Origin of the sequence: Burkholderia cepacia GG4, assembly GCF_000292915.1 — a bacterium.
In the GTDB taxonomy this organism is placed as follows: Bacteria; Pseudomonadota; Gammaproteobacteria; order Burkholderiales; family Burkholderiaceae; genus Burkholderia; species Burkholderia cepacia_D.
This window is the reverse complement of sequence record NC_018514.1, coordinates 2,801,125-2,857,024: the sequence shown is the minus strand read 5'-3', so window position 1 is coordinate 2,857,024 and position 55,900 is coordinate 2,801,125. Positions and strand designations below refer to the sequence as shown.

At 67.9% G+C, this 55,900-nt stretch carries 53 protein-coding genes and 5 pseudogenes (2 of these 58 running past the window's edge); 31 read left to right on the top strand and 27 right to left on the bottom strand.

What is annotated here, in order from left to right; all coding sequences use genetic code 11:
- The 4 genes and pseudogenes from GEM_RS28545 to GEM_RS28530 form a co-directional block, all read left to right on the top strand.
- On the top strand, window positions 1-326 hold the final stretch of the coding sequence (locus GEM_RS28545; RefSeq protein ID WP_014900912.1) for an alkene reductase. 790 nt of this gene lie to the left of the window's left edge; only the last 326 of its 1,116 coding nucleotides appear in the window; its start codon lies off the left edge, out of view; the stop codon is at window positions 324-326.
- Window positions 327-346: 20 nt separating this feature from the next.
- Window positions 347-1,309, top strand: coding sequence for a cyclase family protein (locus tag GEM_RS28540; RefSeq protein WP_014900911.1), 963 nt, complete (start codon window positions 347-349; stop codon window positions 1,307-1,309).
- Between the two features lie 40 nt (window positions 1,310-1,349).
- Window positions 1,350-1,595 (top strand): annotated as a pseudogene (locus GEM_RS28535) (aldo/keto reductase); the annotation flags it as partial.
- 299 nt (window positions 1,596-1,894) lie between these two features.
- Window positions 1,895-2,677 (top strand): SDR family oxidoreductase, encoded by a 783-nt coding sequence (locus tag GEM_RS28530; protein ID WP_014900909.1) that lies wholly within the window; start codon window positions 1,895-1,897, stop codon window positions 2,675-2,677.
- Window positions 2,678-2,762: 85 nt separating this feature from the next.
- Here the strand turns inward: GEM_RS28530 and GEM_RS28525 are convergent.
- A pseudogene (locus GEM_RS28525) lies at window positions 2,763-3,149 on the bottom strand (O-methyltransferase); the annotation flags it as partial.
- A 513-nt stretch (window positions 3,150-3,662) separates the two neighbouring features.
- On the opposite strand from GEM_RS28525, the gene GEM_RS28520 reads away from it, so the two are divergent.
- The 5 genes from GEM_RS28520 (at window position 3,663) to GEM_RS28500 (ending at window position 9,469) form a co-directional block, all read left to right on the top strand.
- A complete protein-coding gene (locus tag GEM_RS28520) occupies window positions 3,663-5,051 on the top strand; it encodes an NCS2 family permease (RefSeq protein ID WP_014900907.1) in 1,389 nt (462 codons plus the stop codon).
- Window positions 5,052-5,289: 238 nt separating this feature from the next.
- Window positions 5,290-5,880, top strand: a complete 591-nt coding sequence (locus GEM_RS28515; RefSeq protein ID WP_014900906.1) for a hypothetical protein — start codon at window positions 5,290-5,292, stop codon at window positions 5,878-5,880.
- Window positions 5,881-6,166: 286 nt separating this feature from the next.
- A complete protein-coding gene (locus GEM_RS28510) occupies window positions 6,167-7,087 on the top strand; it encodes a LysR substrate-binding domain-containing protein (RefSeq protein WP_014900905.1) in 921 nt (306 codons plus the stop codon).
- 225 nt (window positions 7,088-7,312) lie between these two features.
- Window positions 7,313-8,095, top strand: coding sequence for an ABC transporter substrate-binding protein (locus GEM_RS28505; protein ID WP_014900904.1), 783 nt, complete (start codon window positions 7,313-7,315; stop codon window positions 8,093-8,095).
- 258 nt (window positions 8,096-8,353) lie between these two features.
- A complete protein-coding gene (locus tag GEM_RS28500) occupies window positions 8,354-9,469 on the top strand; it encodes a succinylglutamate desuccinylase/aspartoacylase family protein (protein ID WP_014900903.1) in 1,116 nt (371 codons plus the stop codon).
- A 151-nt stretch (window positions 9,470-9,620) separates the two neighbouring features.
- Here GEM_RS28500 and GEM_RS28495 read toward each other — a convergent pair whose 3' ends face one another.
- Window positions 9,621-10,427, bottom strand: coding sequence for a MetQ/NlpA family ABC transporter substrate-binding protein (locus GEM_RS28495; protein WP_014900902.1), 807 nt, complete (start codon window positions 10,425-10,427; stop codon window positions 9,621-9,623).
- Window positions 10,428-10,734: 307 nt separating this feature from the next.
- On the opposite strand from GEM_RS28495, the gene GEM_RS28490 reads away from it, so the two are divergent.
- The 5 genes and pseudogenes from GEM_RS28490 to GEM_RS32470 form a co-directional block, all read left to right on the top strand.
- Window positions 10,735-11,895 carry a porin gene (locus tag GEM_RS28490; protein WP_014900901.1) on the top strand — a complete coding sequence of 387 codons (1,161 nt, stop codon included), beginning with the start codon at window positions 10,735-10,737 and terminating at the stop codon, window positions 11,893-11,895.
- A gap of 207 nt (window positions 11,896-12,102) precedes the next feature.
- A complete protein-coding gene (locus GEM_RS28485; protein WP_006757196.1) occupies window positions 12,103-12,363 on the top strand; it encodes a DUF2866 domain-containing protein in 261 nt (86 codons plus the stop codon).
- 124 nt (window positions 12,364-12,487) lie between these two features.
- Window positions 12,488-12,871, top strand: coding sequence for a DUF6232 family protein (locus GEM_RS28480; protein WP_014900900.1), 384 nt, complete (start codon window positions 12,488-12,490; stop codon window positions 12,869-12,871).
- Window positions 12,872-12,942: 71 nt separating this feature from the next.
- The gene (locus GEM_RS28475; protein ID WP_014900899.1) at window positions 12,943-13,170 is read left to right on the top strand and encodes a hypothetical protein; all 228 of its coding nucleotides are present in this window, start codon (window positions 12,943-12,945) and stop codon (window positions 13,168-13,170) included.
- Window positions 13,171-13,368: 198 nt separating this feature from the next.
- Window positions 13,369-13,491: pseudogene (locus GEM_RS32470) on the top strand (VOC family protein); the annotation flags it as partial.
- 60 nt (window positions 13,492-13,551) lie between these two features.
- Here the strand turns inward: GEM_RS32470 and GEM_RS28465 are convergent.
- The 7 genes from GEM_RS28465 to GEM_RS28440 form a co-directional block, all read right to left on the bottom strand.
- Window positions 13,552-14,163 carry a trimeric intracellular cation channel family protein gene (locus GEM_RS28465; RefSeq protein WP_014900898.1) on the bottom strand — a complete coding sequence of 204 codons (612 nt, stop codon included), beginning with the start codon at window positions 14,161-14,163 and terminating at the stop codon, window positions 13,552-13,554.
- An 8-nt stretch (window positions 14,164-14,171) separates the two neighbouring features.
- Window positions 14,172-16,283 (bottom strand): penicillin-binding protein 1A, encoded by a 2,112-nt coding sequence (locus GEM_RS28460; protein WP_014900897.1) that lies wholly within the window; start codon window positions 16,281-16,283, stop codon window positions 14,172-14,174.
- 241 nt (window positions 16,284-16,524) lie between these two features.
- On the bottom strand, window positions 16,525-17,361 hold the full coding sequence (locus GEM_RS28455) for a bifunctional allantoicase/(S)-ureidoglycine aminohydrolase (protein ID WP_014900896.1): 837 nt from the start codon (window positions 17,359-17,361) through the stop codon (window positions 16,525-16,527).
- Between the two features lie 877 nt (window positions 17,362-18,238).
- Entirely contained in the window at window positions 18,239-18,679 is a 441-nt protein-coding gene (locus GEM_RS28450) for a hypothetical protein (RefSeq protein ID WP_014900895.1), read from the bottom strand.
- A 377-nt stretch (window positions 18,680-19,056) separates the two neighbouring features.
- Complete coding sequence (locus GEM_RS28445; RefSeq protein ID WP_014900894.1) at window positions 19,057-19,716, bottom strand: methyltransferase family protein; 660 nt, start codon at window positions 19,714-19,716, stop codon at window positions 19,057-19,059.
- Window positions 19,717-19,882: 166 nt separating this feature from the next.
- Window positions 19,883-20,047: a hypothetical protein gene (locus GEM_RS32050; protein ID WP_014900893.1), complete on the bottom strand. Its 165-nt coding sequence runs from the start codon at window positions 20,045-20,047 to the stop codon at window positions 19,883-19,885.
- Between the two features lie 256 nt (window positions 20,048-20,303).
- On the bottom strand, window positions 20,304-20,723 hold the full coding sequence (locus GEM_RS28440; RefSeq protein WP_014900892.1) for an HIT family protein: 420 nt from the start codon (window positions 20,721-20,723) through the stop codon (window positions 20,304-20,306).
- 288 nt (window positions 20,724-21,011) lie between these two features.
- On the opposite strand from GEM_RS28440, the gene GEM_RS28435 reads away from it, so the two are divergent.
- Together GEM_RS28435 and GEM_RS28430 are read left to right on the top strand one after the other, a co-directional pair.
- Window positions 21,012-22,184 (top strand): hypothetical protein, encoded by a 1,173-nt coding sequence (locus tag GEM_RS28435; RefSeq protein WP_014900891.1) that lies wholly within the window; start codon window positions 21,012-21,014, stop codon window positions 22,182-22,184.
- A gap of 194 nt (window positions 22,185-22,378) precedes the next feature.
- A complete protein-coding gene (locus tag GEM_RS28430; protein ID WP_014900890.1) occupies window positions 22,379-23,779 on the top strand; it encodes a serine hydrolase domain-containing protein in 1,401 nt (466 codons plus the stop codon).
- A gap of 57 nt (window positions 23,780-23,836) precedes the next feature.
- Here GEM_RS28430 and GEM_RS28425 read toward each other — a convergent pair whose 3' ends face one another.
- From GEM_RS28425 to GEM_RS28400, 6 genes are all read right to left on the bottom strand, one after another.
- Window positions 23,837-24,460: a glutathione S-transferase family protein gene (locus tag GEM_RS28425; protein ID WP_014900889.1), complete on the bottom strand. Its 624-nt coding sequence runs from the start codon at window positions 24,458-24,460 to the stop codon at window positions 23,837-23,839.
- 73 nt (window positions 24,461-24,533) lie between these two features.
- Window positions 24,534-26,033, bottom strand: a complete 1,500-nt coding sequence (locus tag GEM_RS28420; RefSeq protein WP_014900888.1) for a TIGR01777 family oxidoreductase — start codon at window positions 26,031-26,033, stop codon at window positions 24,534-24,536.
- Entirely contained in the window at window positions 26,030-26,899 is an 870-nt protein-coding gene (locus GEM_RS28415) for a thiol-disulfide oxidoreductase DCC family protein (RefSeq protein WP_014900887.1), read from the bottom strand. Before GEM_RS28415 ends, GEM_RS28420 begins: the two co-directional genes overlap by 4 nt.
- Before the next feature lie 97 nt (window positions 26,900-26,996).
- Window positions 26,997-27,467 (bottom strand): DUF2269 family protein, encoded by a 471-nt coding sequence (locus GEM_RS28410; protein WP_014900886.1) that lies wholly within the window; start codon window positions 27,465-27,467, stop codon window positions 26,997-26,999.
- A complete protein-coding gene (locus GEM_RS28405) occupies window positions 27,464-28,717 on the bottom strand; it encodes an SDR family oxidoreductase (protein ID WP_187293262.1) in 1,254 nt (417 codons plus the stop codon). Before GEM_RS28405 ends, GEM_RS28410 begins: the two co-directional genes overlap by 4 nt.
- Window positions 28,718-28,859: 142 nt before the next feature.
- Window positions 28,860-29,393 carry a GbsR/MarR family transcriptional regulator gene (locus GEM_RS28400; RefSeq protein ID WP_014900884.1) on the bottom strand — a complete coding sequence of 178 codons (534 nt, stop codon included), beginning with the start codon at window positions 29,391-29,393 and terminating at the stop codon, window positions 28,860-28,862.
- A gap of 160 nt (window positions 29,394-29,553) precedes the next feature.
- On the opposite strand from GEM_RS28400, the gene fabV reads away from it, so the two are divergent.
- Entirely contained in the window at window positions 29,554-30,756 is a 1,203-nt protein-coding gene (gene fabV, locus GEM_RS28395) for an enoyl-ACP reductase FabV (protein ID WP_014900883.1), read from the top strand.
- A 61-nt stretch (window positions 30,757-30,817) separates the two neighbouring features.
- On the opposite strand, the gene GEM_RS28390 is transcribed toward fabV, so the two are convergent.
- Window positions 30,818-31,522: an SDR family oxidoreductase gene (locus GEM_RS28390; protein WP_014900882.1), complete on the bottom strand. Its 705-nt coding sequence runs from the start codon at window positions 31,520-31,522 to the stop codon at window positions 30,818-30,820.
- A 341-nt stretch (window positions 31,523-31,863) separates the two neighbouring features.
- Between GEM_RS28390 and GEM_RS28385 the strand changes: the two genes are divergently transcribed.
- Window positions 31,864-32,448, top strand: a complete 585-nt coding sequence (locus tag GEM_RS28385) for a TetR/AcrR family transcriptional regulator (protein WP_014900881.1) — start codon at window positions 31,864-31,866, stop codon at window positions 32,446-32,448.
- An 83-nt stretch (window positions 32,449-32,531) separates the two neighbouring features.
- Here the strand turns inward: GEM_RS28385 and GEM_RS28380 are convergent, their stop codons facing one another.
- The 3 genes from GEM_RS28380 to GEM_RS28370 form a co-directional block, all read right to left on the bottom strand.
- A complete protein-coding gene (locus tag GEM_RS28380) occupies window positions 32,532-33,110 on the bottom strand; it encodes a membrane protein (protein WP_014900880.1) in 579 nt (192 codons plus the stop codon).
- A gap of 113 nt (window positions 33,111-33,223) precedes the next feature.
- Complete coding sequence (locus GEM_RS28375; RefSeq protein WP_148283909.1) at window positions 33,224-34,009, bottom strand: YhfC family intramembrane metalloprotease; 786 nt, start codon at window positions 34,007-34,009, stop codon at window positions 33,224-33,226.
- Window positions 34,010-34,084: 75 nt separating this feature from the next.
- Complete coding sequence (locus tag GEM_RS28370) at window positions 34,085-34,615, bottom strand: GNAT family N-acetyltransferase (RefSeq protein WP_014900878.1); 531 nt, start codon at window positions 34,613-34,615, stop codon at window positions 34,085-34,087.
- 191 nt (window positions 34,616-34,806) lie between these two features.
- Between GEM_RS28370 and GEM_RS28365 the strand changes: the two genes are divergently transcribed.
- The 4 genes from GEM_RS28365 to GEM_RS28350 all read left to right on the top strand — a co-directional run bounded on the left by GEM_RS28365 (window position 34,807) and on the right by GEM_RS28350 (window position 37,091).
- On the top strand, window positions 34,807-35,184 hold the full coding sequence (locus GEM_RS28365) for an ArsR/SmtB family transcription factor (protein WP_014900877.1): 378 nt from the start codon (window positions 34,807-34,809) through the stop codon (window positions 35,182-35,184).
- Window positions 35,147-35,632, top strand: coding sequence for an SRPBCC family protein (locus tag GEM_RS28360; protein WP_014900876.1), 486 nt, complete (start codon window positions 35,147-35,149; stop codon window positions 35,630-35,632). Before GEM_RS28365 ends, GEM_RS28360 begins: the two co-directional genes overlap by 38 nt.
- A gap of 119 nt (window positions 35,633-35,751) precedes the next feature.
- Window positions 35,752-36,228, top strand: a complete 477-nt coding sequence (locus tag GEM_RS28355) for an SRPBCC family protein (RefSeq protein ID WP_014900875.1) — start codon at window positions 35,752-35,754, stop codon at window positions 36,226-36,228.
- 224 nt (window positions 36,229-36,452) lie between these two features.
- Window positions 36,453-37,091 carry a 2-hydroxychromene-2-carboxylate isomerase gene (locus GEM_RS28350; protein WP_014900874.1) on the top strand — a complete coding sequence of 213 codons (639 nt, stop codon included), beginning with the start codon at window positions 36,453-36,455 and terminating at the stop codon, window positions 37,089-37,091.
- 17 nt (window positions 37,092-37,108) lie between these two features.
- Here GEM_RS28350 and GEM_RS28345 read toward each other — a convergent pair.
- A pseudogene (locus GEM_RS28345) lies at window positions 37,109-37,411 on the bottom strand (LysR substrate-binding domain-containing protein); the annotation flags it as partial.
- On the opposite strand from GEM_RS28345, the pseudogene GEM_RS28340 reads away from it, so the two are divergent.
- Window positions 37,411-37,662, top strand: a pseudogene (locus GEM_RS28340) (MFS transporter); the annotation flags it as partial. The pseudogenes GEM_RS28345 and GEM_RS28340 sit on opposite strands and share 1 nt — an antisense overlap.
- A 428-nt stretch (window positions 37,663-38,090) precedes the next feature.
- Entirely contained in the window at window positions 38,091-38,786 is a 696-nt protein-coding gene (locus tag GEM_RS28335) for a phosphatase PAP2 family protein (RefSeq protein WP_014900871.1), read from the top strand.
- 127 nt (window positions 38,787-38,913) lie between these two features.
- Here the strand turns inward: GEM_RS28335 and GEM_RS28330 are convergent, their stop codons facing one another.
- Window positions 38,914-39,573, bottom strand: coding sequence for a glutathione S-transferase family protein (locus tag GEM_RS28330; protein ID WP_014900870.1), 660 nt, complete (start codon window positions 39,571-39,573; stop codon window positions 38,914-38,916).
- A 129-nt stretch (window positions 39,574-39,702) separates the two neighbouring features.
- Entirely contained in the window at window positions 39,703-40,773 is a 1,071-nt protein-coding gene (locus GEM_RS28325; protein WP_014900869.1) for a rhodanese-like domain-containing protein, read from the bottom strand.
- A 241-nt stretch (window positions 40,774-41,014) separates the two neighbouring features.
- On the opposite strand from GEM_RS28325, the gene GEM_RS28320 reads away from it, so the two are divergent.
- Both GEM_RS28320 and GEM_RS28315 read left to right on the top strand, forming a co-directional pair.
- The gene (locus tag GEM_RS28320; RefSeq protein WP_014900868.1) at window positions 41,015-41,920 is read left to right on the top strand and encodes an HTH-type transcriptional regulator ArgP; all 906 of its coding nucleotides are present in this window, start codon (window positions 41,015-41,017) and stop codon (window positions 41,918-41,920) included.
- Between the two features lie 152 nt (window positions 41,921-42,072).
- The gene (locus GEM_RS28315) at window positions 42,073-42,285 is read left to right on the top strand and encodes a DUF1059 domain-containing protein (RefSeq protein WP_014900867.1); all 213 of its coding nucleotides are present in this window, start codon (window positions 42,073-42,075) and stop codon (window positions 42,283-42,285) included.
- Between the two features lie 105 nt (window positions 42,286-42,390).
- Here GEM_RS28315 and ltaE read toward each other — a convergent pair whose 3' ends face one another.
- Window positions 42,391-43,404, bottom strand: coding sequence for a low-specificity L-threonine aldolase (gene ltaE / locus GEM_RS28310; protein ID WP_014900866.1), 1,014 nt, complete (start codon window positions 43,402-43,404; stop codon window positions 42,391-42,393).
- Between the two features lie 517 nt (window positions 43,405-43,921).
- Between ltaE and GEM_RS28305 the strand changes: the two genes are divergently transcribed.
- Genes GEM_RS28305 through GEM_RS28295 form a run of 3 tightly spaced genes read left to right on the top strand, consistent with a single transcriptional unit; the run spans window position 43,922 to window position 46,522 of the window.
- On the top strand, window positions 43,922-45,334 hold the full coding sequence (locus GEM_RS28305) for a cytochrome ubiquinol oxidase subunit I (RefSeq protein WP_014900865.1): 1,413 nt from the start codon (window positions 43,922-43,924) through the stop codon (window positions 45,332-45,334).
- 29 nt (window positions 45,335-45,363) lie between these two features.
- Window positions 45,364-46,371 (top strand): cytochrome d ubiquinol oxidase subunit II, encoded by a 1,008-nt coding sequence (gene cydB / locus GEM_RS28300; RefSeq protein WP_014900864.1) that lies wholly within the window; start codon window positions 45,364-45,366, stop codon window positions 46,369-46,371.
- Entirely contained in the window at window positions 46,343-46,522 is a 180-nt protein-coding gene (locus GEM_RS28295) for a hypothetical protein (RefSeq protein WP_014900863.1), read from the top strand. The genes cydB and GEM_RS28295 overlap by 29 nt, the downstream gene beginning before the upstream one ends.
- 116 nt (window positions 46,523-46,638) lie before the next feature.
- Here GEM_RS28295 and GEM_RS28290 read toward each other — a convergent pair whose 3' ends face one another.
- Together GEM_RS28290 and GEM_RS28285 are read right to left on the bottom strand one after the other, a co-directional pair.
- Window positions 46,639-46,833, bottom strand: coding sequence for a YqaE/Pmp3 family membrane protein (locus GEM_RS28290; protein WP_014900862.1), 195 nt, complete (start codon window positions 46,831-46,833; stop codon window positions 46,639-46,641).
- A gap of 161 nt (window positions 46,834-46,994) precedes the next feature.
- Window positions 46,995-48,671 carry an alkaline phosphatase family protein gene (locus tag GEM_RS28285; RefSeq protein WP_014900861.1) on the bottom strand — a complete coding sequence of 559 codons (1,677 nt, stop codon included), beginning with the start codon at window positions 48,669-48,671 and terminating at the stop codon, window positions 46,995-46,997.
- Between the two features lie 251 nt (window positions 48,672-48,922).
- On the opposite strand from GEM_RS28285, the gene GEM_RS28280 reads away from it, so the two are divergent.
- Complete coding sequence (locus tag GEM_RS28280; RefSeq protein ID WP_014900860.1) at window positions 48,923-49,144, top strand: hypothetical protein; 222 nt, start codon at window positions 48,923-48,925, stop codon at window positions 49,142-49,144.
- Window positions 49,145-49,212: 68 nt separating this feature from the next.
- On the opposite strand, the gene GEM_RS28275 is transcribed toward GEM_RS28280, so the two are convergent.
- On the bottom strand, window positions 49,213-52,989 hold the full coding sequence (locus GEM_RS28275) for a DUF748 domain-containing protein (protein ID WP_014900859.1): 3,777 nt from the start codon (window positions 52,987-52,989) through the stop codon (window positions 49,213-49,215).
- A 152-nt stretch (window positions 52,990-53,141) separates the two neighbouring features.
- Window positions 53,142-54,578, bottom strand: a complete 1,437-nt coding sequence (locus GEM_RS28270) for a DUF1254 domain-containing protein (RefSeq protein ID WP_014900858.1) — start codon at window positions 54,576-54,578, stop codon at window positions 53,142-53,144.
- Between the two features lie 586 nt (window positions 54,579-55,164).
- Between GEM_RS28270 and GEM_RS28265 the strand changes: the two genes are divergently transcribed.
- Window positions 55,165-55,900, top strand: the start of a protein-coding gene (locus GEM_RS28265; RefSeq protein ID WP_014900857.1) for a heavy metal translocating P-type ATPase. It continues 2,309 nt past the right edge of the window; the window shows 736 of its 3,045 coding nt (coding positions 1-736); its start codon is at window positions 55,165-55,167; its stop codon lies off the right edge, out of view.

Here is a 55,900-nt window from a genome sequence, read left to right as displayed (position 1 = left end):
AACTCGGCGTCGGCTACCTGCACATCGCGGAAGCCGACTGGGACGACGCGCCGCTGATGCCGGTCGAATTCAAGCAGCAGCTGCGTGCCGCGTACCCCGGCGTGCTGATCTATGCTGGCGCCTACACCGCCGAGCGTGCCCGCGAAGCGATCGCCGCCGGCTGGGCCGACCTCGTCGCCTTCGGCCGCCCGTTCGTCGCGAACCCCGACTTGCCCGAGCGCTTGCGCACCGGCGCCACGCTCACGCCGCACGACCGCAACACGCTGTTCGGCGGCGGCGCACCGGGCCTGACCGACTATCCGACGCTCGCGCAAGCCGCTGCGTAACAGATCCACCGGAGTCCAGAATGAAAGCAACGCTCGCCCGGCTCGCGCTCGCCGCGCTCCTGCCGTTCGCGGCCGCCGAGGCGGCGCACGCCGCACCGGCCGCACCTGCGGCCGACTGGTATCCGTCCGTGTACGGCGCGCACGATGAGATCGGCGCGGCCAACCTGCTGACGCCCGACGTCATCAAGCAGGCTGTCGGCCTCGTGAAGGCCGGCAAGACCTACCCGCTGGCCGTGCCAGTGGACAAGGACCTGCCGGCGTTCCGCCACCGCAGCTTCCGGCTGTACAACGTGCAGGTCGGCCAGCAGGCCGGCAAGAGCCTCGGCCCGAACAAGTTCACGTTCAACGACGAACTCGTCAACGCGTGGACCGGCGTCGGCACGCAGCTCAACGGCATCGGCCACATCGGCATCGACAACGTGTACTACAACGGCAACCAGGCAGCCGATTTCGTGACCGTCGACGGCGTGAAGAAGCTCGGCGTCGAGAAGGTGCCGCCGATCGTCACGCGCGGCGTCGTGCTCGACATGACCGCCTATTACGGCAAGCCGATCGTGCCGGGCGGCACCGAGTTCACGGTCGCCGACATCCAGGCGGTGCTGAAGAAGGAAGGGCTGACGCTGCGCAAGGGCGACGTCGTGCTGTTCAACACCGGCTGGCTCGAGCTGATCGGCAAGGACAACAAGCAGTTCCTCGAAGTCGAGCCGGGCATCGGCATGGAAGCCGCGAAGTGGCTCGCCGACCAGGGCATCGTCGCGTTCGGCGGCGACACGTGGGCGTCCGAGGTGTATCCGAATCCGCACACGAAGGACGAATTCCCGATCAACCAGTACATGCTCGCGAAGCGCGGCATCTACAACCTGGAGCTGATCGACAGCCGCGCGCTGGTGCGCGACAAGGCGTGGGAATTCCTGTTCGTGCTCGGCCAGCCGCTGTACGTCGGTTCCACGCAGGTCAACATCAACCCGGTCGCGATCCGCTGATCCCGCGGGCCGTTCGTCAACCGTTGGCCGAAGCATTCACATGAGAATCACGCTCCCTTCCCGCCTGGGCTTCGGCACTGCGCCGCTGGGCAACATGTATCGGGACATCCCGAACGAAGAAGCACTGGCCACGGTCGACGCGGCCTGGGAAAGCGGTATCCGCTACTTCGACGCGGCGCCGCTGTATGGCGCCGGCCTCGCCGAGCTGCGCCTCGGCGAAGCGCTCGCCGGCCGGCCGCGCGATGAATATTCGCTCGGCACCAAGGTCGGCCGCCTGATCGCCGAACACGCACCGACGCCGGCCGGCGCAGCCTGAGCGGGCGACTGAACCGTGCGATGTCCGTGCCGCCGGCACGCGTCGCACGGTAACCCGGCAATCGACCGGGTAACCGATACGCAGGCCCGGTTCGCGCGGCGTCGCCGGTGGCGGCGACGCGCGGCCACGGCCGATCGCGCATCACTCGCCATCGCGTCCGCCTGTCGACGCGCGACGAATGGCCCGTAGCAAGCAACGCTTTCCCTTTCCGGCGCCGCCAGCCTCGGCCGGTGGCGCCGTTCTTTTTGCAGCTATTGCAGGAACTGAGAATGAGCACGCAAGCATCGAAACTCGCCCTCGTCACCGGCGGCTCGCGCGGTATCGGCCGTGCAACGTCGTACGAGCTCGCACGACAGGGCTACATCGTCGCGGTTCACTATCGCGCCGACCGCGCCGCAGCGGAGCAGACGCTCGCCGGCATCCGCGAACTCGGCGGCCGCGGCTTCGCGATCCAGGCCGACCTCGACGCGCCGGACGGCGTCGCCACGCTGTTCGACGCGCTCGACCGCGCTGTCGCCGAACAGAACCTGCCGGCGACGCTCGACGTCCTCGTCAACAACGCCGGCGTCGCCGACGGCGGCACGCTGGACGATACCTCGGTCGAGCTGTTCGATTGCCAGTTCACGTTGAACGTGAAGGCCGTGTTCTTCACGACGCAGCAGGCCGTGAAGCGCATGCCGCGCGGCGGCCGGATCGTCAACCTGTCGAGCGTGCTGTCAAGCCGCGTGTTCGAAGCCGGCGGCAATTTCAGCGCGATTTCCGCGTACGCCGCCTCGAAGGCGGCCGTCGATACGCTGACGCGTCACTGGGCGGTCGAGCTCGGCCCGCGCGGCATCGTCGTCAACGCCGTCGCGCCCGGCCCGGTCGATACCGACATGAACGCGAGCTGGCTGCGCACCGACGACGGCCGCGCGACGATGACGTCGGCCAGCCCGCTCGGCCGCGTCGGCACGCCGGAAGACATCGCCGGTGTGATCGGCTTCCTCGCGAGCCCGGCGTCGCAATGGACGACCGGCCAGGTCATCGACGCGAGCGGCGGCTACCGCCTGTGATGCCAAGGCCGCCGGCTCGTCCGGCGGCACAGATCGGCCGGCTCGCGGTGCGTTGCACACGTTTCGCACATTGCGCGGCTCGGCCGATCCGCATCGACAGCTCGACGTCGCCGCCGATCGGCACCGACAGATAGCCGTTGCGCGGCGCGCGCGCAGAGGCGAGATAGTCGGGACTGTATTCCGCGTTGTCGGCGACGACGAACGCACCGGGCCGCAAGCGCGGCTCGACCCGCGCGAGGATCTCCGGATCCAGCGCCTTCGCGCCTTCGAGCACCAGCAGGTCGACCGTATCGGGTAAATCGGCCGCAAGCGTGCTCCATGCATCGCCTTCGCGGATCTCCACGAGATCGGCCAGCCCGGCCGCCGTCAGGTTGGCGCGTGCCCGCGCAATCTTCCACGTTTCGAATTCGCTCGTGACCAACCGCCCGCCGCCGTTGTCGCGCAGCGCGGCCGCGAGGGCCAGGACACGCACGAGCGCAGCAAGTGCGCGGCACCGGTATCATCCGGCTGCAGGTTGCACATGGCCGCGATTCACGTCATACGCGGCGATTTTCCCGCGCCTGCACCGCCTCAACGAAAGCCATTCGCAAGATTCGATGCATCACCCGCTCCCGCCCTGCCCGCCGACCCGGCATTCAAATAATCGCCTTAACGGATTCGAACTAGGCGTATACACGCGTTCCGCGACGACGAAGCCCCGTAGCACGCCGATATAAGCGCTGCGACATGCGCTGCATGCTCTTCCCCCAATGGGACGTGATGGGCCGTTCGCCTAACCTTCGCTACGGCAAAGCACACGTGACGGGGTCGACCACACCACGCGTCGTCCGACGCGACACACTCGCGTCCTTCGACGCGCGTACGACGACGCGCATCACGCGTGATGCGTCCCCACGACGTTGCCGATAAATCCCAACCAGATTCGAGACACCCTGACGACGGTCCGCTACAGGCCGTTTCAGCATGCTGATAAAGGAGCAAGCTCATGAGTGATACCCCGGTGCAGCCGACGGTCGGCGTCGGCGCGGAAGAAACTGACTTCGGCACCAAGGGAGTCATCGACCGGTACTTCGGCATTTCGTCGCGCGGCAGCACGCAGCGCCGCGAAATCGTCGCGGGCGTGACCACATTCCTCGCGATGGTCTATTCCGTGTTCGTGGTTCCCGGCATGTTCGGCAAGGCCGGCTTCGACACGAGCGCCGTGTTCGTCGCGGTCTGCCTCACCACCGCATTCGGCTCGCTGCTGATGGGCCTGTGGGCGAAGCTGCCGATCGCGATCGGCTGCGCGATTTCGCTGACCGCGTTCACCGCGTTCGGCCTCGTGCTCGGCAAGGGCCTGCACCCGACCGTCGCGCTCGGCGCCGTGTTCCTGATGGGCCTCGTGTTCACGGGCATCTCGGTCACCGGCGTGCGGTCGTGGATCCTGCGCAACCTGCCCGCGGGCGTCGCGCACGGCACCGGGATCGGCATCGGCCTGTTCCTGCTGCTGATCGCGTCGAACGACGTCGGCCTCGTGATCAAGAACCCGGGCGCCGGCCTGCCGGTCTCGCTCGGCCAGATCACCGCACTCCCGGTCATCATGTCGGTCGTCGGCCTCGCCGCGATCTTCGGCCTCGAGAAGCGTCGCGTGCCGGGCGGCATCCTGCTCGTCGTGATCGCGATCTCGATCTTCGGCCTGATCTTCGACCCGGCCGTGAAGTACCGCGGCATCTTCGCGCTGCCGTCGCTGAGCGCACCGGGCCACGCATCGCTGATCGGCGCGATGGACATCAAGGGCGCGCTGTCGATGGCCGTGCTGCCGAGCGTGCTGGCGCTCGTGATGACCGCCGTGTTCGACGCGACCGGCACGATCCGCGCGGTCGCGGGCCAGGCGGGCCAGCTCGACGAGAATGGCCGCATCATCAACGGCGGTCGCGCGCTGACCGCCGATTCGATCAGCTCGATCTTCTCCGGCTTCCTCGGCGGCGCGCCGGCGGCGGCATACATCGAGTCGAGCGTCGGCGTGGCCGCCGGCGCGAAGACGGGCCTCGCGGCTGCGGTGGTCGGCCTGCTGTTCCTGGTCGTGATGTTCTTCTCGCCGCTCGCGGGCCTCGTGCCGTCGTACGCGACCGCCCCCGCGCTGATGTACGTCGGCCTGCTGATGCTCGGCAGCGTGAGCAAGCTGCACATGGACGACATGGTCGATGCGATGTCGGGCCTCGTATGTGCGGTGTTCATCGTGCTGACCGCGAACATCGTGACGGGCATCATGCTCGGCTTCTCGACGCTCGTGATCGGCCGCATCGCCAGCGGCGAATTCCGCAAGCTCAACGTCGGGACCGTACTCATCGCAGCCGTGCTCGTCACGTTCTACCTCGGCGGCTGGGCAATCTGACCGCGGATCATGCGCGACGTTGCCGGCAGAAGGGCGGCGCGCATCGAGACGATAGCGTCTCCTCCACCATCATCGTTGATGGTCTCCAGGCCTGGAAACGGATGTTTCCAGGCTTTTTTTGTCGGTACGGCATGGGGTTCCGCGGCGCTGTCCGGCAAAGACGGGAAGTCGTGTGCGCCCCGTCGCATCGCGAATCCGCACGCGGTGCTACGATCGCGCTTTGTCCTCCGGAACGCGCATGAATCCGCTTGGCATCGTCTCCGAATCAGACACGCGGACCGCGGCGCACAAGCCGCCGTTCATCCCGTCGTTCGGCTTCGTCGAGATTCATGAATCGCGGCCGATCGACGCGCCGCCGTCGCGCATCATCGACGCGGTGGCGGCGCTCGACATGCGCGCCGATCCGGTCATCGACGCGCTGCTGGCCGTGCGCGAATCGCCGGCGGCCATCGCCCGCGCGCTGGGCAACCGCCCCGCCGCCGCACGCGAGCGCTTCGGCTTCGATACGTTCACGCTGCTGCATCGCGACGACACGTCGCTGTCGCTGGGGCTCGTCGGACGCTTCTGGCGCCCGACGCCCGACGTGCGGACGATCGACGACGCCGCGGCCTTCATCCGGCACGACGATCCGCACGACGCGAAGCTGGTGCTGCGGTTCGAAGTCGTCGGACTGCCCTCCGGCACGCGGCTGCTGCGCACCGAAACCTTCGTCCACTGTCCGAGCACCCGCACGCGCCTGCTGTTCATGCCGTACTGGCTCGCGATCCGGCTCGCGAGCGGCTGGATCCGCCGCCGCACGCTCGCAGCCGTCGAACTGGCGCTCGCCTGATACGCCTGATACGCCTGATACGCCTGATACGCCTGATACGCCGGGTCGCCGCCACGCCGCTACGCGGCGCGTCGTATCGCGACGTACCTCGACCACGTCACGAACACGCACACACACACGCACGCACCGTCATTTGCGATCCTGATCGGTGTGCCGCGAAAAGCGGCGAAGAACGCCGCGCACCGATCAGCGATGCTTGCGCCGCCCGCCGTCCACCGTCGCGGCACGCTACCCTATCGGTCTTCGCGCCGCCGCCCCGGCCCGCCGTCAGATCCCAACCCCGTCGATGACCCGCATCCGCAACCAACTGAACATCGCGCAGCTCCAGGCGTTCGTCTCCGCCGCGCATCACAAGAGCCTGCGCGCCGCCGCGCGCGAGCTCGGCGTCACGCAGCCCGCGATCACGCACACGATCCGCGAACTCGAGACGGCGCTGAACGCCGAACTGCTCGTGCGCAGCGTGCGCGGCGTCGAGCTGACCGCGTGCGGCCATGCGCTGCTGCCGCGCGCCGAGCAGCTGCTCGGCGACGTGCGTCGCACCGTCGAGGCCGTCGAGCAGGTGAAAGGGGAAATGTCGGGGCGTGTCGCGGTCGGCACGATGCCGTCGATCGCGCTGACCGCGCTGCCGCACGCGGTCACGGCCTTCCGCCGGTCGATGCCGAACGTCAGCCTGCATCTCGAGGAAGTGACGGTGCCCGACGCGCTCGCGCAGCTGCGCAACGGCACGCTCGACATCGCTGCGATGCACCATGTGCCCGCGCTCGACCGCGATTTCACGCAAGTGCCGCTGCTGTCGACCGAATTCACCGTCGTGATGCGCGAAGGCCATCCGCTCGCGCATGCGCGCCGGTTAGAGGAGTTACTCGACGCCGAGTGGATCGTCACGGTCGGCGCCGAACAGTTCCCGCACAGCGTGATGATCGCGATGTTCGAGGCGCGCGGGCTGCCGCTGCCGAAGCGCCTGCTGCGCTCGCCGATGTCGTTCGCGGTGACGCTCGGGCTCGTCGCGCGCTCCGACGTGATCGGCTGCTTCACGCGCCCGCTGGCCGCGATGGTGGCGCCGCTCGGCATCCGCACGGCCGAACTCGACGAAAGCATGCCGCGCTTCGACCTGTCGATCATCGCGCGGCGCGACCTGCTGCCAACGCCCGCCGTGTCGCAATTCGTCACGTGCCTGCAGCGCGCGGTCAACGAAACGCTGGGTTGAATCGTTCCTACCTCTGAAACGGTGGCGCGCACGCCGCGCCACCGTCGGGTCCGGTATCGGGGCATTTCCTAGGCGCCCTGCCGGTATTTTGTCTTGATAATCTTGCGCACGTCGCGCGCCCGCATCGGGCAAGCGAAACGGACCGTCCGACGCGAAACCGCGCCGGACCGAAAGCTTACGGCGCGGCACAACCGCGCACCCATCGAACAACAGAGGAGTCACCGAGTGAAAAAGATTCTTGCGGCTGTGACCGTGGCCCTGCTCGCCGTATCGGCCGGCACTGCATACGCGAAGGACTGGACGACCGTGCGCTTCGGCGTCGACGCCAGCTACCCGCCTTTCGAATCGAAAGGGGCTGACGGCAAGGTGGTCGGCTTCGACGTCGATCTCGGCAACGAAATCTGCCGCCGTATGAACGCGAAGTGCGTGTGGATCGAAAACGACTTCGACGGGATGATCCCGGCGCTGAAGGCGCGCAAGTTCGACGGCGTGCTGTCGTCGATGTCGATGACGCCAGCGCGTCAGGAACAGATCGCGTTCTCGGCGAAGCTGTTCAACACGCCGACGCGCCTCGTCGCGAAGAAGGGTGCCGGCCTGCTGCCGACCGCCGAATCGCTGAAGGGCAAGTCGATCGGCGTCGAGCAAGGCACGATCCAGGAAACCTACGCGAAGACCTACTGGGCCGCGAAGGGCGTGAACGTCGTGCCTTACCAGAACCAGGACCAGGTCTATGCCGACCTGATCGCAGGCCGTCTGGATGGCGCGCTGCAGGACGCGGTGCAGGCTGACATCGGCTTCCTGAAGACGCCGCGCGGCGCGAACTTCGATTTCGCCGGCAAGGACATCGACGATCCGAAGACGCTCGGCGAAGGCGCCGGCATCGGCCTGCGCAAGGAAGACGCCGACCTGAAGGCGAAGATCGACGGCGCGATCGCCGGCATGCGCAAGGACGGCACGTACCAGAAGATCGCGAAGAAGTACTTCGATTTCGACGTGTACGGCAAGTAATACCGCGCAACAGCGCGCTTCGCATCCGCGCACACGGGCTCCGCAAGGAGCCCGTTTTTTTTGCGCGCGTGCGACCGGAAACTGCGGAAAACGCCGCTGCGAAGGGCCGCGCGAACGTTATTTTTTACGCGCCAACCCGATGATTCGAAACGGAAAACGACGTGCCGGGGAGCGGGTTTGATAGGTTCGCGGAAGGCAACGTACAATCGATCTTCCACGCACACGGATCATTCGCGGCTGCGCCGCACTTCCCTCATCATGCAAACGCAGACCCATCCGCTGATTTCCCCCGCCGTCGGCACCGAACGCCAGATCACGAGCTTCCACTACGGCCCCCGCGGCGGCAAGAAGGTGTATATCCAGTCGTCGCTGCACGCGGACGAACTGCCCGGCATGCTGGTCGCCACCCTGCTGCGCCGCAAGATCGCCGCGCTCGAGACGGCCGGCAAGCTGCGCGGCGAAGTGGTCATCGTGCCGGTGCCGAACCCGATCGGCCTGTCGCAGCACGTGTTCGGCGATCATCTCGGCCGCTTCGAGCTCGGCTCGATGCAGAACTTCAACCGCAATTTCTACGATCTCGCCGCGCTCGTGCTGCCGCGTATCGAACGCCACCTGACGAACGACGCGCAGCACAACCTCGCCGCGGTACGTGCCGCGATGCGCGACGCGCTCGACGAGCAGAAGCCGCGCACCGAGCTCGAATCGCAGCGCCTCGCGCTGCAGAAGCTGTCGTTCGACGCCGACATCGTGCTCGACCTGCATTGCGACAGCGATGCCGTGATGCACCTCTACACGAACCCCGATCTGTGGCAAGACGTCGAGCCGCTGTCGCGCTATCTCGATGCGCAGGCGTCGCTGCTCGCGCTGAATTCGGTCGGCAATCCGTTCGACGAGATCCACAGCTTCTGCTGGTCGGACCTGCGCAGCCGGTTCGGCGATCGTTTCCCGATCCCGAACGGCGCGATTTCCGTCACGGTCGAACTGCGCAGCGAGCGCGACGTGTCGTACGAACTCGCGGAGAAGGACTCGCAAGGGATCGTCGAATACCTGACCGAGCGCGGCGTCATCGACGGCACGCCGGCGCCGCTGCCGCCGCTCGCGCATCCGGCCACGCCGCTCGCGGGCACCGATCCGCTCGTCGCGCCGGTGTCGGGCGTGATCGTGTTCCGTACGCCGGTCGGCGCGTGGATCGAGGCCGGCCAGGAAGTGGCCGACATCGTCGATCCGCTGACCGATCGCGTGATCACGCTGAAGAGCAGCGTGTCGGGCGTGCTGTACGCGCGCCAGATCGTGCGCTTCGCGACCGCCGGGATGGAAGTCGCGCGGATCGCCGGCGCCACGCCGATCCGCACCGGGTCGCTGCTGTCGGCCTGAACGGCCTGAACGTCCTGAGCCGCCGTTACCGCCTGGGCTACTGGCCCGCGCGCCGCATCACGGCGCGCACCAACGAAATCGCCCGCTTGCGCGGGCGATTTGCTTGTCGGGATGCCCGGCGACGCGGCCGGGCGACGGCTTGCGCCGATCTTCAGAACGCCGGCACGATCGCGCCGCCGAACTTCTGGTCGATGAACTTGCGCACGTCGTCCGATTCATAGGCCGCGACGAGCTTCTTCACCCACGGCTTGTCCTTGTCCTGCGCGCGTACCGCGATCAGGTTCGCGTACGGCCCGCGCAGGTCCTCGATCGCGATCGCATCCTTCACCGGCGTGAGCCCGGCCTTCACCGCGTAGTCGGTGTTGATCGACGCGGCGTCGAGGTCAGGCAGCGCGCGCGGCAGTTGCGCGGCGTCGAGCTCGACGATCCTGATCTTCTTCGGATTCTCGGCGACGTCGAGCGGCGTCGCATTCACGCCGTTCGTACCGGCGCCCGCCTTCAGCTTGATCACCCCGTATTTCTGCAGCAACAGCAGCGCGCGGTTGCCGTTGGACGGATCGTTCTGGATCCCGACCTTCGCGCCGGCCGGCAAGTCCTTCAGCGACTTGAGCTTGTTCGAGTAAAAGCCCATCGGCGCCGTGTAGGTCAGCCCGACGTTGATGATCCGGTAGCCGCGCTGCTTGATCTGGCTGTCGAGAAACGGCTGGTGCTGGAAGCCGTTCGCGTCGAGGTCGCCCGAGTCGAGCGCCGCGTTCGGCTGCACGTAGTCGTTGAATTCGATGACCTTGATTGCGAGGCCTTCGCGGGCGGCGACCTTCGTCACCTCGCTCCAGATCTGCGCGTCGGGGCCGCTCATCGTGCCGATCTTCAGCGTCTGCGGGTCGGCGTGCGCGCCGGGTGCGGCAAAGGCCAGCGCCGCGGCAAGCGCGCCGAGGCCGGTCAGGATCGAACGTCGCATGGTGTCCTCTTGTCCCGTGTCGTTGTTGAAGCGCGCATCGTGGCACGGGGCCGGAACAGCACCAACCAAGCTTATTTCATGTGCATATTCCAGCTCCCGATCGAATCTCAGGCGGAATCGGTATAACTCCCTGCTATACAACCGGGCAAAATCCAGTGTCGCATCGGCACCACAGATTCGTAATATGACAGTGGCTGTCACATTCATTACGTGGCCCGCCGATAAAGTTGCCGCCGGTCCGTGAAAGCGCCCACAGAGAGCGCCGGAACCGCAACTGGACACGCCATTTATTCGCTCGGAGAATCCTTTGAACAAGAAACTGTTGACTATCGCCATCCTCGCAGCAACGGCCGGCACGGCACACGCGCAAAGCAGCGTGACCCTGTACGGCGTGATCGACGCCGGTATCAGCTACGTGAACCACAGCAAGACCGCAAACGGCGGCAGCGGCAAGATGTTCAAGTACGACGACGGCGTGGCCCAGGGCAGCCGTTGGGGCCTGCGCGGCACCGAAGACCTCGGTGGCGGCCTGAAGGCGATCTTCGTGCTCGAAAACGGCTTCAACAGTGGCAACGGCACGCTCGGCCAGGGCGGCGCGATCTTCGGTCGTCAAGCCTACGTCGGCCTGAGCCAGGCTCAGTACGGCACGGTCACGTTCGGCCGCCAGTACTCGTTCTCGACCGACATCCTCGGCTCGAACTACTCGACGGGTGGCAACACGGTCGGTGGTAACTACGCGTACCACGTGAACGACATCGACCAGCTCACGTCGAGCCGCATCAACAACTCGGTGAAGTTCCAGAGCGCGAACTACGCCGGCTTCACGTTCGGCGCGTTGTACGGCTTCTCGAACTCGACCGACTTCGCAGGCGCACCGTCGACGACGACGGGCACCACGACGACGGCCGGTTCGTCGCGTGCATACAGCTTCGGCCTGAACTACGCGAACGGCCCGTTCGCCCTCGGCGCCGCTTACACGGACATCCGCTTCCCGAGCCAGTCGACGCCGGCATTCTCGACGTCGATCGCGAACATCGCGCTGACCAACATCCGCGACCTGCGCACGTACGGCGTCGGCGGCCGCTACGTCTTCGGCCCGGCAACGGCATGGCTGCTGTGGACGCGCACGCAGTTCACCCCGATCGCGAGCGGCGCGTCGGGCACGTTCTACAACGCGTACGAAGCAGGCGTGAAGTACGCGATCACGCCGGCCCTGTCGGCAGCTGCCGGCTACACCTACACGAACGCGACGCAAAGCGGCAACTCGGCGCACTGGAACCAGGGCAACCTGGGCCTCGACTACGCGCTCAGCAAGCGTACGGACGTGTACGGCCTGGTCGTCTACCAGAAGGCTTCGGGCAACAACGTGCAGGCACAGATCGGTTCGAGCACGAGCTACTTCAGCACGTCGGGCAACGGTTCGTCGAACCAGCTCGCCGCTCGCGTCGGTATCCGTCACAAGTTCTAAAGCATCCGCTTAATTCGCGGATCACGACGGCAAGAAGCGCCCCGCTCCACGCGGGGCGCTTTTTTATGTGCTTTTAAGTTTCGCTTAATTCTGGGTTGAGAGGATGCTCTCACCCCCCCTGTTGGCCGCCTGAGCATCGGCGGCTTTTTTTTTAGACCTACTGCGGCACCGCCATCAACTGCCCACAAGACAGGATCGGAGGCCAAGATGATCGAAGATACCGTTTACAGCCATCTGCACGCGATTCTGACGCGCCAGCATTCGCTTCCGGTCCAGAGTTGCCGCGTGTCGGTGGAAATGCAGCGTCCGTGGGGCCGCCCGTACCGGCTCGTCGAATGGACGATGCATCTCGACGCGCCCGCGCGGCGCCAGATCGTGCCGGCCGAATCGACCGATGAAGAGATCGCCGAGGTCGTCGCGTCGCATGTGCCCGGCCGCCTGTACGGCGACGGCCGGCTGCAGTTCTGACGGCCCCCTTCGTCCCGCTGCTGCCCGCATCGCGGCCGGCTCGCACGCGCCGTGCGGCACTCGGTCTCGTTTGACGCGGCAATGAAGTCTGCTACGCTGCGCGTTTTCGCCCACGCCCCACACGATGGAAAACGCATTCAACGAACGCGGCGTCATGGTCACCCGCAGCGGCCTGTCCGCCGCCGGGCAAGTGTTCCCGCTGCGTGACATCCGCAACGTCGATGTCGTCAAGATCCCGAAGAATCGCCTCGTGCCGTGGCTGATCTCGCTGACCGGCGCGGCCACCGCCATCGCCGGCGGCATCGGCGCATCGAGCGCGGCGCTCGTCGTCGGCGTGATGCTCGCCGTCGTCGGCTATCTCGCCTGGACCACCCAGGACGTCACGTACCGGCTGATGGTCGAGATGCCCGACGGCAAGCGTGAAGCGCTGTCGAGCGTCGACGCCGCGTTCGTCGAGCACGTCGCGCAGGTCGTACGCGACGCGCGGGCGGCGACGGCCGCCGGCTGAGTCCCGCTGCGTGCGCCGACCACCTACTATTCAATGAGCGGCACGCCGCCGCATCGTTCGAGGAGGTCGGCATGAACCCCCAATCGCTGTCCGGCATGCTGCGCGCGCAGGAACTGCTGCTCGTCTCGATGATCCGTGCGCTTCCGCCCGACGCCCGCAGCGCGCTCGTCGAGCTCTACGCCGAACAGCTCGCGTTCGCCGAACAGGCCGGCTTCGAAGGCCACGGCGATCGCGCGACTCACGATGCGTTCATCGCACATGCGCGCAACCTGCTGATTCGCCTCGAATCGCTGGCCTAGGGCCGGCCCCGGCCCGTTTCTCCCGAATGCTTCCGCGCGCGGCTCGCACGAACCGCGCAGGCAGGCGCTCGCCCGAGCGACCCGCGGTCCTGCCTTGAGTTGACAATAATTCTCATTTACGCTGAAAAAGTTATCCGTTTCCTTTCATTTCCAGGAGCGCACGTTCGGCGGCTCGGCGTTCGCCGAAAGCGGCTTCTCGACCGGCCCGCCCGCGACGGCGTCACGGTACGCGAGCTCAAGCGCTACGACGGATTCGCGTACCGGATCTATGTCGGCGTCGATCCGGAGGGGAATGTCTTGCAGGTCATGCAGCTCGATTGAATTGCGACGCGACGCGGGGTGTGCATCCGCGTGCCGCGTCCCCTCAAGCCGCCCCGTCACTCAATGCTCGACGTCCGCGACGCCGAACGTGCGCATCTTCCACCCGAGCCGCACGGCCAGCATCCGCATCGAGAAGCCCGCCGCCAGCGCGACCACCGTCGCGACGCCAGCGTCGATGCCCAGATGCTGGATCCCGACGTAGAGCGTGCCGGTGACGAACGCGACGCTCGCGTACAGCTCCTCGCGCAGGATCAGCGGCATCTCGTTGCACAGCAGGTCGCGCAGCATCCCGCCGCACACGCCGGTGATCGCACCGGCCAGCACGACGATGATCGGCGCGGTGCCCGTCGACGCGCCGATGTCGCAGCCGATGATCGTGAACGCCGCGAGGCCGATCGCGTCGACCGTGACGAACAGCGTCTTCATGCGCGCGACGTGCCGCGCAGCCCACGACGCGACGGTGGCCGCGGCGAGCGTGATCACGAGGTACTCGGGATGCGCGATCCAGCCGAGCGGATAGTGACCGAGCAGCACGTCGCGCACGGTGCCGCCGCCGAGCGCGGTCACCGCGCCGACGAGTGCGAGCCCGAAGCGGTCCATCCCGCGCCGCATGCCCATCAGCGCGCCCGACATCGCTTCCGCGACGATCGCAAGCAGATAAAGCGTATGCATCGCGTGCCTCAGTCTTCGGTACGGAACAGGTCGAGCACGCGTTCGCGCTCGGCCGCATCGACGGCCGCGGGCATCGGCTCGTCGCGCTCGTCGTGATCGCCCGACGCCTCGGAAGCCGGCGCACCGCCGCAGGCAAAACGGCTGCGGATGAACGGCGGCACGTCGGCCGTGCACGTGCCGCGGGTGTATTCGGCGTACACGAAATCACCGTCGACGAGCGCGACGTCCTGCGGCGGCGTCGCATCGACCGGCGTGCGTCCGTCGACGGCCGCCTTCATGTAGTCGAGCCAGACTGGCAGCGCAAGCGTCCCGCCGGTCGCGCGCCCCATCGGGCGCGGCGTGTCGTGGCCGAGCCATGCGACCGCGACGATACCCGACGAATAGCCGGCGAACCACACGTCCTTCGAGCCGTTCGACGTGCCGGTCTTGCCGGCTGCGTCGTCGCGGCGCAGCGCGAGCGCGCCGCGCGCGGTGCCGGCGCGCACGACGTCGCGCAGCATGCTGTCCATCACGAACGCGTTGCGCGCCGACACGACGCGCGTGCCGTCCGGCGCCGGCGCGTCGTACAGCGCGCCGCCGTGACGCTGCTGCACCGACAGGATCAGCCGCGGTACCCTCCGCATGCCGCCGTTCGCGAACACACCGTACGCGCTCGCAAGTTCGAGCGGCGTCACGGCGCCCGCGCCGAGCGCGAGCGGCAGCGACGCCGGATTACGCTGCGCATCGAAACCGAAGCCCACCGCATGCTGCTGCACGTAGCGCGCGTCGGCCGCCTGCATCAGGCTGACCGCAACGAGATTCTTCGAGCGCACGAGCCCGCGCCGCACCGGGATGAAGCCTTCGTAGCGGTTGCCGAAATTGCGCGGACGCCACGGCCGCGCACCGGTTTCAGCAGGCGTGAGCGTGCGCTGTGTGTCGTCGACCAGCACGCCCGGGAAGTAGCCCTTCTCCAGCGCCGCCGAGTAGACGAATGGCTTGAAGCTCGAACCCGGCTGGCGATACGCCTGCAGCGCGTGGTCGAACCCATTGCGGTTGAAATCCGCGCCGCCGACGAGCGCGAGCATGTCGCCCGTCGCCGCATCCAGCGACACGAGCGCGCCTTCGAGCCCGTTGCGCGCATCGCGCTGCGCAGGCTGTCGGCGCAGCGTGCGGTCGAGTGCGGTTTCGGCCGCGCGCTGGTCGCGCATCGAGATCGTCGTCGTCACGTCGAGGCCGAGCGTATAGGCATCGTCGTGAAAGCGCTCGACCATCATGCGGCGCGCACGCTCCGCGACGTACGGCGCCGCAATGATGCCGGGCGGCGGCGTGGTCGCCAGCGCGATCGGCGCGGCGACGGCCGCGCGGTAGGTCGCGTCGTCGAGCTCGCCGAGCGCATGCATGCGGCCGAGCACGTAGTTGCGCCGGGCAGTCGCGCGCGCCGGGTTGACGACCGGGTTGAACGCCGACGGCGCCTTCGGCAGCCCGGCGAGCACGGCCGCCTCGCCCGCGCTCAGCGCTTCGAGCGGCTTGCCGAAATACACGTTCGCGGCCGCCGCGAAGCCATACGCGCGCTCGCCGAGATAGATCTGGTTCATGTACAGCTCGAGCAGCTTGTCCTTGCTGTATTCGCGTTCGAGCTTGATGGCCGTCAGGATCTCGGCGAGCTTGCGGCTCAGCACCTTGTCGCGCGTCAGGTAGAAGTTGCGCGCGACCTGCATCGTGATCGTGCTGGCGCCCTGCCCCGGCTGCCCCGTCACGACGTTCGCGAACGTCGCGCGCGCGAGGCCGCCGACGTCGATCGCGCCATGCCGGTAGAACTTCGCGTCTTCGGCCGCGAGCAGCGCCTGCCGCATCAGCGGCGGAATGCGTTCGAGCGGCACGAACTCGCGGCGCTCGATGCCGTATTCAGCCAGCAGCTCGCCGCCGCGCGCGAATATCCGCAGCGGCAGCGCAGGCCGATAGACGGCCAAATGTTCGACGGACGGCAGTTGCGTCCAGATGCGATGGATCGTCCATGCGCCGATGCCCGCGCACGCGAGCGTCAGGCCGAGCAGCGCGCCCGCGAGCATGCGCCAGGCACGGCGCGGCGACGCAGGAGGTGGTGCCGGGGGCGGCGGAGGGGTAGCGGTGTGGTCGGTCATGCAGGCTCCTTCTTCGATGCGGCGACAGCGGGCGCTCGAGTGGCGCCCGTCGGTCACGAAAGGCGCGCATTGTCGAAGGGATGCCGGGATACCGGAACATTCTTTAGCCAAAGTTTGGCTGGCTAAATTTTATTTAGGAAAGGATGGGAGGCGCCGGTGGCAACCTCGGCTGAACCGCATCGTCAATGAAAAAGCCCGCCGGCAGGCACCGGCGGGCTGTTCGATCCGACGCGCGCGACGTTTAGCGCGCGGGGTTCAGCGTCAGGTTCATGTGACGGTTCACATCCTTGTACAGCAGGTAACGGAAGCGGCCAGGGCCACCCGAATAGCATGCCTGCGGGCAGAACGCGCGCAGCCACATGAAGTCGCCTGCTTCCACCTCGACCCAGTCCTGGTTCAGGCGATAGACGGCCTTGCCTTCGAGCACGTACAGGCCATGCTCCATCACGTGCGTCTCGGCGAACGGAATCACGCCGCCCGGCTCGAACGTCACGATGTTCACGTGCATGTCGTGACGCATGTCGCTCATGTCGACGAAGCGCGTCGTCACCCATGCACCGTTGGTGCCCGGCATCGGGATCGGCTCGACGTCCTGCTCGTTGGTCACGAACGCTTCCGGCAGCGGAATGCCGTCGACGACCTGGTAGTGCTTGCGGACCCAGTGGAAACGCACGGCGGCATCGCTGACGTTGTGCAGCGTCCAGTCGGCGCCCGGCGGAATGAATGCGTAGCCGCCCGGCTTCAGCGTGTGCTTGTTGCCCTGCAGCGTCAGCTCGGCCTCGCCTTCGACGACGAACAGCACGGCTTCGGCGTTCTTGTCCTGCTCCGGCTTGTCGCTGCCGCCGCCCGGGTTCACTTCGACGATGTACTGCGAGAAGGTCTCGGCGAAACCCGACAGCGGACGCGCGATCACCCACAGGCGCGTGTTGGTCCAGAACGGCAGCCAGCTCGTGACGATGTCGCGCATCACTCCCTTCGGAATGACCGCGTACGCCTCGGTGAACATCGCGCGATCGGTCAGCAGATCGGTCTGCGGCGGGTGGCCGCCATGCGGCGCGTAATACGTTGTCTTAGACATAAAGCATCCAGGCAATGGGTTGGTCCGGCCCCGGGGATCAACGGCAGCCGCAGCATCATGCGCGTGGGGCACGCATGCGGCGGCGGAACATCGTTGCCGGGGTGGCTTGAAAGCGCGGGCGCCTTCGTTCGGTCGGCCAGGCTTCGCGACGGGTCCGTCCGGTTCAGCGGGCGGGGCGACCCATGCTTGTGGGTCCGGCGGCCGGGCCGCGGACACTCGGGTCATGCGGCGGGGCACGGGGGACCGCACGGTTCGATTCCGTACGCGGGCAGCGTTGACGATAGCGAAGACGATCCTGATCGACCAATTAAATGTTGCGATGACATCCATTCGATTTCTCACTACCGGCCCGCGCCCGCGACGGCCGGTTGACGCGTGTCGCGAGCGGCCCGCGCATCAGGGAAATCCTGATGGCCGGATGGATTTCAACGGCTCGCTGGAACGATGCCGGTGACGCGTCCGAGCGCGTCGAACGCAGCCATCGAGGCTCAGTCGCGATACACGCGGTTACGCAAATGAAGGATGACCCGGACAGTCGACGCGCGCGTGGCGACAGACCGCCGCGTGCGGACCACGCGCGATGATCCGGCCGCGCTCGGCCGGCGTGTCGACAACGAGACGAATGGCGCGAGCCGACCCTGCCCGAGTGCAGTTCAATGCAACTGGCGATGTCGTCGATCAGGGGGAGAGGTGCAGCGGGAGGGAGCGTGCCGGCCCGTCGAGCGGGGCTGGGCAGGGACTGCTGAAGGGGGTGAAACTCGCCGGACTTGCCGGCGATGGCGGCCCGGCTGAGGCCGCCGGGCCGGCGGTCGGATCGGGTGCCGACGCGTCGGGCGCGCCGGTGCGCAAGCCGCGCACCGTGCCGCGCCCGCGGCAATCAGTCCCAGTCGCGGTGATGGCGATGCTTGTGGTGACGATAGCCGCGATCGCCACGATCGCCGCGGTCGTACGAGTTGCGCGACAGGTTGCCGCCGAGCGCCGCGCCGGCGCCGCCGCCGACGGCCGCGCCCAGCAGGCCGCCGGTGCGGCCGCCCATCGCGTTGCCTGCCGCGGTACCCGCGCCGCCACCGAGGGCGCCGCCGATGATCGCACCGGTGCGTTCGCGACGGTTCGACGTCACCGCGCCACCCGCGCCGCCGCCGATCGCGCCGCCGATCACGGAGCCCGTGCTGCCGCCGACTGCGCCGCCGACCGCTGCGCCGGCGACCCCGCCGAGCGCGCCGCCGAGCGCGTTGTTCATGTCACCGGCCAATGCCGGCACTGCGGTCGCGCCGGTCAGCACGGCAACGACGAGAGCGGGGGCGATTTTCTTCCACATTCCCGTATTCTTCCTTGTTCGCAATCTGGTTATTGAAGGTCCGCTCGATACGACGATCTGAATCGATCGACGTCGACTCCGGCATTGTGCCGAATCCCGGACCAATTCATTTCAATGAGCTTGCGGCGAAGAATAGCACCGGTCGAACCTCCTTGCCGTCGACATTCTGGTAACAAGTTGTTTACCGAAACAGGGCCCGAAAATCTCGGCGGAAACCCGTGCGAAGCCCGCCGGCAAGGGCTCATACCGGGGTCCGGCCCCGCGGAATCACATCCGGGAACGCGCCCGCGCCGCGCGTTCGGACACACGTGGCAACACATCGGGCGAGCGGCGCGCGCCGGGCCGGCGCGACCCGGCCGTTCCGGCGCCATGGAGGGTCAGTACACGCCGGGAAGCAGCCTCCAGGTATGCGCGCAATACGCGTCGTATTCGGCGCCGAATTGCGCGCGCAGCAGCGCTTCCTCGGAACGGATGCGGGCGACGAGCGGCACCATCGTCAGCGCGACGAGCAGCAGCCCGACGCCCGAACGGAACGCGAACGCCCAGCCGATCGAATTGACCACCAGGCCGAGATAGCTCGGGTTGCGGATGCGGCGGTAGATGCCGCCCGTCACGAGCGTGTGACCCGGCTGGATCGCGACGAGCCCGCTGAAGCGCTTGCCGAGCACGAACACGGGCCAGATGCGCAGCACCCCGCCCGCGACAAACAGCACGACGCCGATCCAGCGCACCGTGTCGCCGCCGAAGGTCCACACCTCGAGCCGGTCGGTCAGCGCGGGCAGATAGGCCTGCAGGAAGCCGCTCGCCGCGAATGCCGCGAGCACCCAGCGGTTGTCGCGGTTCTCGCGTTCGCCGGCGCTCAGGTTGCCTTCGGTAAACAGCGCGGCGACGGCCAGCGCGAGCGTCGCGACGACGATCACGGTCAGTTGCGGATGCGAGAAGAATGCGGCGAACCCGCCGATGCCGAGCACGGCGAGCCCGAGATAGACGAGCGTGGAGACGCTCGACACGATTGCGACCTTGCGCGTCACGGCCATGGCAGCCTCGCCGGGGTGGGCTTTCCTGTGAAGTATAGGAACCCGGGCGAGCGATGCGCACCCGCGCCGTCATGCGACGCGCGCGTCGTCCCTGCGGGAAGCGGCGGCAGCGCGTCGAGCGACGCGGCCGGGCGACCCGCGGGCCCCGCCCGCGCGCGCCGCGTGCTCAGCGGATGCGGAAGTTGCCGCCGATCCCGACACTGACGGGCGGGGCGTAATACGCGGGCGCATAGCCGTAGTAGGCCGGTGCGGGTGCGTAGCCGTAAGGCGGCGCGACGTAGCAGCCGGACAGACCGGCGATCAGCGCAAACGTGATGAGAACTTTGTACATGGCTCGATTCCCGGCGAAGAGGACACATGGCACCTTGCGAAGGCCGTGCCGCCGCGACCTGCGACGGCCGGCACGAAGGGGCGATCCGCCCTTCCTGTCGCTCGATGAAGCAATGCGCGGAGTCTAGCGCCGGGGCCGCCGGGCCGAGTTTCGCGAGCGGTTACACGTGTTACCTGGTGTGACCGCCGAAACAGGCTCCCGCAGTGCAGCGGCACGCGTGCGCTGCCGCCGGTCTGCGCCGCGGGCCATGCACGCGTTACACGAAACGGGCGCGGATCCGCTGCGCGACCGACTCGAGCGTCGCCGAATCGACGATGTCGCGCGCGTGCATGCGCAGCTCGACGCCTTCCCAGCGCGGGATCACGTGGAAGTGCACGTGCGGGACCGTCTGGCCTGCCGCCGCGCCGTTGAACTGGCCGATGAACACGCCGTCCGGCCCGAGCGACGCGCGCACGGCCGCCGCGACGCGCTGCGTCATGCGGATGCCGGCCGCGGCTGCGTCGCCGGACAACTCGAAGATCTGCGCGGCCGGCTCCTTCGGGATCACGAGCACGTGACCGTCGGCCTGCGGCATGAGATCCATGATCGCGAGGGTCGCGTCGTCTTCGGCGACCTTCACGCACGGCAGTTCGCCGCGCAGGATCCTGGCGAACGGGTTGTTGTTGTCATAGGACATGGCGTTTTCCGTTTTTTCCGGTTGCGGTTTGACTGGGAGCGATGCCGGACGATTATCGGCCGACGACGGGTCGGATTTCAACTTGTCAGGCCGTGTCGCCATTGCGGCGAACAATGCGCGCCGGCGCGCATGCAACAGGCGTAACGGGATGGAATATGCAGCCGTCGTCATCCGTTTACTTCGAGCGTGGGTTCGCGTTGCACGATCGCGAACCCGCGCCGGACACCCGTCGGCTGCGCAGGCCGGCAGCCGGGATGACTGATTGCGATCATCAACCGGAGTCATGCCATGGACCCTCTCCCCTCCTGTCGTTCACCCGCCCCGCCCGTCTTCGCCGCTCAGCCGCCGGTCTTCGCGCACGCCGGTCGCACGCTTGCGCGCACGCTATGCCGCGCGGCTTGCGGCGCCGGGCTGGTCGCCTTGTCGTCGGCTTTCGCGTGGGCCGGCGGCAGCGACTCCATCCTGCCGGTCTCGGCGATCACCGAGTCGACCGTGCCCGCCAATGGCGATGTCAATCCGTACGGCATCGCGTTCGTACCGCGCGGCGTGCCGAGCTGGAGCACGCTGAAACCGGGTGACGTCGTCGTGTCCAACTTCAACGCGTCGTCGAACGCGCAAGGTACCGGCACGACGATCGTGAAGCTGTCCGGCAAAACGCCGACGACGTTCTTCCAGGGCAGCAATCTCGGCCTGACGACCGCGCTCACGGTACTGCGCAGCGGCTTCGTGCTGGTCGGCAACGTCCCCGCGCCGGACGGCAAGACCGTGGTCGCCCCGGGCTCGCTGCTCGTCATCGGTCCGCAAGGCAATCTCGTCACGCAATTGTCCAGCGGCACCCTGCTCGACGGGCCGTGGGACATGACCGTGATCGACCGCAGCCCGCGCGTGACCGCGTTCGTGTCGAACGTACTGAGCGGGACGGTCGCACGGATCGAGCTGGTGATCGGCGACGACGGCGTCAGGATGCTGTCGAGCTCGCGCATCATCGCGTCGGGCTACGTGAACCGGACCGATCAGAACGCGCTCGTCGTCGGCCCGACCGGCCTCGCGTACGACCCGAACATCGACGTCCTGTATGTCGCCTCCACCGGCGACAACGCGGTGTTCGCGATCCAGAACGCCGCGACGACGAAGCGCGACGGCGGCCGCGGACGGATGATCTACTCCGACGCGGGGCACCTGCACGGCCCGCTCGCGCTGGCGCTCGCGCCGAACGGCCATCTCGTGACCGCGAATGGCGACGCCGTCAACCCCGACCCGCTGCAGCCGAGCGAGATCGTCGAATTCACGGTCGACGGGCGCTTCGTCGCGCAGATGCAGGTCGATACCGTGCCGGGGGCGGCCTTCGGGCTCGCGTTCGGGCAAGGCAGCAAGGGCCAGCCGGAATTTGCGGCCGTCGACGACAACACGAATACCGCGACGGTCTGGACCCTGCGTTCGGACAACAACAACGCACAATGACGCACCTCGCGAACGGGCCGCATGCGGCCCGTTCGAACCTGCGCGATCGACACATGCGATTCGCAGACGCCGGGCAACATGCCGCCTGATCGACGCCGCCCGGCGTCGCCAGCCCCCGCGATTGCCACCGCTTGCCCGAACCTGCGACACTGCCGGATCGTTGCCGGCCGGCACGCCACCGAGGACGCTCGCGCATGACGATCCCCTTCAAATCGCTGATCCTGCGCGGTACCGCAGTCGCGCTCGTCGCCGCGGTCGGCTACACCGGCTACATGCTGTCGCGGCTGGCACCGATCGCGACGGGCTATGCCGCGAAGGCACTGTGTTCCGGCGTGTTCGTTTCAGGCCGTCCGGCCGCGTCGGTGATCGACGTCGACATCATGGCCGGCGTGCATCCGCTGCTGAAACTGGTGCGCCCGTCGCTCGATCCCGAGCACCATCGCGCGGTCGCGACCTTCGCCGGCTTCGCGCAACGCGAGGCTGACTTCCGGCCCGGGCTCGGCTGCACGCTCGCGCTCGGGCCGTCGCCCGGCGTGCTGCCGGCCGCGCTGCCGCCCGACGCCGATCCGCCGCCCGCGCAAGCGGCAGCGGCCGTACCGCCCGCCGCCATCGACGCCAGCAAGCTGCAGACCGCGCTCGACCGCGCATTCGACGAACCCGATCCGGCGCGGCCGCGGCGCACGCGCGCGGTCGTCGTGATGTGGCGCGGCCAGGTGATCGCCGAACGGTATGCGCCCGGCTTCACGGCCGACACGCCGCTGCCCGGCTGGTCGATGACGAAGACCGTTACGGCCGCGCTGGTCGGCATGCTGGTCGCGCAACACAAGCTGTCGCCGGATTCGTCGGCGCTGCTGCCCGAATGGCGCGGCGGCGGCGATCCGCGCGCGGCGATCACGCTCGACGAGCTGCTGCGGATGACGAGCGGCCTGCAATTCAACGAGGACTACGACGATCCGCTGTCCGACGTCGCCGTGATGCTGTTCACGCAGCCCGACACCGCACGCTTCGCGTCGGCCAAGCCGCTCGCCGCGACGCCCGGCACCCGATGGCACTACTCGAGCGGCACGAGCGCGATCGTCGCGCGCGTGATGCGCGAAGCGATGGGCGGCACCGAGGACGACTACCTCGCGTTTCCGCGCCGCGCGCTGTTCGCGCCGCTCGGGATGCGCAGCGCGGTGTTCGAGCCCGATGCGGCCGGCACGCTCGGCAGTGCGTCGTTCATGTATGCGAGCGCGCGCGACTGGGCGCGCTTCGGGCAGTTGCTGCTGCAGGACGGCAGGTGGAACGGGCAGCGGCTGCTGCCGGAGGGCTGGGTGCGCTACCTGACGCGCGCGACGCCGCTATCGACGCGGAAAGAATTCGGCGCGCAGCTGTGGGTCAAGGTGCCGGAGCCGTTCAACGATCGCGATCCGCAGGCGCGCGCGATGCCGGCCGACGCGTTTCATGCGGTCGGCCATGAAGGGCAGTTCGTGAGCGTGGTGCCGAGCCGCGAGCTGGTGGTCGTGCGGCTCGGGCTGTCGCGGCCGGAATCCGCGTGGAATCACGAGGCGTTTCTCGCGCGCGTGCTCGACGCCGTGCCGGCATCCGGCACGTGACGGCCGCAGCGCGGCGGCAGCCGTCACGCCGCCGCGCTGCGCACGACATCGGGTGCGTTACGGGTTCGCGCTGCCTGCGTACTGCTGGAAGCCGTCGCGCGTCGCGAGACGGTCGATATAGCGCTTGACCGCCGGGAAATCGGGATGCTCGAACGGCGTGCCGAACCAGCGGTTCACCGACAGGCCGATCGGAATGTCGGCGAGCGTGAAGTGATCGCCGGCCACGAACGCGCCGGTCGCCTCGAGCTGCGCGTTCAGCACCTGCATGTGTTTCGTCCAGCCCGCGATCGACTGCGCGATAGCCGCTGGGTCCTGGTGATCGGGCGACTTGCGCACGAGGCCGAGGAACGCGCCGACCCACGAGCGGTTCAGGTCCGACGCCTGCCAGTCGATCCACTGATCGACCCGTGCGCGCGCCTGCGGTTCGGCCGGATAAAGCGCGTCGCCGCCGTAGCGGTTCGCGAGGTAGCGGATGATCGTGTTCGATTCCCAGAGCACGAAGTCGTCGTCCTTGATGACCGGCACGAGGCCATTCGGATTCAGCGCGAGATAGGTCGGGTCATTGGTCGTGCGAAAGCCCGCGCCCCAGTCTTCCTGTTCGAACGGCAGGTTCAGTTCGGTGCACAGCCACAGCACCTTGCGGACGTTGATGGACGGGATCTTGCCGAGGATGTGCAGCATGCAGGCTCCTTTGTGAGGTCGGATGCGGAGCGTTCGGGACGCACGGCACGTCCTGAACGCGTTCACGCCGAATTTATACACGAGCGCGCGGAAAACCGCAGGCCGAGTGTGCGAAATCGGCGTGCGGCCGATTCATCAAGTCACGCAGCGCGGGCTCGGCCGCCGGGAACCGGAACATGAATCCGTCCTGATGCAGCCGCGCCGGCATCACCCGCTGCCCGTCCAGCAGCAGTTCCGCCATCTCGCCCATCGCCACGCGCAGCGGCGCGGCCGGCACGTGCAGCCAGGCCGGGCGGCGCAGCACCTTCGCCACGACCTGGACGAACTCGCGCTGGGTCAATGGCGCGGGCGCGACCGCGTTGTAGACACCGTGCATGCGCCGAGTCGACATCGCGCGCGCGATGATCCGCAGCACGTCGTCCCGGTGAATCCAGCTCAGCACCTGCGCGCCGTCGCCGAATCGGCCGCCCATCCCGAAGTAATGCGGCAACAGCATCGGGCGCAACGCACCGCCGGGGCCGAACACGATGCCCAGCCGCAGCACCACCGCGCGGACTCCATGGCGCTCGAGCGGTTGCGCGGACTGCTCCCACTGCCGGCACAGCTCGGACATGAAACCGGTGCCGGCGCTGCTCCCCTCGTCGAGCCGTTCGTCGCCCGGCCGCACGCCGTAGTAACCGATCGCGGATGCCTGGATCCATGTGCGCGGCTTGACCTCGGCGGTGTCGACCCAGCGCATCAGCGACTGCGTGACGCCGACGCGGCTGGCAAGCAGCAACGCCTGCCGGCGCTTGCTCCAGCGCGCGCCCAGCACCGGCGCGCCCGCGAGATTGACGACCGTGTCGAAACGCTCGTGCGGCTGCAACTGTTCGACGGACGTCACGCTGCGCACGCGGCCATGAAACAGGTACGCCGCGCGTAGCGGATCGCGCGCCAGCAACGTGACCGTATGCCCTGCATCGAGCAGCTGGTTCACGAGGGTTTCACCGATAAAGCCGGTCCCGCCGGTGACCAGCACGGTGCCGGGTGGCAGCCCCGCGAACGGATTGGCGACCAGCGCGCGCCGTGCGATGCGGCATGCGGCGATCGCGTCGCGCAGACCGGATACCGTCACGCCGACGGCAAACACGCTGAGCAGCCAGCCGCGCCAGCCGAGGTCGAGCGCCCGCAGCGCGGTCGGTTCGTGCGCCCACGCGGCCAGCTGCATCGCGATCATCCCGAACAGCGCGCCGCCGTTGACGGCCAGCAGCGTGTGCAGCACGCGCTCGGTCGCCGGCAGCTTGCGGCTCTGGTCCTCGACGACGAAATCCCACAACGTGAGCACCACTTCGACGAGTAACACGGCCGTGAGGACCGCGACCCAGGCGCCGTGCAAGGCGACGTTCGCGATCGATGCGAACACGAGACCGTAGAGCACGGAACGCACCGCATGTATCGCCAGCTCGAGCCGCGCGCGCGGGCGGTGCGGCAGGTCCTGCGTGAGTTCGTGGTGATAAAGCGTATCGAATGCGCCCATCGCGCCCTGCACGATCAGCAGGTCGAGCGCCCAGTCGAAAGCAGGCAAGGTGTTCATACGGTATCCCTCCTCCACAGCCAGACCAGCGGCGGCACCATCGCGACGAGCGCGGCAACATCGATCGCCACGTGGCGCCATACCTGCGCCTGCAACGACAACAGCATGTCCTGCGGCGCCCAGATCAACAGTCCGGCCAGCAGCCATCCCCACACTTCGCGCCTGCGCAGCCGGTTACCGAGGTGGACGAGCGCCAGCATCCAGACCGACGCGCATTGGACCGTCGCGCCGATCAAGGCCATCCACCAGATCTGCTGGGCACGCGCCTCCACGGGCGCCGCGCCTGCCCAGAAATACAGCTCGACGCCGCGGTGATACGCGTCGAGCCACGCCGCGCCGGCGCCCCACGGAACGGCCGCGCCGACGAGCAGATGCACGATCGCCGTGCCGTACATCCAGCGCACCACGGTGCGGCGCGCGCGGTCGCCCACCGACCGCTCCGCCCCCGTGCCGTCGGCAGACTCGCCCAACCCGCACGCCGCCCCGTCGCAGCGCGCTGGCGCATGATGGCCGAGCCAGCGCGAAACGGCATGCCGGTTGCGTGCGAAGCGACGATATAGCGGCGCGAGCGCCTTGCGCATGGCCGGCACGCGAAGCAGCCACACGGGCCAGCGGCGCCCGACCAGCGTATAGGCTGCCAGGATGCCGTCCACGCCGGTCAGCATGCGTCCGTCGGGCAAGCGCGCGTGCAGCTCGCGATTCAGTGCGGACAGGTCGACGCCCAGCGGCGCCGGATCGAAGCCCGGCTCGGCGATATCGACGAAAGCCAGCCGGTGTCGCGCGTCCCGGGCCCCGAGACGCCGTATTTGCGCGACACACAACGGACACCGTCCGTCGAAGTACAGCACCAGTTCACTTGATCTCATGATTTGCACTCCTTCTTTTTATTGCCAGCATCGTGAAACGATCGATCGACTGCGTTCGACTGCGCCGCACCGCCATTCCCGTATGGCGGCGGCGCACTTACATCGGCTTGACCACCATCAGGAAATAGACGGCCAGCATCGCGACGAACGCCGGATAACCGAGCAGCTCCCAGCGCTTCGCATAGCGCCAGTACCGTTGCGGCAACGCGGCGGCGCCGTTCACGTGCGCGAGCTTCGCCATCGCAGCCAGTTCGAGCTGCAGCCATACGACCGGCAGCCAGCACGCGCCGGCGATCGCGTACAGCACGATCGACGCAACGAGCCACGGCGTATGCCACGGCCAGCCGGCCGTGTGCGCGAGCCACAGCCCGGACGCCGGCTGGAAGATCACGGCCGGCGTCGTGAACCACCAGTCCGCGCGCACCACGAGCCGCGACACGGCCGCGATCGCGGGCACCGAGCGCGTGCGGTTCGCGAAGAACAGGTAGAACGCGGTGCCGAATCCCGTGCCGACCAGCAGCACCGAGGACAGGATATGAAGCGCCTTGATGACGAGATAGGTATTCATGCGTGTTCTTCTTCTGAAAACAGCATCAACAGGATCGCGAGAATCGGCACGTTCTTGAGCACGGGGCCGAACGGTTCGGCCAGCAGGCCGGGCATCGTGACCGCGATGACGGCCGAATACGCGACGATCAGCGCGCCTTGCGCGACCCACAGGCGCCGCGACGGCGCGGCGACGGTCGCGATGCCGAACGCGAAGTCCAGCGCGCTGGCCGCGTAGAGCGCGATCAGCGCGGGCAGCCCCGTCAGGTGCGCATGGGCGAGCAGCGCGAGGCTCGCTTGCAGCGGATGGATGAATGCGCTGGCGATCGCCGTCCAGATCCAGACGATCGCGAGTGCACCCAGCAGCAACGGGTGCTGCCACATCGCGAGCGCGTCGCGCCGCAGCGCGGTGGCGTCGGCGCCGATGAACCCGCCGACGCCGCGCGGCGGCCGGCCGAGCACGGCCGTGGCAGCCGCCGGATCGCCGGTGTTCCCGCCGCGCAGCATCGTCCATGTGTCGCGCGTGAACATCGCGCCGGGCAGCATGCCGAGCAGCACGGCCGCCGCGCCGGCCAGCGGGCCCGGCAGCGTCACGCAGGCGGCGGGCGGAAACCCCAGTGCGGCGCGGTAGCGAGCCAGCATCTCGCGGTATTCGACCTCGTCGTTGCCGACCACGTCGATCACCGGGCTACCGGCCGCCGGCGCATCGACGCACCGCGCGACGACTTCCGCGAGATCGTCGACATGCACGGGGCGCAGCCGCTGATGACCGCCCGCCGGCAGGACCTGCACGGGCAGGCTCGCGAGCATCCGGAACAAACGCGCCGACGCGCCGGCCGCGCCGTAGACGAGCGCGGGACGCACGATCCGGCAATCGATCGGCAGCGTCTGCAGAAAGCGGTCGGCTGCATGCTTGCTGGTGAAGTACCGCGTATCGCCACGCTCGACACCGAGCGCCGAGATCTGGATCACGCGCCGTACCCGCGCGCGGCAGCACGCGGTGAAGAGCGCGCACGGCGCGGCACGATGCACCGCATCGAGCGTCGCGCCGCGTTGCTCGGCGAGGATGCCGACCGCATTGATCACGACGTCGACACCGTCCAGCCGCACCCGCCACGCTTGCGGATCGACATCCTTCGCGAAGTCCATCGCGACGTCGCGCGGGCCAGCCGCATGACGTACGCCGCGCAGCACGCGATGGCCGCCGGCTTCGAGTTGCGCACACAGGGCCCGCCCGATGAAACCGTTCGCGCCGCAGACGAGGACGGTCATGCTGCGCGCGCCGGTGCGATCGTGCTGGCAGGTAGACGACAAGACTGCGTTCACTTTCATCCTCTATTTACAGTTATTTCTGTAATGACAGAAATATCAACTCCGAAAAAAGCGGGCTGTCTGCCCGCACTTCCGCTACCGCTTACTTCGACGGCTTGCGCCTGACCGTCTGGCTGATCTTCGCGCCGATGCCGAGCGCCTTCATCAGCGTGTCGGGCTTGAGCCGCAGCATCTCGTCCGACCAGGTCGTCAGCGTCTCGACGAACGCCAGCGTGTCGCGGATGCGCTGTTCGGTCTCGCGGTTCTCGTTGGCGATCTCCGGATTCGTCAGGCAATCGCGCAGCACCGTGAGCGTCGGCTCGATCTCGCGTTGTCGCCGCCCTTCGACGATCAGCTTGAACAACTCCCAGATGTCGGTCGACGTCTCGAAGTGGTCACGGCGGTCGCCGAGCACATGCACGACCTTCGCGAGCCGCCACGCCTGCAACTCCTTCAGGCTCGTGCTGACGTTGGAGCGTGCGACGCTGAGCGTCTCGGCGATCTCGTCGGCCGCGATCGGCCGGCCGGCCAGGTAAAGCAGCGCGTGAATCTGCGAGACGGTGCGGTTGACGCCCCACCGTGAGCCCATTTCGCCCCAGTGGAGAATGAATCGTTCGGCAATCGGTGTGAGTTCCATGTCGTGAAATCTAGTTATTTCAGTTATTTCTGTCAAGAGAGAAATAACTGGGCGATCCGGCACCTTCCGGCCGCGCCCGCCCGCGATCGCCCGCTTCCTTTACAATGCGCGGGATTTTTCCGATTTCAGGCCGTCCCCGCCTTTCTCACTAGAGGTTTCCATGATCATCAAACCGCGCGTGCGTGGCTTCATCTGCGTGACGACTCATCCGGTCGGCTGCGAAGCCAACGTCAAGGAACAGATCGACTACGTGACTTCGCACGGCCCGATCGCCAACGGCCCGAAGAAGGTGCTCGTGATCGGCGCGTCGACCGGCTACGGCCTCGCCGCCCGGATCTCGGCCGCATTCGGCTCGGGCGCGGACACGCTGGGCGTGTTCTTCGAGCGCGCCGGCAGCGAAACGAAACCCGGTACGGCCGGCTGGTACAACAGCGCCGCGTTCGAGAAGTTCGCCGCGGAAAAGGGGCTCTATGCGCGCAGCATCAACGGCGACGCATTCTCCGACAAGGTCAAGCAGATCACGATCGACACCATCAAGCAGGATCTCGGCAAGGTCGATCTGGTCGTCTACAGCCTCGCGGCACCGCGCCGCACGCATCCGAAGACGGGCGAAACGATCAGCTCGACGCTCAAGCCGGTCGGCAAGTCGGTCACGTTCCGCGGCCTCGACACCGACAAGGAAGTGATCCGCGAAGTGTCGCTCGAGCCGGCGACGCAGGAAGAGATCGACGGCACCGTCGCCGTGATGGGCGGCGAGGACTGGCAGATGTGGATCGACGCGCTCGATGAAGCCGGCGTGCTGGCCGACGGCGCGAAGACGACCGCGTTCACGTATCTCGGCGAGCAGATCACGCACGACATCTACTGGAACGGCTCGATCGGCGAAGCGAAGAAAGACCTCGACAAGAAAGTGCTGTCGATCCGCGACCAGCTGGCCGCGCACGGCGGCGATGCCCGCGTGTCGGTGCTGAAAGCGGTCGTCACGCAGGCGAGCTCGGCAATCCCGATGATGCCGCTCTACCTGTCGCTGCTGTTCAAGGTGATGAAGGAAACCGGCACGCACGAAGGCTGCATCGAACAGGTGTACGGGCTCCTGAAGGACAGCCTGTACGGCGCGACGCCGCACATCGACGAAGAAGGCCGTCTGCGCGCGGACTACAAGGAGCTCGATCCGCAAGTGCAGGGCAAGGTCGTCGCGATGTGGGACAAGGTCACGAACGACAACCTGTACGAGATGACCGACTTCGCCGGCTACAAGACCGAGTTCCTGCGCCTGTTCGGCTTCGAGATCGCCGGCGTCGACTATGACGCGGACGTCAACCCGGACGTGAAGATCCCGGGCATCATCGACACCACGGCCTGACGACGGCCAGGCCCGCCGCGCGCACGCGCGGGCGGCGGGCCGTCTTCCGCAGCAGGCGACGTCAGAGCGGCGTCGCCTCGTCCAGATACACGCCGGCCGACAGCGTGGCCTTCACCTGCCGAGTGAAGTCGTCGGTGGACACCTCCTCCGCACCGGATTCGATCGCGTCGTACGCCTGGCGCACGACGTCGGCCGGCGTCGCCTTGGGCACCTCGAGGCCGCGCGTCAGGTCCGTATCGATGAAGCCGGCATGAAGCCCGACCACCTGCGTGCGCTGCTCGCGCAGCGAATGCCGCAGCCCGTTGGTCAGCGCCCACGCAGCCGATTTCGACACGCCGTAGCCCGACAGGATCGGCCGGTTCACCCAGCTCGCAACCGACAGCACGTTCAGGATCGCGCCGCCGCCGTGGCTGGCGAGCGTTCCCGCGAACGCGCGCGACATCGCCAGCATCCCGAACACGTTGGTTTCGAGATGATCGCGCAATGCGTCGACCGCGCCGTCGTCGGTCAGGCTGCCGAGACGGGCGATACCCGCGTTGTTGATCAGCAGCGTGACGTCGCGCGCCGCGTCGACGGCCGCGGCCACTGCCGCCGGATCGGTCACGTCGAGCTTCACGGGCACCACGCCCGGCAGCGTCACGCTGGCCGGATCGCGCGCGCCCGCATACACCTTCCGCGCGCCACGTTCGAGCGCCTGCTTCGCGAACTCGAGGCCAAGCCCGCGGTTCGCGCCCGTGACGAATACCACTGCACCTTCGATCTTCATGACCATTCCTTTCGGATAGTGAATCCCGCTCGCGCCGGTTCGCCGCGCGCTCGGGATCCGGTGAAAAAGCCACGCTGCCATCGCGTACCGAACCGTTGCAGAGCCGGCGCCGGAAGCCGGGCCGCCCCGCTGCCCGCGCCCCGCGGCGCCAAAGACCGGCGCCGACGTCCACCCGTGCCGCGCCGGTCGCTTCGCTTGGTTCGCGAAGTCGGCTACACTTGATGTCAATGTCGATCACCATCGTCTTTGCGGTGCATTGTGTCAGCGCGATTTCGGCGCGTCAATGGTGATCGCCATTGTGTTTTCCAATCGACGTAATTGCCGGAATGAGGGAGAGATCGATGGGCGTCTCGAGACAACAGGCTGCCGAAAACCGCAACGCGATCGTCGCGGCCGCCGAGCGGCTGTTCCGGGTGCGCGGTGTCGACGCCGTCGGGCTGACGGAGCTGATGAAGGAAGCCGGCTTCACGCAGGGCGGCTTCTACAACCACTTCAAATCGAAGGACGCGCTGGTCGCCGCGGTGATGGAGAAGGCGATGCAGGACCGCGCGGATTCGCCGAACGCCGGCAGCGTCGCGAACCAGGTGACGGCCTACCTGTCGAGCGCGCATCGCGACAACGTCGAAGCCGGGTGCCCGTTGTCCGGCTTCGCGGGCGACGCGCCGCGCCTGACCGACGCCGCGCGCGCCTGCTACGCGCACGGCGTCGCCGCGTATCTCGACCGGCTGGAACGAATGGTGGCCGCCGAAGGCTCGGCCGCGGCGGACACGCGCCGCGATGCGATCGCCGTGTTCAGCCAGATGGTCGGCGCGCTCGTGCTGTCGCGCGCGCTCGCCGGCACCGATCCGGCGCTGGCCGACGAGATCCTCGATGCAGGGCGCCACACGCTCGCCGGGCAGCCCGACGATCCGGCCGTGCCGGCGTAGCGGCACGACGCCGCACGATCCCGGGCTCGAGAACCCGGGCGAAACGGCGCCCGCGACACTCAGGCGTCAGTCGCACCCGATCGCTATTCCACGGCCCGTGCCGCGTCCCACAGCGGCTGCTGGCCCAGCGCGGCATGCCATGCTGAGAATTGCGTGCGCCACGCCTCGAACGGCTCCTTCAGCGGATGACGCGGATCGTCGCTGAGCGAATAGGCCATCCCCTCGATCAGCCAACGCGGCTTGGTCGCGACCGCGAGGTTGCCGAGCACTTCGGCCTGACGGTGATGGATCAGCTCGTGCGCGAGAAAGTAGGCCTGCCAGCCGCGCGGCGCGACGACCACGCCGAAATCCCCGAGCGTCAGAGCCGCGCGTTCGCCGAGACCGAACTTGTCGGCACACTCGCGCGTCGAGCAGAACACCACGCGCGGGGCGTCGCGAAACGGGCCCACGGCCGCCGCCGCGCGCGCATAGCCGTCGCGATAGAGCTGCTGCGCGGCGCCGAACTTCGCGGCATCGTCCGTGCAGATGTCCGCGCTCGGGCATGACACGCCGGGGAGCAGCGCGGGCGCGACGACGCGCAGCGGTTTGACGAGCGCATACGCGGCGATCGGCAGCGCGACGAGCAGGCCCGTGAGGGCAAAGGCGACGTGGGAGCGTTTCATCGAGGCGGCGATTCCGTTGGCGTTCCGGGGCGATTTCCAGCATCACTATATCGGACCGGAACACCCGCAGCGCGACTTTTCATGCTGTCGCGAGCGCCGCCATCCGGCCCGGATCAGGCCGCCCGCCCGTAGCCCGCGTCGCCGGCCCCGGCGCCCCAGCGACTCCAGCGAATGCCCGCCCACAGAATCGCGAGGCTGCATACGAGCAGGATTGCCTCGATCAGCATCGCATCGACATGCCAGTACCGCGACAGCAGCACGACGACGAGATCGATTCCGAAATGGATCGCGATCGCATAGGCCAGCCATCGCTTCGTCCCACGCACGAACGTCTGCAGCACGATCAGCGACATCCCGACATGCGCCGCGAGCGCGCTCACGCGCTCGAGCAGCGCCAGGAACGGCGACGCGAGCGTCATGCCGGAGAACTGCGATGCGACCAGCGATTGCACGCCCGCACTCGTGACGACCCCGGCGCGCCCGAGCAGGTAACCCCCGCAGAGCGCGAGAAAGCCGATGCCGACGAGCAGCATCGCCTCCAGCCCGCCGTGCCCGAGCCCGTACATCACGGCAGTACGCGGATCGCGTCGCCCGGCCAGCAAATAGCGGAACGCGACCCAGCGCCCGCACTCCTCGAAAAGCCCCGCCGTGAATGCCGCGAATACGAGCATCGGCAGGTGCCAGTCCGGATCGGGGCCGAGCCAGCGGAACAGCGGAATCTGCCAAGACAGCCGTAGCACCGGCTGAAACACGAAAAAGATCAGCATCCCGCAAAAAAACGCGCGCAGCGGCACGCGCGTGCGGCGCCGCCACGCGATTGCGAGCAGCGGCGGCCCGATCAGCGCGGCGATGCCAGCGGCGAACGTGGCGAACAGGAGCATCGGGGCGACAGCGTGCATGGCGGGCGTTGGATATCGGGGTCGACAAGTGTGTCGATGCGTTCCCGCGCGCGGGGCGCGCAGCGGCCGGCACCGTTACACGAGCTGCTTGTGAAAATACGTCGTCGCGCACAACGCGCCGTCGGGCATCAGCGCATAGTTCGGCACGACGCCGACGCGCTGCCACCCGGCCCGCTCGTACAGGCGCTCGGCATCGCCACCCGTCACGGTATCGAGCACGAGCACGGTCTTGCCGGCGGCGCGCGCGGCGTCGTCGGCGGCCGCCATCAGCCGCGCGGCGACACCTTGCCGGCGTGCATGCCGGGACACCAGCATCTTCGCGATGTCCGCGCGATGCGGCTGGTTCTCCGGCTGCGCGGTCAACACCTGCACGGTCCCGACGATCCGGCCGGCAACGTCCTCGGCAACGAGCAGGATGCGCTCGCCGCGCGCGACGCCGTCAGCGACGCGCGTCCAGAACGCGACGGCGGTCGAGCGCTCGATCGGCAACATGAAGCTGACGGACGCGCCGCCCTCGACGCAATCGATCAGCACGTCGGCCAGCGCGTCGACGCAGGCACTCGCTTCGCTCGCGTCGACGCGGCGGACGGTAATGGTGTCGGTCATACCCTCTCCGGTAATCAGGCGGGCGGCACGCGTTCGGTGGCATGCGCCCGGATCGAAACACACGCCGGCGCGCGCTCGCTGCGTGTGCATTGGCGGCCGTTGCACGGCAACGCTACGCCTGGTCGGCGCGTGTTGCCGCCCCATCATGCTACGCGATGAAAATTCCGGTTGCAGCGCCTATACTTAGCCACATGGCTAACTTTCAACCCGGTATCAGCGACGTCTTCCACGCACTCGCCGACCCGACCCGCTGCGCGATCGTCAGCGCGCTCGGCGACGGCGGGCGGACCGTCTCGGAACTGGCCGCGCCGTTCGAGATGGCGCTGCCGTCGTTTATGAAGCATGTCGCGGTGCTCGAGCGCAGCGGCCTCGTCCTGACCCGTAAAACCGGCCGCTCGCGCACCTGCGAGCTGGTCGGCAGCCGGCTGGCGGAGGCCGAACAGTGGCTCGCCGCGCAGCGCGCGCTGTGGGAAGCGCGCGCCGATCGTCTCGTGGAATTCGTCGAACGCCGCCACCTGGAGGAGCAAGCCCATGTCAGCAAGCCACGTCGAACCCGTCGAAGCCCTTGACCTCGTCATCACGCGCACGCTGCGCGCACCGCGCCAGGCGCTCTGGCGCGCCTGGACCGACCCCGAACTGCTGAAGCAATGGTGGTGCCCGAAACCGTGGACCACCGAAGTGCGCGCGTTCGACCTGCGCCCGGGCGGCGCCTTCCACACGTTCATGCGCGGCCCCGACGGCGGCACGAGCGACAACCCCGGTTGTTTCCTCGAGATCGTGCCCGAAGCGCGGATCGCCTTCACGTCGATGCTCGCGGGCGGCTGGCGGCCGCAGGTGCCGTGGCTGGGCTTCACGGCCATCATCACGATGGCCGACGACGGCGCGGGCTGCCGCTACGATGCGCGCGTGATGCATCCCGACGCTGCGACACGCGAGCGCCACGAGGCACTCGGCTTCTTCGAGGGCTGGAACATCTGCATCACCCAGCTCGACGAATTCGCGGCCGCGTTGCGCTGAATCCGGACGCATGCGCGGTCGTTGCATGCCGTCGCGCACGCGCCTAGGATTCCTGAAGGAAGCATGACGACACGCCGGCATCCGGCGTGCACCGTCGCGCGCGCTCCGCGGGAGGCGACATGCTGCACATGCACACGCATTCGACCCGGGTCAGCCGGCACCTGAACGCCCCGCGCGGGCGCGTCTATCGTGCGCTGCTCGACCCGCAAGCAGTCGAACAATGGAAGGTGCCCGACGGCATGACGTGCCGCGTGCACGCGTACGACGCGCGTGAAGGCGGCGCGCTGCGCGTGTCGCTGAGCTACGACGAACCGTCAGCCGGCGCCGGCAAGACCACCGCGCACACCGACACCTATCACGGCCGCTTCGTGACGCTCGTACCCGACGAGCGGATCGTCGAAATCGACGTGTTCGAAACCGACGATCCAATGCTGCGCGGTGCGATGACGATCACGATCACGCTGTCCGACGAAGCAGGCGGCACGCGCGTCGATGCGGTGCACGATGGCGTGCCGCCGGGCGTGCCGGCCGCCGACAACGAGACCGGCTGGCGCATGGCGCTCGCCAGGCTCGCGGCGCTGGTCGAAGCGGGCTAGCTGGCGCGCGGGTCTTGCGCGGTGGCGCGCCCCCGTCGGCCGCCGCAACGGCCGCACCGGCCGGCGGATGGCGCACCGCCCGTCCGGCATGGGATCGCCCGCGTTGGCGCGGCCCGCAAGCGCGAAACGCCGCCGCGTGCGACACTGGCCCGCCCCCGCGTGCCTCGCTCGCCGGTCCCTGGCCCGCACGCGCCCTTCCGCATCCGCACGAGGAGACTCACGTGATGAACGCCGCGCGCACCGCTACCTGGTATTTCGATTTCGTTTCGCCGTTCGCCTACCTGCAGCAGGAACGGTTCGATCGCTTGCCGCCTGCCGCGGCGTTCGAGCCGAAGCCGATCGTGCTCGGCGCGCTGCTCACGCACTGGGGCCAGAAAGCGCCGGCCGAGATCGCGACGAAGCGCATCTTCACCTATCGCCACGCGCAATACCGCGCGGACCAGCTCGGCATTGCGTTCCGGATGCCGCCCGCGCATCCGTTCAACCCGATCCGGCCGCTGCGCCTCGCGATCGCGATGGGCGGCTCGCGCGACGCGATCCAGCGGATCTTCCGGCACATCTGGCGCGACGGCCAGGACGTGTCGACGCCGGACGGCTTCGCCGCGCTGTGCGAGGCGGTCGGCTTTCCCGAAGGCGTGACGGCTGTCGATGCGCAGCCGGTCAAGGACGCACTGCGCGCGAACACCGACTGCGCGATCGCGCACGGCGTGTTCGGCGTGCCGACCTTCGAACTCGATGGCGACCTGTTCTGGGGCGACGACGCGACCGACATGTTCGTCGATTGCGCGACGTCCCGCGCATGGCTCGACTCGCCCGAAGTACGCCGCATCAGCGCGCTGCCCGAAGGCATCCGGCGCGGCTGAAAGCCGCGCCCCGGCGCTTACGTGTCGAGCCCGTCGACGAGCGGCGGCACGGCCTCGCGCATCATCGCGACGAAGCGCACGAGCCGCGACGGATAGAACTGCGCGTTCGGATAGGTCAGGCAGACCGGCAGCGGCGCGGCCTGCCAGTCGGGCGCGAGATGCACCAGCTCGCCGCGCGCGAGGTTGTCCGCCAGCAGCCAGGATGAACCGACGCACGCGCCGACGCCGAGCAGCGCCGCGCTGCGCAGCGCGTACAGGTTCTCGGTCGTGATGCGCGGACGGATCGCGATGCGTCGCGTGTCGCCCGTGACGGCGTGCGTCGGCGCGCGCGATCGGCTTCGATCCCGGCGTGCAGGCCTCGCTGATCGCGCACCAGGCGATCGTCTACCGGATCGATCCCGCGTCGCGCAGCCGCCTCAACGCGGTGCTGTTTGTCGGCATGTTCCTCGGGATGGCGGCCGGTGCCGCGCTCGGCAGTTCGTTGCTCGCGCAACTGGACTGGAATGCGGTGATCGTGCTGGCAGTGACAACGTCGCTGGCTGCGCTGGCCGTGCGCATCTGGCACCGGTAATTTCCGGCAGCGCGATGGCGGGGCGGGCAGGGCCACCGGGCTTGCCCGCCTTTTCTTTTATTTTCGATCGGTGCTGTGCGGCCCGGCGCAGCACGGCAGATTCATGCGACAGACAGACTGCATTCGCGCATCCGATGCAATGTCCGCCATGCCTCGCGAAATTAGCCAGTTCACCCGATTATTTTTCCGCCCGGCCCCGGGCCCCGGGCGCAATCATCGGATCATTCCGCACGCGCGCGCCGTACGGCCTTCTCCAATCCGGCCCCGTCATACAAGCGCGTTTTCTCAGGGGATTCCCGGTATTTTTTCCCATTTTCTTCGAAATTACGGATGACATACTTGCCCCCCGTTGCGCTCGGGTGCGAGCGCGCTTTCTGATCCTGGTCGGCCGCATGTCATGCGTTGCGCGTCCGCCGGGATCGCAGAACATGAACAATTTCGACACCTCGATCCAGATCTTCCTGACCCACATCACGTTCAGCCCGCTGATGAACCACGCGATCCGCGTGATCGCGGGCCTCTATACGTTCAAGGGCTTCATCCTCATCCCCGTGCTGTGCTGGCTGTGGTTCCAGCCGGGACCGGAACGCGAACGGCAGCGCGAGCTGATCATCGCGACGGTCGCGAGCGGGCTCGTCGCGCTCGCATTCGGCCGGTTGCTCGCGAAAGTCCTGCCGTTCCGCGTGCGGCCGATCTACAACCCCGACCTGCACCTGCACTTCCCGTCCGAGGAATTGCGCGCGGCCACGCTGCAGGCATGGAGCTCGTTCCCGAGCGATCACGCGATGCTGTGGATGGCGATCGCGACGGGGATCTTCATCATCGCGCGCCGCGCCGGCGTACTCGCGCTGCTGTATGCGGTCGTGTTCATCTGCGTGCCGCGCGCGTATCTCGGTTATCACTACCCGACCGACCTGATCGCCGGCGCGGCGATCGGCATCGCGATCGCGTGGCTGCTGACGCGCGATGCCATTCGCTCGCGCTTCGCACCACAGGTGCTGGACGCGATCCGGCGCTTCCCCGCGCCGGCCTATACGCTCGCGTTCCTGCTGTGCTTCGAGCTGATCACGCAGTTCGACGAACTGCTGACGCTTGCGCAGTCGGTCAAGCATACGACGATGTAACGGGACGGCGCCGCGATGCATCCACTACTGACGTCACGACGCCCGGGCACGCGCTGCCGGCCCTGCGCGGCAGCGTCGCGCCTTGCCACGTCGATCGTCGCCGCCGCGGCGGCCTCGGCCGCGCACGTCAGTCGCGATCGGGCGCGCCGAGTGGAAAGAACGAACGATACGGCCGCGCCTCGTCCACCGCACGCGCGAACGACGGCCGCGCAAGCAGCCGCTTGCGATACGCGATCACGTTCGCAAACGACGGATCGATCCGGTGCGTCCAGTCCGCGTAGAACAGGAATGGCGCCGCGCCGCAGTCGGCGAGGCTGAACCGGTCGCCGGCCGCCCATTCGCGATCGGCCATCTTTTGGTCCAGCCATGCGTACGACGTTTCGAGCATCGCGCGCGCATCGGCGACGCCGCGCGGATCGCGCTCGCCCTCGGGCCGCAGCGAATCGAACACGACCTTCTGCTGCGGCGTCGACACGTAGTTGTCGAAGAAACGATCCATCGTCCGCACTTCCAGCGCCGCGCGCGGATCGTCGGGCAGCAAGCGCACGGGGCCCGGATGGTAGAGGCCGAGATACTCGACGATGATGGTCGCCTCGATCACGGTGCGGCCGGCATCCACGAGCACCGGGAAGCGCTTCAGCGGCCACAGCGCGGTCAGTTCCTGCATCGGCTTCGGATCGTCGTGTGCGAGCACGCGATACTCGAACGGCGTGCCGTTCTCGTACAGCGCGGTCAGCACTTTTTGGCAGTAGGACGAAAAGGGATGGGCGTAAAGCGTCGGCGTCATCGCGTGGTCTCTCGGGGTTTCGGCGCCGCGTCGTGCGGCGCCACGTGATCGGATACCTTGACGACGAACGGCACCCGCCCGGTTCGACATCGATCCGGCATTTTTTCTTCGCCGCGTGGCATCGCGCCGCTACGACCGGCCGTCCCTCACGACTCGCCCTTCGCCGCGCCAGCGCAGCATTCCGCCGCCGAGATTCGCGACGGCAGCGAAACCTGCCTTCAGCAGGATCACGGTTGCCTGCGCGGAGCGGCCGCCGGCGCGGCACACGGTCACGATCGGCCGGTCGCGCGCGAGCTCGCCGGTGCGCGCGGCCAGTTCGCCCAGCGGAATCGGCGTCGCGCCGGGCAGGTGGCCGAGCGGGCCGGTGAATTCGTCCGGCTCGCGCACGTCGACGATCTGCACCGCCGGCAGGTGATCCTCGAGCCATTGCGGATCGATCTCCCAGAACCCGGCGAACGTATAGACGAGCGGTGCCCAGTCGGCCACCGCCTGCGCGTCGGGCGCGTTCGCGGCCACCCCGCACTGCAGGTTCGCGGGCACCGCCACGTCGATCTGGCGCGGATGCGCGAGCCCGAGGTTGCGCATGTAGCCCGCGAAATCGTCTTCGCTGAGATCGCCGCCGAGGCGCGGATTGAAGCGCCGCTCCTCGCCGACGCTCGTCACCGTCAGCCCGCGATAGTCGTGCGCCGGATACAGCAGGCATGCCGCCGGCAACGTGAACAGCCGGCCATGCACTGCGCGATACAGCGCACGCGGATCGCCCTGCTGGAAGTCGGTGCGGCCGGTGCCGCGAATCAGCAGGCAGTCGCCGGTGAACGCCATCGATTCGTCGTCGAGCACGAGGCTGATGCAGCCGCTCGTGTGGCCCGGCGTCGCACGCACGGTCAGGTAGCGCGCGCCGAACCTGCAGCGATCGCCGTCGTCCAGGTAGCGGTCGGCGCCCTGCGCGCCACTCGCGGCCGAGATCGCGATCGTGCTGCCGGTGCGCTGCTTGAGCAGCCACGCGCCCGTCACGTGATCGGCATGCACGTGCGTGTCGACGGTCGCGACGAGCCGCAGCCCGAGCTCGTCGAGCAACGCCGCATCGCGCCGCACCTGCTCGAACACGGGATCGATCAGCAGCGCTTCGCGCGACGCATGATCGGCTAGCAGATACGTGTAGGTGGACGATTGCGGGTCGAAAAGTTGCCGGAAGATCATCGCGAAGTTGCTCCGTCGCCTGTGCCTGTCGGTTGTGCGGGTCGTGCGGGTTGTACTGATTGTGCGGTCCGCCAGCGTGCATCGCCGGCGCGCGGGGCGCGCGTTCATACAGGGTAGTTCAAAACGCGCGGGCCGCAGCATCGTTGCGCGCGGCGGGACGTTACGCCGCGCCCGGACCGTCGTGCGCACTGCCTTACACTACCGCCTGTTCTCGTCTTACGTTCACAGGAATTGCGTCGACATGTCGATGACGATCGATCCGAAGCAGGCCGCCGCGCTGCTGGCCGTCGCCGACACCGGCAGCTTCGAGCAGGCCGCCGTGCGCCTGCACGTGACCGCGTCCGCCGTCACGCAGCGGGTCCGCGCGCTGGAGGCGAGCCTCGGCACGCCACTCGTGCTGCGCACGCGGCCGTGCCGGCCGACGGTGGCCGGACAACGCGTGCTGCAGCACCTGCGCCGCGTCGCGCTGCTGCAGGCCGACCTGCAAAGCACGCTCGCGACCGAGCGCGAATCGCCGATCTCGGTCACGATCGCGCTGAACTCCGACAGTCTCGGCACCTGGTTCCTGCCCGCGCTGACGTCCGTGCTCGCGGGCGAGCGCATCCTGTTCGAGCTGATCGTCGAGGATCAGGACCATACGTTCGCGCTGCTCGAAAGCGGGATGGCCGTCGGCTGCGTGACGACCGAGCCGAAGCCGATGCGCGGCTGCGTTGCGACGCCGCTCGGCACGATGCGCTACCGGCTGCTCGCGACCGCCGCGTTCGCGGTGCGCTGGTTTCCGCGCGGCCTGAATCGCACCAGCGCGCGCGCTGCGCCCGTCGTCGCGTATTCGCGGCGCGACACGCTGCAGTCCGCATTCCTGAAGGAGAAGTTCGGGTTGCCCGAAGGCGCGTACCCGTGCCATTACGTGCCGGGCACGCACGCGCATTTCGCGGCGGTGCGGCACGGGCTCGGCTACGCGATGGTGCCGGAGCCGCTGATCGGCGGCGCGCCGCTCGACGCGCAGGGGCTCGTCGATCTCGCCCCCGTGCATCCGACCGACGTCGCGCTGTACTGGCATGCGTGGACCGTGCAGTCGCCGACGATGGCGTCGCTGTCCGCGCGGGTCGTCGAAGCGGCGCGCCGGTTGCTCGCGCCGCTACCGTGACGAGCAGGTGATCGACACCGCCGGCGCGGCGCGGTACGCATGGCGGCGAGCAACCCCGCCGCGCCACCTATACTTTTTTCATCGGCCTCGCGAACGCGCCGCGCGGCCGATCTCGCAAGTCCGGCCGTTCCCTTTCCTGTGAGGAGAACATCATGTCCCGCCGCTATATCGATTGCCGCGAGTTTCCCAGCGCGATGCACTGCTCGGTCGCGATTTCCGCCGACTCCGACAACGAACTGCTGGAAGCCGCCGTGCAACATGCGGTCTCGGTGCACCAGCACACCGACAGCGCCGAACTGCGCACGCAACTGAAAGCGCTGTTCCGCGACGGCACGCCGCCCGTCGACATGCCGCGCCAGGCGTAATCCGCCGGCACGCCGGATGTCGGCCGACGGGTTGCAGCCTCACCCCTCCTCTCCCTGCTTCGCGCCACGCCGCGCCGGCGCCCCCGCCGGCGGGCGCATTCCACGTTACGTGCGGCGCTGCGCGAAATACGCCCCCACCGCGTCGATGAAGGTCTCGATGTCCGCGCGCGACACGTCGCAGTGCGTGACGAAGCGCGACGCGTACAGCATCTGCGTGAGGATCCCGCGCTCCTTGAGCCACGCCTCGAGCGGCGCGCAATCGGCTTCGGGGAATTGGGCAAACACCATGTTCGTCGCGTGCGACAGCACCTTCACCGACTCGATGCGCGCGAGGCCTTCCGCGAGACGCCCGGCGTTCGCGTGATCGTCGGCGAGCCGCTCGACGTTATGGTCGAGCGCATACAGGCAGGCTGCCGCGAGGATGCCCGACTGCCGCATCCCGCCGCCCAGCACCTTGCGCCAGCGCTGCGCGCGCTCGACCAGCGCGCGGTTGCCGACCAGCACCGAGCCGACCGGTGCGCCGAGCCCTTTCGAGAAGCAGATCGACACGGTATCGAACGGCGCGCACAGCTCGGCGATCGAACGGCCCGACGCGACGGCCGCATTGCACGCGCGCGCGCCGTCGAGGTGCGCGGCCAGCCCGCGGCTGCGCGCGAACGCGACGGCTTCCTGCACATAGCCTTCCGGCAACACCTGGCCGCCGATCGTGTTTTCGAGCGCGAGCAGGCGCGTGCGGGCGAAGTGGTTGTCGAGCGGCTTGATCGCCGCGGCGATCTTCGCGAGCGGCAGCGTGCCGTCGGGCGCGTTCTCGATCGGCTGCGGCTGGATGCTGCCGAGCACGGCGGCGCCGCCGCCTTCGTACTTGTAGGTGTGCGCGAGCTGGCCGACGATGTATTCGTCGCCGCGTTCGCAATGGGCCATCAGCGCGGCCAGGTTGCTCTGCGTGCCGCTCGGGAAGAACAGACCGGCCTCCTGGCCCGCCCGCTCGGCCGTAATCGCCTGCAGGCGCAGCACGGTCGGGTCGTCGCCCCATACGTCATCGCCGACTTCGGCACCAGTCATCGCGGCCAGCATCGCCTGGCTCGGACGTGTCACGGTATCGCTGCGTAAATCGATCATCTTCGTGCCCTGAGTAAACGCGGACCGGAACCGACGCGCCCGGCCCTGCCGAAACGAGACTCAGAGTGTACGCAATTCGCGTAGCGCTTGCCGACGGATCGCGCCGCGCAGCGGTGGCGCAATCGCACGCCGGCGACGCACGCCCGGGCCGGGGCCGGTGCGCTTCGGCCCCGCCGGCACGCCGTCATGCGTTACACGCCAAAGCATCGCAACAGATCGGCCGCGCCCGCGAGCGCCCGGCACCTGCGCACCTGCCGCATCGTTCCGATGATGCGACGCGCCATATTGCCGCACGTGCGGCAGACCGCCACGCCGCGGCCGCATCCGGCGCGAACCGCGTTCTTGATACGAATCAACGATTTATCCCGAAAACGCGCGCGGCGGGCTGGACATCTGCGACGAGTTGGCACATTTCGCGGCGCAACATCGCGATCCATACTCCAGCCAACCCCGATGCCCGTCGGCCGGGGTCCGCCGGCACCCCGCCGGCGGGTATCGTCAGCCTCGGTCAACTGGTATGGACACCGCAATTTCGGCCCTCGATCTGGCCCGCCTGCAATTCGCGTTCACCGTCTCGTTTCACATCGTCTTCCCGGCGCTGAGCATCGGCCTCGCCAGCTTCATCGCCGTGCTCGAATATCGCTGGCTGAAGACCGGCAAGCCGTACTACAAAACCCTTTGCCTGTTCTGGTCGAAGATCTTCGCGGTCGCGTTCGGGATGGGCGTCGTCTCCGGCGTCGTGATGAGCTATCAGTTCGGCACGAACTGGGCGGGCTTCTCGAGCTTCGCCGGCGCCGTCACCGGCCCGCTGCTGATGTACGAGGTCATGACCGCGTTCTTCCTCGAAGCCGGCTTCCTCGGCATCATGCTGTTCGGCTGGAATCGCGTCAGCCCGCGCGCGCACTTCGGCGCGACGCTGATGGTCGCGATCGGCACACTGATCTCGACGTTCTGGATCCTCGCATCGAACAGCTGGATGCAGACGCCGCAGGGCTTCGAGATCGTCGACGGCCGCGTGGTGCCGACCGACTGGTTCGCGATCATCTTCAACCCGTCGTTCCCGTACCGCCTGTTCCACATGGCGATCGCCGCGTTCATCGTCGCCGCGCTGGTGGTGGCCGCGACCGGCGCATGGCACCTGCTGAAGGGCCGCCGCGACAAGGGCGTGAAGAAGATGTTCTCGATGGCGCTGTGGCTGCTGCTGGTGCTCGCGCCGCTGCAGGCCGTGATCGGCGACCAGCACGGCATCAACACGCTGAAGCACCAGCCCGCGAAGATCGCCGCGATCGAAGGGCTGTGGGACACCGAAAAGGGCGGCACGGCGCTCAACCTGTTCGGCCTTCCGGACATGAAGGCCGAAACGACCCGCTACGCGGTGAAGGTGCCGCACCTCGGCAGCCTGATCCTCACGCACAGCTGGGACGGCGAGATCCGCGGGCTGAAGGACTTCCCGCCTGAAGACCGCCCGAACTCGACGATCGTGTTCTGGAGCTTCCGGATCATGGTCGGCCTGGGCTTCGCGATGATCGGTCTGGCCGCGCTCGCATGGCTGCTGCGCCGCCGCGGCCGCCTGTATGAATCGAAGTGGTTCCAGCGCTTCGCGCTCGTGATGGGCCCGACCGGTTTCGTGTCGCTGCTCGCGGGCTGGGTGACGACCGAAGCGGGCCGCCAGCCGTGGGTCGTGTACGGCGTGAAGCGCACCGCGCAGGCCGTGTCGCCGCTGTCGGTCCAGCAGGTCAGCCTGTCGATGATGACGTTCGTGATCGTGTACTTCCTCGTGTTCGGCACCGGCGTGTACTACATGCTGAAGCTGATGAAGGCCGGCCCGGCGCTGCCCGACGCAAAGCACGACGACATGCCCGACACCCGCCCCGATCACACCGCGCGCCGCCCGATGTCGGCCGTCGACGAACTGATCGAGACCGTCTGAGCCCACCCCATCCGCAAACGAGAAAACCTATGGACGTCACCGTAATCTGGGCCGCGATCATCGCATTGGGGCTCTTCATGTACGTCGTGCTCGACGGCTTCGACCTCGGCATCGGCATCGTCTTCCCGTTCTTCCCGGACGAGAAGGAACGCGACCTGATGATGAACACCGTCGCGCCGGTGTGGGACGGCAACGAAACGTGGCTCGTGCTCGGCGGCGCCGGGCTGTTCGCGGTGTTCCCGATCGTCTATTCGACGGTGCTGTCGGCGCTGTACCTGCCGCTGATCTTCATGCTGGTGTGCCTGATCTTTCGCGGCGTGTCGTTCGAGATCCGCGCGAAGGCGCGGCGCACGAAGCAGCTGTGGGATCTCGCGTTCATCGGCGGCTCGGCCGGCGCGACGCTGTTCCAGGGGATCGCGCTCGGCGCGTTCCTGCAAGGCATCAACGTGAAGGACGGCGTGTTCGCGGGCGACGCATTCGACTGGCTCACGCCGTTCAGCCTGCTGACGGGCCTCGGCCTGATCGTCACGTACGCGCTGCTCGGCTGTTGCTGGCTCGTCGCGAAGACGGAAGGCGACCTGCAGCGCCGCCTGCATCGCGTCGTGTGGCCGCTGACGATCGTGCTGCTCGGCTTCATCGCGGTCATCAGCCTGTGGACGCCGCTGCAGGATCCGGCCATCGCACAGCGCTGGTTCGATTCGGGGCTGTTCTGGCGCCTGCTGCCGGTGCCGTTCCTGGTCGCCGGGTGCGCGGTGTGGATGCGCCGCGCGGTGCGCGACCGGCACGACATGACGCCGTTCGTGCTGGCGCTGGCGCTGGTGCTGCTCGGCTACGTCGGCCTGCTCGTCACGCTGTTCCCGTATGCGATTCCTCAGACGATGACGATCTGGGAAGCGGCCGCGCCGCGCTCGAGCCAGACCTTCACGCTGGTCGGCGCAGCGGTTATCCTCCCGATCATCATCGCCTACACGACGATGGGTTACTGGGTATTCCGAGGCAAGGTGCGCCATGAAGACCAGCATTACTACCACCACTGATTCCACCGCTCGCCAACCCGACGCGCCGCGGCCGCGGATGCGCGGCTGGATGTGGTTCGTCGTCCTGTGGGCGGGCGGCGTGCTCGGCGCCGTCACGCTCGGCTATGCGTTCAAGATCTTCATGAACCTGACGCTGTTTGCGGTGAAGTAAGCCGACCGGCCGCTTCGATCGAACGACGATCGGGGCGGCCGTTTCCGTATGGTCGGGTGATTCAACCGATTACGCCGGTTGCACCCGATACGCGGCGGCGCCCCCTTCCCCCCCGCCTACCGCCGCTCGCGCAGCGCCGCTTCGATCTTGCGATCGGTCTTGTACTGGCTCAGCGCATATACCGACCAGATCGCGGCCGGCAGCCAGCCGATGATCGTGAGCTGCAGGATCAGGCAGATGATCCCCGCGATCGGGCGGCCGATCGTGAAGAACTGGAACCACGGCAACAGCAGGGCAAGCAGCAGGCGCATGAACGATCCTCTCGGTGCGTCGTTGAACGGGTGATGCGTGACGAATATGCCGGTGCACGCGCCCGAATTCAAGCCGTGCACCGGCAGCGCGGCACCGTCAGCCGCCCGGCGCCGCCCGCCGCGCCCGCGGGATGACGCGGGCACTGCCCCGTCCCCGATGCTCAGTTGCCGAGACCGAGACCCGGCAGCACGTGCGTGTGCTCGGCCACGACCGCGTGCAGCAGCTTCGGTTCGGCGCCGAGCAGCCCGAGGATCGTCGGCGCGACCTGCTTCGTGCCGACGGTATCGCTCACGGTACGCGCGCGATGCAGGCCCGGGTACGACACGAGCAGGCCGAGGTGGCTGTCGTCCGGCGCGTTGCCGCCGTGCTCCTCGTCCTTCTTCGTGCTTGACGTGTAGATCACGCCCGGATTCGGCTGGACGATGATGTCCGGCGTGCGGCCGTTGGCCGGATCGCCGAACCGCTCGGCCAGCGCGGCGCCGTACAGGATGTATGCCTGCGAACCGTCCGCGCAGATCCCCGGCGCGTTGCAGCCGAGGTTCGCCTTCAGCGTCTGCACCACGGCCGTGCGCTGGCTACGGTCGCGCAACCAGATCAGGCCGACGTCGTCGGTCTGCACGAAGCCCGTGCCGACCAGGCCCGAACCGTCGTTCAGGTTGCCCGTCGTCGTGTTGTTCTGGCCGAAGTTGCCGTTCGGGTCGACGTAGTTGTTCGCTTCGAGCAGCTTCGTCAGCGTGTCGCCGTTCTTCACGAGCTTCGTGCGATCGGTCGGCGACTGGCCGTGCTTCGCCGTGACGATCACGGCCGTCGACGTGTACAGGTTGCGCTGCTTCAGCTCCGCGACGATACGGCCGATCGAATTGTCGACGTAGGTGATCGCGTTCGCGACCTGCCCGTTCGGCGTGAAGTTCGCATCGAGGTAGCCGCCGCCCTTCGCGACCGCCGCCTTCTGCGCGACGCTGAGCGTCTGGAAGTTGCCGCCGAACAGCGTCGGCACCGGCGCGTTCTTCGTGCCCGTCGAATCGCGGCCGTCGATCTGGTTGATCAGCGCCTGCACGTGCAGGTTGTCGAAGCGCGCGGTGTGCGAATAGACGTCGGTGTAGTCGGTGTTCGTCGCCGGGTCGATCGAGTTGATCTCGGTACGCATCAGATCGTCGACGCCGGTGCCCGACGGGCCGTTCAGCCAGTCGTAGCCCCACGCATGCTTGTCGGCCCACGCGGTGTACGCGTTCGGCACGCCGGCCTTCACGGCCTCGAACACCGTGTTGGTCTTCACGTAGTTGTGCGGATACACCGACACGCACTGACCGTTCACGAGTGCATGCGGAATCGCCTGCGGGTTGAATGCGCCGCCGCCGTCGAGGTGCACGAGCGCGCCGCCGTTCTGCGCATCGATGCCGGTCGTCTCGTCGAATACGACGTTCCAGCCCTGCTTGCCCGAGCAGGTCGTGTCGCTCGGCGCGTACAGGTTGCGGTCGTACGACACGTCGTAGAACAGGCCGGCCGTCTTCGGCGAGCCGCCCGTCACGAGCGCCGCGAGGCCCGGGAACGAGTCCGACAGGCCGGGCGTGTACGCGTTCGTGTACGTGACGCCGCTTTGCGCGAGCACCGCGATGTTCGGGCACGTATTCGCGCCGATGCAGCGCGCGAGATCCTGCTCGTGCAGGCCGTCGACGCTGATCAGCAGCACGTGCTTCGCGACGCGCCGGCCGTGGCCGGCGTCGTTGCCCTGACTGTTGCCATCCTGCTGCGCCGCGTAGGCGCCCACGCTTGCGAGCGCCAGCGCGCCCGCCACCATCGCCGCCATCTTCCGTTGCTTAACGAACCTGGAAATCATCACCCCACCTCATCGATTGACGTTGAACCGCATGACTTGCCAACAGGCGCGCAAAATATCGCCGCATCGTGGGGCGGTCGCATGAAGCGAGGCTTTCGATACTCTGTCAAACGTAACGAATCGCAAACGACATCACCCGGTCGCAATGTGTCGTGTTCCCGGCCGCACGTGCATGCAGCCGGTTTTTTTTCGGGGTTGGCGTTCGACTATTGGCGTGTGATAAAGGGTTTTCCCTGACCCGGAGCACGAGTATGTCGACCCTGGAAGCTCTCCGGTTCGTGCTGGACGATGCACGTACCCCCGAAATCATTCGCCACCACGTCGTCGACGCGCTGCAGTACGCGTTGCGCAACTACGGCCAGGTATTCACCGCGAAGGAAATCGAGTGGCTCGCGCAGTGGGACGATGCCCGCCTGCCGCTGGCCGCGAGGAAGGAACTGGACAAGCGCGAACCGGTGATCGCCGTGCGCTGAAAGGAAGCGCGCCGCCGCGCCCGATTGCCGGTCGGACGCGGCGGCGGCGGATGATGGCGTAACGCGGCTTACTGCAGGCCGAAGTCGACGCGCGTCGTCGCGCCCTTGTCCTCGATGCCCTTCGCATCGAGCTTCGGCGCCACGACGAACATGCGGCTCGAATCGATCTTGCCGTCGAGGTACTGGCGCACGGCCTGCGCGCGCTGCTGCGCGAGCGCGCGCAGCGCGTTGTCGTCGGCCGGCGCGTGATCGGCGAGCGCCTTCTTCATGTCCGCATCGGGCAACGTCTTCTGCAGGCCGATCAGGTTGCGCGGCTTCTTGAAGTCGGCGTCCTTGTACGCACGCGTCAGGTACTTGGTGTACTCGGCCGGTTCGACCTTCACCGACATCGGATCGATGCTCTCGCCCTGGCCGACCACGTCCTTCAGCTTCTGCTGGCGAACCAGCCGTTCGACGTATGCATCGCGCAGCCCCGGCGTGTCCTTCGCCGGATCGACGCGGCCGATCAGGTCGAGCCGGATCGACGGCTTCTCGGTCAGCATCTTCACGACGGTGTCGAGCTTCTTCTGCTGCGCGTCGGTCAGTTCGTACGTGCCCGGCGCGAACTCGACGTAGCCGAGATCCTCGCCGCCGCTGCCGCCGAACGCATTCGCGAGCAGCGTGAACGGCGACGTGACGGCCTTCGCGATCAGGTTCAGCACCGCGTGCCAGATCAGCCCGCCGATGCTGAACTCCGGATTCGACAGCGAGCCGGACACCGGCAGGTTCACGTCGATCTGGCCGCGCGTGTTCTTCAGCAGCGAGATCGCGAGCTTCACCGGCAGCTTGGTCGCCGTGTCGTTGTCGACGTGATCGCCAAAGGTGAGCTGGTCGATGAAGATGTGGTTGTTCGCCTGCAACTGGTCGTTCGCGAGCTGGTAATGCAGGTCGACGTTGAGCTTGCCCTTCGTGATCGGGTAGCCGGCGTACTTCGCCGAATACGGCGTCAGGTTGGTCAGCTCGATGTCGTGCGCGGTTGCCGTGAGGTCCAGCGCCGGTTTCTCGATCAGCGGGTTCACCGAGCCCTGGATCGAGATCGGCCCGTTGCCTGCAAGGTTCGCGGCGACGTCGACCGGCGCGGACGTCGTCGAGTCCGTGCCGAACGCGCCGACCGTGCCCTTGATCGCGACCAGGTTCGCCGTGTAGTTCGGCTTGATGAAGTTGTCGGTGTAGGTCACGCGGCCGCTCTGCAGCAGGAGCTCGCCGAAATGCATGCGCACCGGACTCTGCGGCGGCGGCGCGGCCTTCACGACGACCGTCGCCGACGCGGCGGCCGGGGCCGAAGCGGCCCGGGCGGCAGCCGGCGGCGTCACGCCCGGCGACAGCGGCACCGGTTCGGTCTTGCTCGCGTCGCGCGTCAGCGACTGCGCGGGGCCCGTCTCCTTCGCGACGACATCCTTCAGGTTCAGCCGCCCCTGCGCATCGAGCAGCACGCGACCGTAGAAGTTCGAGAACGTCACGCGCGTGGCATCGACGTCGGTGCCCTTCTCGTCGTAGTTCACCTTCAGGTTCGACAGCGCGAGCGAGCGCCAGCCCGCGAACGGGTCGGACGTCGCCTTGTCGAGCATCCGCACGTCGACCAGCGCGACGTCGCCGCGATAGGTCGCGCGCGGCGTGTCCTTCACCTGCGCGAACGTCAGGTTGCCCTGCGCGTTGAGCAGCGCGCTCGCGATGGTCGCGTTCAGCGCGCTGCCGAAGTACGGCTCGAACGCGGCCGCGTCGAGGCGGTTGCCGTTGATCTTCAGGCCGAGCTTCAGCGGCTGTGCGGTCACGTCGCCCGATACGTTCAGCGAGCCCTTGCGGTTCAGCGTCGCCTTCAGCTGCACCGGCAGCGGCTTCGTCAGGTCGTCGCTGAGCTTCTGAACCGACAGGTCGAGCGGCTTGATCGCGAGCTTCACCGGGTGCGGCGTCGACAGATCCGTGAAGTTCGCGGACGCGTCCTTCACGTTCAGCGCGTCGATCCGGTAATGCCACGACGGCGCGGCCGCCTCGGCCTTGCGCGCGACCGTGCGCTTGGGCACCGCCGCCTGCGCGGGTTCGGCCAGTGCCGCGAGGTCGATCTTGCCGTCCTTCAGACGCTGCACGTCGAGACCGAGTCCGGTCACGTCGACGCTCGAGATTTCCGCGGTGCGCGCGGCCACGTCGACCTTCACGATCTTCGCGCTCGCGTCGGGCAGCACGATCGCGGGCGCCTTCGCGTCCGGCGTCGCGAGCTTCAGCGACTTCAGGCTCACCGTGCTGTCGGCGACCTGCGCGTCGAACGGCGTCTTGCCCCAGTCGGCCTTCGCGTTGATGGCCGCGCCGAGCGTGCCGTCGAGCACGCGCGCACGGGTCGCCTCGCCGAGGTACGGCTGCAGCGCCGGCAGCGCGAGCGCGTCGAGCATCAGCTTCGTGTCCGCCTGCTTCGCGGCCAAGTCGAACGCGCCTTCGGCCTTCACGTCGCCGCCGCGCGACAGCGACATCGACAGCGTGTACTTCGTCGGCGTCTTGCCCTGCAGCGTGAATCCGTCGAGCGTCGCGGCGAGCTTCGTCAGCGACATCGTGGTCGGCGTCGCCGGCACGCGGTCGTCGACGTTGATCGTGCCGCCGTCGATCGCGAAATGGCGGATCGTCAGGTCGAGCGGCGGCGCCTCCTTCGCGGCGACGTCGGCCTTCGCACCGCTTGCCGCGGCGACCGCGGCGCTTGATGCGGCGGTGCCCGACGCAGCCGGCTCGCCCGCGGCGGCCTTCGGCGCGGCTGCCGGCTGGCCGGCGAGCGTCTCGACGTTCAACACGCCCTGCTTGTCGCGCGACAGGTCGACGACCGGCTGGTCGATCCGGATCTCGTCGAAATGCAGCGCGTTGCGCAGCGGCTCGAGGCTGGCCGCCGCGACGTGTACGCCGCGCGCGGCGAACAGCGGCTCGGACGCCCGGCCGGTCACCTTCGCGTCGTTCAGGTCGACGGTGCCCGACACGCGCAGCACCGGCGTGTCGCCGCTCATCACGAAGTTCAGCTTGAGGTCGCTGCTCAGGAGGCCGCTCGTGACGATCACCGGCAGCTTCGTCGGCGCGTACGAAATCAGCTTCGGCACGTCGAGCCGGTCGAACTTCAGCGCGACTTCCGACTCGCGCGACTGCGCGAACGGCTTGGTCTTGCCGTCGATCGCGATCGGGCTGCCGTCGAATCGCGCGCGCAGCTTCGGCTGCACGAAGATATCGGTCTTCGACGGCAGCGTCGCGATGAACGGGATGCCGAGCGTCCAGTTGTCGACCACGTGCTGTTCGTTCAGCAGACGATCGTCGAAATCGATCCGGCCGTCGTTGACCTGGATGTTCGACACCGAGAACGGGGTCGACTTGCTGCCCGGCTTCGACGGCGTCGAGAACTTCTCGATCAGGTCGGTGAAGTTGAAGCGCTGCGCGTCGTAGCGGACGATATGAAAGCGCGGCGAATCGACGCGCACTTCGTTGACGATCGGCGCGCCGCGGAACAGCGACGACCACGACGGCCTCACGACGAGCTTGCCGATGTCGATGAAATCGCCCTGGCCGCCGCGCTCGCCGACGTGCACGCCGTCGGCTTCGAGGTTCAGCGTGTACGGGTTCAGCGCAATGCGCCGGACCGTGGACGGCCGGCCGAGCTGCTGGCTCAGTTGCTGTTCGGCGATGTGACGGATCAGCGGCGGCGCGGCGAAGAATCCGAGCAGTCCGAATAAAACGAGGAAGATCAGCACGCCGAGGCCGATACGCCGGGTCCGGCGCGAGCGTGCAACGCCGCCGAGGGCATGGAGGGTCGAGGTTACGGTTTCTTTGTCTGCGCTTGCCATGCTTGGATGCCTCGGGAATGGATGCCGGGCCGCACCGGAAAACCGGCACGGCCGCGCACACTATCCCGAAAGTATAGGCTCAGGTGGTGACGGAACGGCGTCCGGGCGCGGCCGGCGCGCCCGCCGATCGGACAGCGGCAACCGCTATCCGTTCATTTCCGGACGACGACGGGCGGCATCCACGATCCGTCGCTCGCCTGCGGCTTCGGTGCGTAGAGGCGCAGCGCGAGCGCGAAATCGGTGCGCGGCGCCGGCAGCCAGTTGGCCGCGTGCGTGCCGCCCGGCGATGCCGACACGACCACGTCGATCGAGCCGTCGTGGTTGCGGCGCAGCCGGTCGCGGTCGCCGAGCGAGCGGCGCGCCGAGCCGACGTCGGGCAGCGCGCCGTCCGTCGTGTACGGTGTAAGGGTCCAGAACCCGCGCACCGGCGGCATGGCGCCCGGCGCGAAGTGCAGCACGTAGCGGTTCGCGCCGTTCAGCGGATGACCGTCGCTGTCGACGCGCACGAGCGCGAGCGTCTCGTCGTCACGCGTCGCGGTGCCGAACTGCGTGTAGGCCGCGTACGCGCGCAGCGTGTAGTCCTGACCGTACTTGCCGGCCGTGTCGCCGATCCAGCTCCAGCCGTTCGCGTTCAGCAGGTTCGGCGGCGGCGCCACGAGCCGCGCGCGCGCTTCGGCGACGCCGGCCGTCGCGGCGGTCAGGCGGTCGCCCGTCCACAGCACGGGGTAGCCGGCCGACACGCCGATGTCGTTCAGCAGTTCCTGCGCATGCGCGTCGTCGGCGGGCGCCGGGTTGTCCTGCAGCGCCTGTGCAAAGCGTGCGAAGAACGCCTTCGGGTCGAGCGCGGCGACCTGCTCGGCCGGCGTGCCGCCGCTTGCGGCTTCCAGCGGCGCGCTGCCCGCATGGACCGCGACCGACGCGCCGCGCGCGCTGCCCGTATAGACGGACAGCGGCACCACGCGGATCGCGCGCTGCTGTTTCTTCACGTTCGTGAGGTCGCGGCCGCCGCTCGTCTGCAGCCGCACCTCGAGCCACGCGTTGGCCGACGGCACGTCGATGCGCACTGCGCCCGTCGGCAGCGTGCCCTGCCAGTCCTTCGCGGCAAAGGCAATCGTTTGCGATCGCGCAGCGCCGCGTGCGCCACGGGCCGCCACGCTCGACGACGACCACAGCACGTTCGTCCACATGTCGAGCGCGCGTGCGTCCCAGTAGCGGCCACGGGTGTCGGGCAGCGTGACGATCACCGGCTCGGCGCCGACGTCGAGCCAGCCGGTCGAGTCGAGCGTGTCGACGCCCGGCAGCGGCGGGTTGAGCGCGCCGACGGGCGGCAGCGCCTGCGCATGACGCAGCGTGTTGAGCGGCGCCTGGCCCGGCTGCGCGCCGTCGCCCCCCGTCGCGGCTTCCTTCGCGACGTCCATCAGCACGAGCGGATACGCATAGACATAGGAGTCGGCCACTTCGGCGCGCATCCAGCCGGTTTTCCGCTGGATCGCGTCCGGTTGCGACGCGCATCCCGCCAGCAGCGCCGCAATGGCCAGCGACGCGCCTGCGCGCCGCGGAGAAATTGATTCTCGTAGGTTTTCAATCATTGATAACTGGCCGAATATCGTTCTTTTCAGTCAACGCCTTGTTCGACTCGCGAGCGGTGAAAGCAAGGCACCCCAGCCTGCCCTGTCGCCGCTTCGCCACGGCGGGCGCTGATGTCAGGGCGGTATCATAGCGCCTAAGGGCATCCCCCAATATGCCGAATAACGGGTGGAGCGGTAGCTGGGTCGTCGGCAATCCCGACGCGGCTCCGGCGCGTGGCCCGACAATTCGGTCGATATTGCCCCGCACAAGCGGGTTGCCGTCATGCTTCCGTCCGGATTGACTTGTGGTGTCACTATTGACGCCATTCGTTATGGCAAACGAACAGGGTGTCAGCCTGAATCGTCTCGCGAGCGCCAAGCTCTGCGCATGAGCCGTCGGTCGTCGTCGCATGTGCGCTTGCCCGGTTTTGCGGCCGGACGCCGGATCTCGGCCGTCTCGGGCCCCAGCACACGGTGACACGTCGGCAGCCCCGCGCCGGTGCACACGCCCCTGCGTCGCATCGTCGCCACCCCTTGACCTTCCCATCATGGGAATGTTGATACTGGGACCATTCGCGGCTCGAACCGCGCTTTTGGGGAATCCGACATGACTGAACCACTCGCCGGCGTGCAAACGATCGAACTGACCGTCGACGGCATGCATTGCGGCGGCTGCACGGGCCGCGTACAGCGTGCGCTGGCCGCCGTGCCGGGCGTCGTCGACGCCGCGGTCGATCTCGACGCGCATGCCGCGACGGCCATCGTGCAGGACGCGGTCGAGCCCGCGCAGCTCGTCGACGCGATCGGCGCGGCCGGCTACCGTGCGACGGTGCGCGAGCCGGCAAGCGATGCCGTTGAAACGGCGCCTGCGCGGCACACCGAGCCATCGCCCGCGCCGGCCATCGCCACCACCGAGCTCGATATCGACGGGATGACCTGCGCGTCGTGCGTGTCGCGCGTCGAGAAGGCGCTGGCGAAGGTGCCGGGCGTCACGCGCGCGTCGGTCAACCTGGCCACCGAACGCGCCACCGTCGATGCGGCGCCGGACGTTTCCGCGTCGCAACTGGTGGATGCCGTGAAGCAGGCCGGCTATGGCGCAACGCCGACCGCATCGGATCACGCCGTTGCCCCTTCAGTTCCTGCAACCGCCGCCAGCATCGAACTCGACATCGACGGGATGACCTGTGCATCGTGCGTGTCGCGCGTCGAGAAGGCATTGGCGAAGGTGCACGGCGTCACGCGGGCATCGGTCAACCTGGCCACCGAGCGCGCGACCATCGACGCCGCGCCGGACGTTTCCGCGTCGCGACTGGCTGAAGTCGTGCAGCAGGCCGGCTATGGCG

Coding starts and splice junctions, on each gene's coding strand:
- GEM_RS28270 (WP_014900858.1), bottom strand. CDS start 54,578: ATGATTGAAAACCTACGAGAATCAATTTCTCCGCGGCGCGCAGGCGCG.
- GEM_RS28480 (WP_014900900.1), top strand. CDS start 12,488: ATGGAAAACGCATTCAACGAACGCGGCGTCATGGTCACCCGCAGCGGC.
- GEM_RS28540 (WP_014900911.1), top strand. CDS start 347: ATGAAAGCAACGCTCGCCCGGCTCGCGCTCGCCGCGCTCCTGCCGTTC.
- GEM_RS28360 (WP_014900876.1), top strand. CDS start 35,147: ATGTCAGCAAGCCACGTCGAACCCGTCGAAGCCCTTGACCTCGTCATC.
- GEM_RS28275 (WP_014900859.1), bottom strand. CDS start 52,989: ATGGCAAGCGCAGACAAAGAAACCGTAACCTCGACCCTCCATGCCCTC.
- GEM_RS28405 (WP_187293262.1), bottom strand. CDS start 28,717: ATGACCGTCCTCGTCTGCGGCGCGAACGGTTTCATCGGGCGGGCCCTG.
- cydB (WP_014900864.1), top strand. CDS start 45,364: ATGGACGTCACCGTAATCTGGGCCGCGATCATCGCATTGGGGCTCTTC.
- GEM_RS32050 (WP_014900893.1), bottom strand. CDS start 20,047: ATGTACAAAGTTCTCATCACGTTTGCGCTGATCGCCGGTCTGTCCGGC.
- GEM_RS28515 (WP_014900906.1), top strand. CDS start 5,290: ATGAATCCGCTTGGCATCGTCTCCGAATCAGACACGCGGACCGCGGCG.
- GEM_RS28450 (WP_014900895.1), bottom strand. CDS start 18,679: ATGTGGAAGAAAATCGCCCCCGCTCTCGTCGTTGCCGTGCTGACCGGC.
- GEM_RS28455 (WP_014900896.1), bottom strand. CDS start 17,361: ATGTCTAAGACAACGTATTACGCGCCGCATGGCGGCCACCCGCCGCAG.
- GEM_RS28415 (WP_014900887.1), bottom strand. CDS start 26,899: ATGAGATCAAGTGAACTGGTGCTGTACTTCGACGGACGGTGTCCGTTG.
- GEM_RS28290 (WP_014900862.1), bottom strand. CDS start 46,833: ATGCGCCTGCTGCTTGCCCTGCTGTTGCCGTGGTTCCAGTTCTTCACG.
- GEM_RS28375 (WP_148283909.1), bottom strand. CDS start 34,009: ATGCACGCTGTCGCCCCGATGCTCCTGTTCGCCACGTTCGCCGCTGGC.
- fabV (WP_014900883.1), top strand. CDS start 29,554: ATGATCATCAAACCGCGCGTGCGTGGCTTCATCTGCGTGACGACTCAT.
- GEM_RS28390 (WP_014900882.1), bottom strand. CDS start 31,522: ATGAAGATCGAAGGTGCAGTGGTATTCGTCACGGGCGCGAACCGCGGG.
- ltaE (WP_014900866.1), bottom strand. CDS start 43,404: ATGATCGATTTACGCAGCGATACCGTGACACGTCCGAGCCAGGCGATG.
- GEM_RS28385 (WP_014900881.1), top strand. CDS start 31,864: ATGGGCGTCTCGAGACAACAGGCTGCCGAAAACCGCAACGCGATCGTC.
- GEM_RS28475 (WP_014900899.1), top strand. CDS start 12,943: ATGAACCCCCAATCGCTGTCCGGCATGCTGCGCGCGCAGGAACTGCTG.
- GEM_RS28420 (WP_014900888.1), bottom strand. CDS start 26,033: ATGAACACCTTGCCTGCTTTCGACTGGGCGCTCGACCTGCTGATCGTG.
- GEM_RS28350 (WP_014900874.1), top strand. CDS start 36,453: ATGAACGCCGCGCGCACCGCTACCTGGTATTTCGATTTCGTTTCGCCG.
- GEM_RS28465 (WP_014900898.1), bottom strand. CDS start 14,163: ATGCATACGCTTTATCTGCTTGCGATCGTCGCGGAAGCGATGTCGGGC.
- GEM_RS28445 (WP_014900894.1), bottom strand. CDS start 19,716: ATGGCCGTGACGCGCAAGGTCGCAATCGTGTCGAGCGTCTCCACGCTC.
- GEM_RS28315 (WP_014900867.1), top strand. CDS start 42,073: ATGTCCCGCCGCTATATCGATTGCCGCGAGTTTCCCAGCGCGATGCAC.
- GEM_RS28285 (WP_014900861.1), bottom strand. CDS start 48,671: ATGATTTCCAGGTTCGTTAAGCAACGGAAGATGGCGGCGATGGTGGCG.
- GEM_RS28510 (WP_014900905.1), top strand. CDS start 6,167: ATGACCCGCATCCGCAACCAACTGAACATCGCGCAGCTCCAGGCGTTC.
- GEM_RS28440 (WP_014900892.1), bottom strand. CDS start 20,723: ATGTCCTATGACAACAACAACCCGTTCGCCAGGATCCTGCGCGGCGAA.
- GEM_RS28365 (WP_014900877.1), top strand. CDS start 34,807: ATGGCTAACTTTCAACCCGGTATCAGCGACGTCTTCCACGCACTCGCC.
- GEM_RS28425 (WP_014900889.1), bottom strand. CDS start 24,460: ATGCTGCACATCCTCGGCAAGATCCCGTCCATCAACGTCCGCAAGGTG.
- GEM_RS28430 (WP_014900890.1), top strand. CDS start 22,379: ATGACGATCCCCTTCAAATCGCTGATCCTGCGCGGTACCGCAGTCGCG.
- GEM_RS28280 (WP_014900860.1), top strand. CDS start 48,923: ATGTCGACCCTGGAAGCTCTCCGGTTCGTGCTGGACGATGCACGTACC.
- GEM_RS28305 (WP_014900865.1), top strand. CDS start 43,922: ATGGACACCGCAATTTCGGCCCTCGATCTGGCCCGCCTGCAATTCGCG.
- GEM_RS28380 (WP_014900880.1), bottom strand. CDS start 33,110: ATGAAACGCTCCCACGTCGCCTTTGCCCTCACGGGCCTGCTCGTCGCG.
- GEM_RS28295 (WP_014900863.1), top strand. CDS start 46,343: ATGAAGACCAGCATTACTACCACCACTGATTCCACCGCTCGCCAACCC.
- GEM_RS28330 (WP_014900870.1), bottom strand. CDS start 39,573: ATGACGCCGACGCTTTACGCCCATCCCTTTTCGTCCTACTGCCAAAAA.
- GEM_RS28325 (WP_014900869.1), bottom strand. CDS start 40,773: ATGATCTTCCGGCAACTTTTCGACCCGCAATCGTCCACCTACACGTAT.
- GEM_RS28400 (WP_014900884.1), bottom strand. CDS start 29,393: ATGGAACTCACACCGATTGCCGAACGATTCATTCTCCACTGGGGCGAA.
- GEM_RS28520 (WP_014900907.1), top strand. CDS start 3,663: ATGAGTGATACCCCGGTGCAGCCGACGGTCGGCGTCGGCGCGGAAGAA.
- GEM_RS28435 (WP_014900891.1), top strand. CDS start 21,012: ATGGACCCTCTCCCCTCCTGTCGTTCACCCGCCCCGCCCGTCTTCGCC.
- GEM_RS28320 (WP_014900868.1), top strand. CDS start 41,015: ATGTCGATGACGATCGATCCGAAGCAGGCCGCCGCGCTGCTGGCCGTC.
- GEM_RS28460 (WP_014900897.1), bottom strand. CDS start 16,283: ATGACCGACCACACCGCTACCCCTCCGCCGCCCCCGGCACCACCTCCT.
- GEM_RS28335 (WP_014900871.1), top strand. CDS start 38,091: ATGAACAATTTCGACACCTCGATCCAGATCTTCCTGACCCACATCACG.
- GEM_RS28485 (WP_006757196.1), top strand. CDS start 12,103: ATGATCGAAGATACCGTTTACAGCCATCTGCACGCGATTCTGACGCGC.
- GEM_RS28530 (WP_014900909.1), top strand. CDS start 1,895: ATGAGCACGCAAGCATCGAAACTCGCCCTCGTCACCGGCGGCTCGCGC.
- GEM_RS28500 (WP_014900903.1), top strand. CDS start 8,354: ATGCAAACGCAGACCCATCCGCTGATTTCCCCCGCCGTCGGCACCGAA.
- GEM_RS28370 (WP_014900878.1), bottom strand. CDS start 34,615: ATGACCGACACCATTACCGTCCGCCGCGTCGACGCGAGCGAAGCGAGT.
- GEM_RS28495 (WP_014900902.1), bottom strand. CDS start 10,427: ATGCGACGTTCGATCCTGACCGGCCTCGGCGCGCTTGCCGCGGCGCTG.
- GEM_RS28355 (WP_014900875.1), top strand. CDS start 35,752: ATGCTGCACATGCACACGCATTCGACCCGGGTCAGCCGGCACCTGAAC.
- GEM_RS28410 (WP_014900886.1), bottom strand. CDS start 27,467: ATGAATACCTATCTCGTCATCAAGGCGCTTCATATCCTGTCCTCGGTG.